We start from the raw sequence: 55,336 nt of genomic DNA on the forward strand, positions 1-55,336 counted from the left end.
TTGAGACCGAGGGGCGGCTGAGCCGGACCGAGACCAAGGTGCTGGGCGCCTATCTGGGCGGGATCATCGCCACCTTCCGGGCGCTGAACCACAAGTACCTGATGACCGGCAAGGCGGAGGCGGCGCCGCGGCTGACCATCGACCGGCATGAGTCGGGCTTTCCGGTCGCGCAGGAGCTGATGGTGATGGCGCTGGATGCAAGCCAGGCCGACAAGCACCTGGCCGGCATGGCGTCCGAGGCGGAGTTGAAGGACCGCATGGTCCGCACCATCGTCGGCGAGCTGAAGATTCCGGCGGGGCTGCAATACGCCCTGTCGCAGCGGCTGTATTTCGAGGCGCTGAAGGCGGGCGGGCTGTTCTGGGCCCGCAACGATGCCGATGCGCAATGGATCGGCAAGGCGGGCGAGCGGCGGCACTATCTGGTGCATTGGGCGGTCTGGGACGGGCAGGTGAACCTGCCGGTGGTCTATCTGATGGACCTGGAGGATTCGGGGTCGAAGCCTCTGCCCAATGACGACTACCGCTGGCCGCCCCTGCAGCAGAAGGTGCTGGCGCAGTCGGTGGGGGGGCTGAAGCTTCTGACCATCGCCACCGGGTTCGACGCCGACTTCGAGGACCTGCATCCGAAGCGGCTGCGGCGGATCACCCTGGGGCCGATGTATTCGGCCAGCTTCACCCTGCAATCGGGGCCGATTTCCAAGGTGCTGGAGGATGCCAAGGCGCCCGAGGGGCAGGACTGGGCCTTGGTCTGGACGGTGGAGGACCTGGTGAGCGACCGGGAAGAGGCGGTCAAGGACGGCTGGTTCTCGTCCCGGGTCAAGCAGATCTACAAGCTGGACCCGGTGGCGGGGGCCGACAGCGGGACGACCAGCCTGGAGCGGATGATCGTGCTGCCGGAGCGACCCTATCAGGTGCTGGTCGAGCAGAACCCGGCGGGGTTGCGCAGGATACGCAAGTTCGTGGTGGGGGCCGGGGGGCGGCTTATTCCCGGTGTCTAGGCATTGGGCTGGCCACCGGGGGCGCTGCCCCCGGACCCCCGGGATATTTGAGGACAGATGAAATGGGCAGGGGCCGATGAGCACGCGCGACACGATGGAGCTGAAGGAAGAGGCGATCCGGGCGCAGTACGAGGCGGCGCTGGGCCTGTTGTCGGGCTTCGACCATGCGCCGCGTCTGGCGAAGGCCCTGGTCGAGGCGCCGGTGGCGGAGCGGTCTCCGGGCATCGGCGGGCGGCCGCGGTTCCGGTCCACCGTGGTGGGGATGGCGACCCGGTCCACCGCGCGGCCGGGGGGCGTGCGGGTTGCCGAGCGGGTGGAGGGGTTGTCGGACGGGTTGGTGTCGCCGGTGCAGGCGGCATCGCTGAACGTGCTGCGCCGCGCGCTGGCGATTGCGCTGGCGATGGGCGAGACCTTTGCCGCCCAGTCGGGGCTGGCCGAGTTGAAGCGGGCGAACCTGGAGGGGCGGGTGCCCGAGGCGAAGCGGGCCGAGTTCGGCGAGTTGCTGCAGGGCGAGGCGCTGGTGGTGCTGTTCACCTTTGCCAATGCCTGCGCGTTCCTGATTGCCCCGCATGTGACGCCGGTCACGGTGGAACTGGGCGAGGTCGAGGAGGTGCTGACCGACAACGCTCCGCTGGCGTTGCAGGGGGCGTTGTGGGAGCTGGACCAGGACATTGCGGCCCTGGCCAGCGATGATGCGCGGCTGGTGGCGGTGATCTCGGGGTTTGCCGAGGCGCTGATGAAGAAGGTCGCGATCCGGGCCGAGAACGGGGCGCGGGTGTCGGTGTTCACGGCCGGGTCGTGGAAGGTCGAGGCGGACGGGCTGGCGATTGCGGGGTTCAAGCCGGCGCGGGCGGCCAAGGGCGGCGCGCTGGTGATGGCGTTCAAGAAGCCCGAGGAAGTGGTGGGCAACCACATCGCCAAGTATCAGGCGATGCGGCTGGCCAAGATGCTGATGGCCTATGACTTCGAGCGCCGGCTGAACCCCTTTGCCGAACTGGGCGGGTTCATCTTCACCTTCATGGGCGATGGCAAGCCGGGGACGGGGAAGACCACGCTGATCCAGATGATGGCGGGGCTGCTGGATGGCTACTGCAAGGCGGCGGGGTATCCGTTCCGCTACCAGAACTTCTCGATCGACCAGATCGACAGCTATCAGGGCAAGTCGGGGCAGAACGCCAAGGCCTTCATCGACGCGGTGCTCGACCCGGGGGTGATCGGGTTCGGCACCATCGACGACATCGACCAGGTGGCGGGCAAGCGGGGGGACCGGCAGTCGAGCGCCGGGCAGCAGGAGGTGACGGCGGTCTTCATGCAGGCCTTTGCCGGGGCGGGCACGGTGGTGCGGGGGAACTGCACGTTCGGGATGTTCTCGAACTATCCCGAGAACGTGGACGACGCCTTGCGCCAGCGGGCCGGGGCGCGGTTCCTGGTGGACGGGCCGCAAAGCCGCGAGGATTACATCGACATCCTGGCGCTGCTGTTGGGCAAGGGGCACGCGATCCCGGTGGGCGACCACAAGCTGTTCGCGGCCCAAGAGATTCGCCGGGCGGTGGCGGCGTCGTTCGAAGGCTATGCGCGGCCGCATGAAGAGGGGCTGCTGCGGGTCTGGGAGGCGGCCGCAAAGGACTTGGGGCCGCTCGACACCATCGCCAAGCTGGGGGCCTATCTGAAGGCGATCCAGGCGGTGGACGAGCGCTTCACCGGGCGGGCGGTGAAGAACATCACCGATGCGGTGAAGGTGCGGGCGATGGATTTCGAATTGCCCGACGAATGGATGGCCGAGCCGGAGCTGTTCCTGTTCAAGCCCTATGACGAGAAGATGGCGATGATCCGGGCCTTGATGACCCCCATCACCGTCGAGATGGTGATCCAGGAAATCAACCGCTACGCCGACTCTGAGTTCCGCTATGCCGACAAGTCGGACGAGGCGGCGATTGAAGGGGCCGTGCGGGACATGCGGCGGATGGAAGAGGCGAAACGGCGGTATCTGGAGGGGAAGGGGTGATCGAGGAGGCCGCAGAGGACAGACCATTTTGGAAAATGGCGCTAGCCTTCTGGCCGCTTGGGTTTGCCGTTGTGGCCACGGTTGGGTTCGCGTGGTTTACTTGGACCTTGGCAAACGAAGTTACCGAGCAGGATGGCATCGAGTCGACGCGATATGAACATTTCCTCTCCGGACGTCCGAACGAACTGGGAGACACTCTGGCGGGGTTTGTAGGATCGCTGACACTGATCTGGGTGGTTGCTTCGGTAATTCAACAGAGCATGGAACTCCGCGCACAGCGAAAAGAATTTATGGCTATGGCCGATGCGCAGGGCGCACAAGTGCGTGCACTAGATGCGCAGATTGCGATACTGCAGGACGAAAAGCGTAGAATGGTTGAGAAAGAAGCAGATGAAGAGTTTAATGAGCTTCAGTCCATGTTCGTAAAACTTGTCATGGACCCAAGATTTCTCGATCTTAGATATGTGATGACTAAGCCCGGCGCTGAGGTGGGATTGGATCGCTGTGAGTTTCGAGTGTTTGAGGCTTCTTCCATAGTATTCGCAATTAAGGATGCTGCGGCGGCTATGCGAAAGCTGTTCTTGTCGATCTGCCTTGAAATGCATAGCGCCGTCATGGCACGCCGAATGAGCGGATATTCTCTGGAAGACAATCCATTTCTGCGGATCCACCTTGAACAGACTTTGCAGATTCTGCGTGAGATGGCGATAATTTCGGATCGACTTTCTCCAGCAGGCAGAGTTCGCGCGAGGGCAATGGATTTAACCAACTCCATCCGCTCGCTTAGCGATGCAATCGAAGCGTTTCGAAGTGGAACATTTGGAATGCCAAGGGTAACGCAATGAACCGCCTCATCGCCAAAGGCCTCATGTTCGGGAACCTGATCGAGGTGTCCTCGCCTCAGCTGGTGGACCGTTACAACCGGGCGCTCAAGCATCTGGCCGGCAAGGAAACCGCGCTCAAGGATTTCCATATCGACCTGTCGGGGTATAGCCCCGAGATCGGCGACGAGTTTGGCGATCCCTTGTACCTCAATCCGAACGGGGCGAACCGGCAGTTCATCCTGCTGACCACGGCGCAGAAGGATGCTCCGCTGCTGAACATCCGGTTTTCCACTTCGCGCGGCATCCTCACGCAGTTCATCGACAAGAACGAGGCGCAGTTGTTTGCGCTGACCGCGCGCGATGTGGTGGCGGGGGAATTGCAGGGCTCGGTCTATGCGGTGGATGCGCCGGCCAAGCTGTTTGATATCCGGCAGGTGACGGTGGAAGCCGACACCATCGGCGGGCATGTGGCGGATGCGGGGAAGCTGGCGGCGCTGATCGAGCGGTTCCGGCGCGAGCCGGACGGCTGGCGGGATGACGCGCTGATCACCGAGATGATCGGGCTGGCGAAGAAGACCGGCGACGTGACGCGGGTGCCGATCAGCCTGCCGGCGATGACCTTCGAGCAGGGCAACTTCTGGACCAGCTTCTTCGGCGGCGTCTACATCTTTCGCGACGTCAAGTTCCCGGCGGCGATTTCGCGGCTGCCCGTTGCCAGCCTGGGGCAGGTGCCGATTCCGCAGGTGATGGACTTCTCCCACCGCAACCACATTGCCGACTGGCTGGACCGCAACCAGCTGGTCGAACCCATCGTGCAGGCCCGCAACACCGATGCCGGCGCGATCCTGCGGCAGAAGATGGACTTCATCCTGGTGGATGCGGCAGATCGTCTCGGGATCGAGATCGGTGACGCCCGGCGGACCGAGCTGCGCAAGGTGGCCTACCGGATTGGCACGGCCTTGCCCGACGAATTCCTGGGGCTGGCGGCGATGCTGGCCTGGGTCGAGGGCGGCGGGCCCTGGCCGCGGATTTCCAGCGAGCATCCGGCGTATTTCTACACATTGCGGGCGCGGGGGGGCAAAGACCGCGACCTGGTGAACATGCTGCTGAGCGAGTTGGCCCCGATGGACGTGCGGCAGATGTTCATCACCCATAAGGAACGGTTCTACGAGGACTACGTTACATGGTCCGAGGCGAAGAAGTCCTATGTGGCGGATTTCCTTGCGCGGGAGTATCAGGTGGACAGGGAAGGCGCCCGCGAGGCGCTGTTCGGCCCGGAGCCGCGGATGGATGAACTGGCCAGACCGCAGATGAAGGAAGGCCCGAAGGCCACGCGCGGCTTGCGCAATGTGGCAGGACCCTGGGGCGGTGACACCGTGGCCGGTCCATGGGGCAGCACGAGGACACGCGGATGATCATCGGATGGTTGCGGTTGATGGCCATGGCTCTGGTGGGGCTGACCATCATCTATTTCTTCGTCTCGCTTTATTCCCGCAGCGTGCGGCGCGAGAAGCTGGAGAAGCGCTGGGTGTCGGAGGGCCTTGAGGGCGACCGGGATGCCTGGATCGCCGAAGGGATGAAAGAATACGACCACGGGCTGAAAAGACGGCTCCTGTGGCTTATCTATATCCTGCCGCTGACGGTGGCCGCTGTCGTGGCCTATGTCATCAACTGGTAAAAGGGGCCCGAGATGTGGACCAAGGTGAAATGGGGCTTCCGGATCGTGCTGGTGCTGATCCTGGGGGCCTTCCTGCATTACACGCTGCCGCAGCATGACGTGGTGCAGATCATCAACACCTACAACAAGGTGACGCCGATCGGGGCGAACTGGATCTTCTATTCCAGCGGCGATACCGGCACCGGCACCGAGACCGAGACGGCGCAGCGCGACATCCGCTTCATCGATGCGGTCTATCCGGACGGCTCGACCGTGATGGTCTACCGCAATGAGGATACCGGCTGGATCTGGCCGCCCTACTTCAAGTGGGACAGCAGCACCCTGCAAGCCGAGGCGACAAACCTCAAGACCGAGAAGGCCACCCCGCAATGGGTGTCGATCACGCATTACGGCTGGCGGCTGGAATGGCTGTCGGTGTTCCCGAACGCGGTGAAGATCGCGCCGGTCGCGGGGCCGGATGTGTCGATCATTCCCTGGGTGAACATCGTGATCCTGACCTTCCTGGCCTTTGTGGTGTTCATGATCCGGCGGATGTGGCTGCAGTTCCGCGAACGGGCGGTGGACCCGACCTTTGACCGCATCGACGCCGGCGCGGATGCGGCGATGGACGAGGTCAAGGGTGTCTGGGGCCGGTTCTCCGGCTGGCTGGGCAGTTGGCGCAGCAAGCGCAAGTAGGGCCTAGGCGCTGCCGCGGATCAGGGCGGCGGCGCGTTCGGCGATCATGATGGTGGGGCCGTTGGTGTTGCCGCCGATCAGGCCGGGCATCACCGAGGCGTCCACCACGCGCAGGCCTTGCAGGCCGCGCACCCGCAGGTCCGGGTCAGTGACTGCCATGGCGTCCTGGCCCATCCGACAGGTGCCGACGGGGTGGTAGATGGTGTCGGCGCGGGCGCGGATGTCGGCCTCGAGTGCCGCATCGCTGCCGTCATGCGGGTAAAGCCGGGCTCCGCGCCAGGGGGCCAGCGGCGGGGCGGCAAGGATTGTCTCCAGCCTGCGGGCGGCGGTCATCAGCAGGGGCAGGTCGCGCGGGTCAGACAGGAAGCCTGGGTCGATGCGGGGCGGGGCAAGGGGGTTGGCCGAGGTCAGGCCCACGGTTCCGCGGCTGTGCGGGCGCAGGGCGCAGATGTGGGCGGACCAGCCGTCGGCGGCGTGCAGGCGGCGCATGTGCTGGTCAACGATGCCGATGACAAAGTGGATCTGCAGGTCGGGCTGGGGCTGGTCGGGCGTTGACCGCAGGAAGGCCGCGCCCTCGGCCATGGGTGAGGCGAAGAGTCCCTCGCCCGAGCGGCGCCAGCGCAGGCCGGCCTTGAACAGCCGCATCAGACCTCGCGGGTTCAGGCCCACCACATCGGGCCGGGGCGAGGTGTGGCTTATGGTATAGTCCAGATGGTCCTGCAGGTTCGCGCCGACGCCGGGCAGGATGTGGACCGGCGCGATGCCATGGGCGCGCAGTTCGTCCTCGGGTCCGATGCCGGACAGCAGCAGAAGCTGCGGCGAGCCGAAGGTGCCTTGCGAGACGATCACCTCGCGCCGCGCGGAAAGGACGGTTTCGCCGCCGGTGTTGCGGACCACCAGGCCGGTGGCACGGCGACCGTCGAACAGCAGACGCATGGCGCGGGTCCAGGTCAGCACGGTCAGGTTGGGCCGGCCCATGACCGGGTGCAGGTAGCCGGCGGCGGCCGAGCAGCGCTGGCCCTTGCGCGGGCCGGTATGGAACTGGGTGACCTGGTAGAGGCCGGCACCTTCCTGCTCGGTGCCATTGAAATCGGGGTTTTCGGGCAGCTGGCATTCGCCGGCGGCGGCGATGAAGGCGCGGGTGATGGCGCGGGGATGGCGCTGGTCGCCCACCTGCAGCGGGCCATCTGCGCCGTGGAAGGGACCGGCGCCGCGCACGTTGCCTTCGGCGCGCAGGAACCACGGCAGGACGCTGGCCCAGTCCCAGCCGGTGGCGCCGGCCTCGGCCCAGGCGTCATAATCGGCGGGCGTGCCGCGGATGTAGAGCATGGCATTGATCGCCGAACTGCCGCCCAAGCCCCGGCCGCGCGGCTGGAACCCGCGCCGCCCGTTCAGGCCGGGCTGCGGCACGGTGTGCAAGGCCCAGTTGTGCAGCGGCGGGCGGCCCGAGACCAGGGCCGCCACCATCGCCGGCGCGCGGACGAGGAAATCGCGCGCCTGCCCCCCGGCCTCGACCAGGCAGACGCGGACGCGCGGGTCTTCGGACAGGCGCGCGGCCAGCACGCAGCCTGCCGACCCGCCGCCGGCGATGACGTAATCGAACTCCATGACCGGGCAGACTAGGGGAGGCCGGCCACGCACGGAAGCCTGACGCTTCGTCACTGCAGCCGCCAGAGCAGCCGGGGGAACTGAAAGGCCGCTCTGGCGTTATCGGGAAGCGACGCGTTCGGCGGGGGGCCGGCGGGGGACAGCGGGGACGGTTGCCAGAATGCGTGAGACCGATTCAGCAGGCACGCTGGCGACCGACGCAGCGGGCAGACGCATCACCCTGCCGCGGATGGTCACCATCGTCGGCGTCGCCGCCGTCTTGGCCCTGGCGGCCGACGTGTTCCTGCCCCTTGCGGTGGCCATGCTGATCACCTTTGCACTGTCGCCGCTGGTGTCAGTCCTGCGTCGCCGGGGGCTGTCGAAGACGCTGTCGGTGATCCTGTCGGTGACGCTGGCGTTTCTGCTGATCGGTGCCTTCTCGCTGGTCGTGGCCTTGCAGGTGGGGCAACTGGCGCAGAACCTGCCCGAGTTCCAGGCCAATATCCTGGCCAAGCTGAACAGCCTCAAGGAATCGGGGCAGGGCGGCGGGCTGATCGCCCGCGTGACCGACATGGTGGTGGCGATCAACGCCGAGATCGGCCGCGCCCTGCCCGCCGAGGCCGGAGCCGCGAGCGGGCCGATGCCGGTCGAGGTGGTCGAACGGTCGAACGCGCTGCAGATGTTGCAGAACATCGTCGGCCCGCTGCTGAGCCCGATCGCGATGACCGGGCTTGTCGTCGTGGTGGTGATCTTCATGCTGCTGGAGCGCGACCAGCTGCGCGACCGGTTCATCCGGCTGGCAGGATCGCAGGACATTCACCGGATGACCGAGGTGCTGGAAGATGCGGGGTCGCGGGTCGCCAACTACCTGCTGATCCAGCTTCTGGTGAACCTGATCTACGCCGTTCCCATCGGCATCGGCCTGTGGCTGATCGGCGTGCCGAACGCGCTGCTCTGGGGCGTGCTGACGCTGGTGCTGCGGTTCGTGCCTTACGTCGGCTCGGTCCTGGCGGCGGCGTTTCCGCTGTTCCTGGCCTTTGCCGTGTCGCCCGACTGGTCCGCCGTGCTGTGGACGCTGGCGCTGTTCGGCACGGTCGAGACGGTCACCTCGAACCTGGTCGAGCCCTGGGTCTATGGCTCGCGCACCGGCCTGAGCCCGCTGGCGATCATTGTCGCGGCGATCTTCTGGACGTTCCTCTGGGGGCCGCTGGGGCTGGTGCTGTCGACGCCCTTGACGGTGTGCCTGGTGGTGCTGGGCCGCCACCTGCCGCAGTTCGAGATGTTCGACATCCTGTTCGGGGATGAGCCGGTGCTGCATCCGCACATGCGGCTGTACCAGCGGCTGCTGGCGGGCGATGCGACCGAGGCAACCTTTGCCGCAGAAGAGGCGCTGGAGGACGAGGACCTGGCCGCCTGGTACCAGGCCACCGCGCTGCCCGCGCTGCTGAAGGCGCAGGATGACCGCGATCGCGGCGTGCTGACGCGCGAGCAGGAGCTGCGACTGGCCGCGACGGCGCAGGAGATGGTGGCGAACCTGACCGCTTTGGCAGCCGAAGAGGCGCAGGCGGAGGCCGGCGAAGACGCCGACGCGCCGCCTTCGGGCAAGGGGTTGCGAGTGGCCTGTGTCGGCGGGCGGTGGGATGCCGATGCGGTTTCGGCCGCGATGCTGGCGCAGGTGACCGGCATCACCGGGGCCGAGGTGCGGTCGCATGGTGCCGACGTCCTGGCACCGGCGCGGCTGGTCGATCTGCACCCCGAAGCCCTGGATTGCCTGGTGCTGTGCTTTCTTGACCCCTCGCCCAGCCGGGCCTCGCTCTTGCATGTGCAACGGATCAAGCGGCTGGCGCCGAAGATGCGCGTGGGCGTGGTGATCTGGCAGTTGCCGCCGGACCTGCGCAAGACACCCGACGCGGCCTTGATGCCACCCCCCGCCACCCGCGAGAAGCTGGCCGAGGTCGAGGAGATCGGCGCCGACTTCGTGTCGACCACGATGGAGGAAGCGGTGGCGGCGATCCTGAAGCGTGCCGAACCGCGCCGGATCGATGCGCCGCGCAAGCGGGCCGCCCTGAAGCCGCGCCGCCGCGCCGCCGACGCCGCGTGACCCAACCAACCCTGACGAAGGAGGACAAGATGGCCCGCAAACCAAACCCCGAGGCGACCGCGACGACGGACCGGCTGGACGACATCCTTGGTGCGCTGGACCCGGCCACGGCCTCGGCGCTGAAGCTGGAACTGGCCCGGTTGCAGGCCGAGGTGGCCGATCTGGGCAAGGCGCTGTCTGGCGTCGGCCAGGCCAGCTCGGCAGCGCTGGGCGAGGGCGCCAAGGCCGCACTGGACGCCGGCCGCGCCCGGTTTGCCGGCACCCAGGCCGAGATCGAGGGCTTTGTCCGCGAAAAGCCGACCCGCGCGCTGGTCACCGCGGCCGGCATCGGCATGGTGCTGGGGCTGCTTCTGGCGCGGAGGTAGCCGCGATGTCGACGCGGCTGACGCTTCTGTCTCTGATCGCCGAAGCAGCAATGGTGGCCGGCCGGCAGCGGCTGGCGCGGAAACTGACGATGCTGGCGCTGGCGCTGGCCTGTGCGGTCTTTGCCCTGGCCGCAGCCCTGGTGGCGGGCGGTCTTTGGCTGGCCACGCAGGTCTCGCCGGTGCAGGCGGCCCTGATCCTGTCTGGCGGCCTGGCGGTGCTGGCCGTTCTTTTCGCGCTGCTGGCGCGCGGTCGCCGCGACGATGCAGGGATCGACCGGGTCGTGCAGGAAGTCAACCGTGTGGTCGGCGCGGTCGAGGCGGACATGCGCGAACGCCCGCTGGGCCTGCCGCTGGCGGGCGCCGGTCTGGCCGGCCTGCTGCTTGGCCTGCGGCTTTTCGGCCGCAGATAGGACTCGCCCTATGCGCGAGTCAAACAATTTGACACAGTTTTGCCTCAATTGGCTTTAAGCTTGGTCCAGCAGTAAAAGACGGCGGGCAATGTACCCGCCGCCACCGAGGCAGAAGCAGTGGCGATCATCACCGGAACGACGGGGAACGATACCCTGTCCGGCACCAATTCCGCTGACCTGATCAGCGGGTTGGCCGGCAACGACAGCCTCTACGGAGGCGGCGGCAGCGATACTCTGGACGGCGGCCTGGGGGCCGACCGGCTGGATGGCGGCAGCAGCAGCGATACGGCCAGCTATGCCTTGTCCACGGCGGCGGTCCAGGTTGACCTGTCAACCGGTTCGGGCACCGGCGGCGACGCTCAGGGCGATACGCTGGTTTCGATCGAGAACCTGGCCGGATCGGGGTTCGACGATATTCTGATCGGCAACGGCGGCAACAACCGGCTGACCGGCGGCGCCGGCAACGACGCGCTTTACGGTGGCGCGGGCACCGACGTTCTGGACGGCGGCGATGGCAACGACACCCTGGTCGGCGGCACCGGCAGCGACAACCTGATCGGCGGCGCGGGGACCGATACGGCGGATTATTCCGCGGCGACCCAGGGGGTGAGCGTCTCGCTGACCACCGGCCGCGGCACCGCGGGCGAGGCGAACGGCGACACGCTGAGCGGCGTCGAGAACCTGACCGGATCGGCCTTCGCCGACACTCTGGTCGGCGACGCCGGCGCCAATGTCCTGAACGGCGGTGCCGGGAACGATTCCCTCAGCGGCGAGTCGGGAGACGACACGCTGATCGGCGGCGCCGGGGCCGACACGCTGAGCGGCGGCGAAGACCTGGACATCGTCGACTATTCCGGGTCGAACGCGGCCGTCAACGTGAACCTTCAGTCGATGTCGGCCACCGGCGGGCATGCCACCGGCGACGTGCTTTCGGGCGTCGACGGGGTGGTCGGTTCGGCCTTCGACGACACTCTGGTGGGCTTTGACCAGTTCGGCACCTCGGGCGACGTCTTTACCAATGTGATCCGGGGCGGCGGCGGGAACGATTCCATCGACGGCCGGGCAGGCAACGACAGCCTTTATGGTGACGATGGCAACGACACCATCCTGGGCGGTGCGGGCAATGACACGCTTTCCGGCGGCGACGGCAACGACAGCCTGGTGGGCGGGGCCGGGGCCGACCTGGTTGATGGCGGCGATGGCAACGACACGCTGGTCGCGGGTGACGGCGACACGGTTCTGGGTGGCGATGGCGACGACCTGATCAGCGTCTCGGGTCTGGCCAGCATCTCGGGCGGGGCCGGGTCGGACACCATCCTCGGTTCGGTCGGGTCTTCGATCGACGGGTCGGAAGACGGCGACGAAATCGACGTGCTGGATCTGACCGGGATGGGTCCGCTGTCGATTTCCTATGAACCGGGGAACCCCGAGAACGGGGTGGTGACCTTCTACAACGGTCTGGGCCAGATCACCGGCACGATGAGTTTCAGCAACATCGAAACGGTGGTGCCCTGCTTTACCCCCGGCACGCGGATCGCCTGCGAGGGTGGTGAGCGGCTTGTCGAGTCGCTGCGGCCGGGCGACCGGGTGATGACGCGCGACAACGGGCTGCAGGTGCTGCGCTGGGCGGGCTGCAAGCGGCTGACGCGCGACGAACTAGTCGCCGACCCGCGGTTGCAGCCGGTGCAGATCGGGGCGGGGGCCCTGGGTGATGGTCTGCCCCTGCGTGACATGCGGGTCAGCCGGCAGCACCGGATGCTGGTCACCGGGGCGCGGGCGGAACTGTTCTTCGGCAGCGACGAGGTGCTGGTGCGGGCCGAGCATCTGGTCGGGCAGCCGGGCATCGTGAACGTGGTCGAAACCGAGGTGACCTATGTCCATCTGCTGTTCGACCGGCACGAGGTGGTGCTGTCCGACGGCGCCTGGAGCGAGAGCTTTCAGCCCGGCGACCGGACGCTGGCGGGGATGGACGACGACGCGCGGGACGAGCTGTTCCGGCTGTTCCCGGACATCGCCGCCGGGGCCGACTACCCGTCCGCCCGCCTGACGCTGAAACGCTTCGAGGCGCAGGTGTTGCTGGCGGCCTAGCTGCGCAGCGTTCCGCCGGTGGCCTTGGTCACCTTGTCGACGATCCTGGCGCTGACGGCTTCGATCTCGGCCTCGGTCAGGGTCGCGGTCGTGGGTTGCAGCCGCACCGTCAGGGCGATGGACTTCTTGCCCGGGCCCATCTGTGCCTCGGCCTTGTCGCCGGCGAACTGGTCGAACACGCGGACGCTTTCGATCAGGGCCTTGTCGGCGCCCTGCGCGGCGTTGACCGCGGTCAGCGCCTCGACCCGCGCATCCACCACGAAGGCGAAATCGCGGTCCACCGCCTGCAGGTCGCTGATCGCCAGCGCCGGGCGGGTGGGGGTCTTGGTCTTGGGCGCGGGCACGTTGGCCACCAGCACGGTGAAGGCGACCGCCGGTCCCTTGACGTCCATTTCGCGCAGGGTCCGGGGGTGGACCTCGCCGAAGGTCGCCATGGTGGTCGGCCCAAGCCCGATCACGCCCGACCGGCCGGGGTGCCACCAGGCGGCGACCTTGCGGCTGATCTGGGCCTTGGCGGGGGCGCCAAGGGCGGCCAGCACCGCCTCGGCATCGGCCTTGGCGTCGTAGACGTCGATGGGGCGGCGGCTGCCGTGCGGGTCACGCGCGGCGGCGGCGCCGACCAGCAGGCCGGTGGCTTGCAGGTGCTGCTCGCCCGGCTCGCCGCCGTGGAAGGCGGGGCCCACCTCGAACAGCGCCAGGTCCATGAAGCCACGGGCCTGGTTGCGCGCCGCGGCGGCCAGAAGGCCGGGGAGAAGGTCGGGGCGCAGGTGGGTCATTTCCGAGGAGATCGGGTTTTCCACCCGAACCGCCTCGGTGCCGCCCCCGAACAGGGCGGCGGATTTCGCGTCGATGAAGCTGTAGGTGACGCATTCGTTGTAGCCCAGCGCGGCCAGGGTGCGGCGGGCGGCCTTTTCGCGCTGTTGCAGCGGCGTCAGGATCGGCTTCGGCACGCCCGGCTGGCGGCGGCGCAGCGGAGCGCCTTGCAGCTTGGTCAGGCTGGCGATGCGGGCGACTTCCTCGATCAGGTCGGCCTCGCCAAGGATGTCGGGGCGCCAGCTGGGGGGCGTGGCGTCGTTGCCGTGCAGGGTGAAGCCGAGGGCCTCGAGCGTGCGGCGCTGCTCGGCCTCGGGGATCTCCATGCCGACAAGGGAAACCACGCGGGCCGGGTCCAAGCGGTAGCTGCGCGGGTATTCCAACGGGGCGCCGTCCTGCGCGATGCGGCTGGCCTGCCCGCCGCAGAGGTCAAGGACCATCCGGGTGGCCAGATCCAGCCCCGGCAGGGTGAAGGCCGGGTCCACCCCGCGTTCGAAGCGGTAGCGGGCGTCCGAGTTGATCTTCAGCGCGCGCCCGGTGGCGGCGATGGTGATCGGGTCCCACCAGGCGCTTTCGAGAAAGACGTTGGTGGTGGCCTCGGTGCAGCCGGAGTGTTCGCCGCCCATGATACCAGCCAGGGATTCCACCCCGGCCGCGTCGGAAATCGCCATCTGGCCGGGCGACAGGGTGTAGGTCTTGCCGTCCAGCGCCAGGAAGTCCTCGCCGCCCTGGGCCGGGTGAATGCGCAGGGTGCCGCCCTGCACCTTGTCGGCGTCGAAGACGTGCAGCGGGCGGTTCAGGGCGTAGGTGAAGAAGTTGGTGATGTCGACCAATGCCGAAATCGGCCGCAGCCCGATGGCGCGCAGCCGCTTTTGCAGCCATTCGGGCGAGGGGCCGTTGCTGACTCCGCGGATCAGCCGGCCGACGAAATGCGGGCAGCCCTTTGCCTTGAGCGCGGGGTCGATCTGCACCGTGATGGGGCTGTCGAAGCTGCCGGCGATGGCGGGAACGTCAAGCGGCTTCAGCTTGCCCAACCCGCGGGCGGCCAGATCGCGGGCGATGCCGCGGATGCCCAGGGCGTCGGGCCGGTTCGGCGTCACCTTGATGTCGAACACTGGGTCGTTCAGGCCTCGGTAGTCGATGAACCGGGCGCCCAGCGGCGCGTCCTCGGGCAGTTCTATGATGCCGTCATGCGCGTCCGACAGCATCAGTTCCCGCTCGGAACAGAGCATGCCGTTGGAGTCGACGCCGCGAATATTGCCGGACTTGAGGTCCACGCCCGTGCCGGGGACATGGGTGCCGGTGGGCGCAAAGACCCCCACCAGCCCGGTGCGCGCGTTCGGCGCGCCGCAGACGACCTGCACTTCGACCATCTCGCTGCCCGGCCCGCCCGGATAGGTGGCCACCCGGCACACCCGCAGCCGGTCGGCGTTGGGGTGCTGCACGGCCTCGGTCACCCGGCAGATGCGGAACGGCGCCAATTGCTCGGCGGGGTCTTCGACGCCCTCGACTTCCAGCCCAAGGTCGGTCAGCGCCTCGGCGATCTCGGCCACCGAGGCGGTGGTCTCAAGGTGATCGGCAAGCCAGGAGAGGGTGAATTTCATCGCGTGCGGTCCTTGGACGGGTCGGCGGAGGGATTAGCGCAAAGGCCGCGAAAGGGGAAGGGCAGGGCGCATCGGCGGATTCCTGCGAATGCGAGGCATTTCCGGGAGGAACGGGGAAGAAATGCGCGAAAGGACGCGCTATATTCTACTTATGGACGATTGGCTTCAAGTTCCCGAACGCAGAAAGGGCATCCCGGTCTGGAGGCTTTGCCTTCTGATGGCGGTGTCCTTCATGATCATCTGGATTGGTGCGCCGCTGGTGTTCGGCAACTGATCGGCCGCCGCCGCGCGGCTTTCGGGTCACGCGCCGCTTGCCCCTGTCGCGCTGTGCCGGTATCCCCTTGCGCAAGAAATTCCCTGCGGGAGGATGCCGATGACCACGAACCAGCGTTTCGACAAGTCGAAGCTGCCCAGCCGCCATGTGACCGAAGGCCCGGCGCGCGCCCCGCACCGCAGCTATTTCTACGCCATGGGCATCACCGAAGAGGAAATCCACCAGCCCTGGGTGGGCGTGGCGACCTGCTGGAACGAGGCCGCGCCCTGCAACATCGCGCTGAACCGGCAGGCGCAGATCGTCAAGCACGGCGTCAAGAAGGCCGGCGGCACCCCGCGTGAGTTCACCACCATCACCGTGACCGACGGCATCGCCATGGGGCACGAGGGGATGCGGTCGTCGCTGGCGTCGCGCGATGCCATCGCCGACACGGTGGAACTGACCATGCGCGGCCATTGCTATGACGCGCTGGTGGGGCTGGCGGGCTGCGACAAGTCTCTGCCGGGGATGATGATGGCGATGGTGCGGCTGAACGTGCCCAGCGTCTTCATTTACGGCGGGTCGATCCTGCCCGGCCGCTACAAGGGCCAGGACATCACCGTGCAGGACATGTTCGAGGCGGTGGGCAAGAACCAGGCCGGCACTCTGAGCGAGGCCGAACTGGAGATCATGGAAAAGATCGCCTGCCCGTCCAGCGGCGCCTGCGGGGCGCAGTACACCGCGAACACCATGGCCTGCGTCAGCGAAGCCATCGGGCTGGCGCTGCTGAATTCCAGCGGCGCGCCGGCGCCCTACGAAAGCCGCGACCAGTATGGCGAGGCGTCCGGCGTGGCGGTGATGACGCTGATCGAGAAGAACATCCGCGCCCGGGACATCGTCACGCGGAAGAGCCTTGAGAACGCCGCCCGCGTGGTGGCCTGCACCGGCGGCAGCACCAACGGTGCTTTGCACCTGCCGGCGATTGCGCATGAGGCGGGGATCGACTTCGACCTGTTCGACGTGGCCGACATCATGCGCGACACGCCGTATTTCGTCGACCTGCGGCCGGGCGGGAAATACGTGGCGAAAGACCTCTATGAGGTCGGCGGCGTGCCGGTGGTGATGAAGGAACTGGCCCGCGCCGGGTTGCTGCACCCGGACTGCATCACCGCCAGCGGCAAATCCCTGGGCGAAAGCCTTGAAGAGATTCGCGGCGAGGCGGACGGCCGGGTGATCTATTCCATCGACAAACCGCTGACCAGGACCGGCGGCGTTGTGGGCCTGAAGGGCAACCTGGCGCCCGACGGGGCCATCGTGAAGGTGGCCGGCATGACCGAGGCCGAGCAGGTCTTTAGCGGTCCGGCCCGCGTCTTCGACTGCGAGGAAGACGCCTTCGAGGCGGTCAAGGCGCGCAGCTACAAGGAAGGCGAGGTGCTGGTGATCCGCAACGAAGGCCCCGCAGGCGGGCCGGGGATGCGCGAGATGCTGGCGACCACCGCCGCCCTGTCCGGCCAGGGCATGGGCAAGAAGGTGGCGCTGATCACCGATGGCCGGTTCAGCGGTGCGACGCGCGGCTTCTGCGTCGGCCATGTCGGCCCCGAGGCCGCACATGGCGGGCCTATCGCGCTGGTCCGCACCGGCGACATCATCACGCTGAATGCCTTGACGGGCGAATTGTCCGTGGCCCTGACCGATGAGGAGCTGGCAAGCCGCAAGGCCGCCTGGAAGGGACCGCGCAAGACCGAATACACCTCGGGCGCGCTGTGGAAATACGCCCGGCTTGTGGGATCGGCGCGCTATGGTGCGGTCACCCATCCGGGCGCCAGGGACGAGGCGCATGTCTACATGGATCAGTAGGGCGGCGCTTGTCCTGCTGCTGGCGGCTTGCGTTCCCGTCGCAGGCGGCGGCCTTGGCCTGGCCGGCAAGAATGCGGCCCCGGTGCTGGGCGGGGCGATCGAAGTGGCCGGACCGCGCGGCTATTGCATCGACCGCAAGGCCAGCCGCGAGACCGAGGACAGCGCCGTCATGGTGCTGGGCCGCTGTGCCGGCAGCCTGACCGCCGAGCCGGCGCTGATCGCCATCGTGGTGGGTGCGCAGGGATCATCCGAAGTGCTGAAGACCGGAGCTTCGGCGCTGACCGAGTTCTTCGCCAGTGCCGATGGCCGCGCCGCGCTGGCACGCGACGGCCGGGCCGGATCGGTGACGATTCACAGCGTCACGGTGGCGGAAGGCGCGCTGGTGCTGCACCTGACCGACCGCTCGGTCGGCCGCTACTGGCGCGCACTGATCGGTGCGCGGGGACGGCTGGTGACGATCTCGGTCAGTGCGCCGGTCGGCGACGACCTGGCGCCCGAGGCCGGACGCGCGCTGCTGGACGCCACCATCGCCGCAATGCGGGCCGCCAACCGGGGCGAGGGCGGCTGAGCCGGGGTTTGCGTTTTCGGGATGACGGACGAAACGTTTAATCCTATTGAATAAAGCGCGAATGACCGGCGGTTGAACGGGCGGGCGGGCGGACGATGGCGGGGCGGGTAGACAGCGTTCTGGAAAGACTGGCGTTCCGGCGGATGCTGCGGCGCTGGTCGCGGGCCGCGGACGAGGCGCCGCAGATGGACCTGTCGCAACTGCGCGCGATGCGCGGCCAGGCCCGGCAGATGCGCCGCGAACTGGACCGCGTGCTGCACCAGGCCGAGTTCCGCCTGGCCTTACCGGTGATCGGCACCACCGCCATCCGCCGCCCGGCCGGCACCGACTGGGCCTGGCGGCCCGAGTTGTGGAAGGGCCCGATCGCAGTATCGGGGCTGGCCAACGTTTCGGGCCGTGAACCGGTTTGCGACGGCGCCACGGTCTTCCACGACTGCCGCCGCAGCGAGTTGACCTTCCGCCAGATCCGCAACACGCGCGGGTCCGACGTGGCCCCGTTCGGCTTTCGCATGGATGTGTTCCGCTTTGACGGATCGTTCCTGAGCCTGGTGCTGGACCTTCCGGCCGAGGCGGTCGAGGGCCTGCGGCTGCGCCACCTGATCCGGCTGGACGTGATCGTCGAGATGGAGAAACCGCTTGAGATCTTTGCCCGTTTGAACATCAAGCACGGGCCCAACGTGGAGCAGCTGGTGCGCGAACTGCCGCTGCACGAGGAAGAGGTGATGGTCGAGTTCGACCTCGCCTATGCCAAGGTCAACGAGAAGCGGATCGAGAAGATGTGGCTGGACCTGATCTTCGAGGGGCCGGAGATGAACCAGATCATCCTGCGCGACGTCACCGTCTGCCGCAGGCCAAGGGCCGAGGTGTGACGCCATGAGCGACGGGGTGAAGCTGACGCAGACGCGGATCCGGGCCGGGGTCTGGGAAGGGATGCTGGGCGGCGCCGGGGCCACGGCGCCGAAGCTTGAGGTGATGCACCTGGAAAAGCCGGTTCCGGGCGTGAGCGTGACCGCCGTGCCGGGCCGTGAGGGCGACTATGCGGTGCGGGTGCCGATCCCGGCCGAGCTGCTGAGCGAGGGGGTGCAGACCTTCCTGATCCGGTCGGGCGCCGAGACTCTGGCGCATTTCACGATCATCACCGGGGTGGCCATGGAAGACGACCTGCGCGCCGAGATCGACCTCTTGCGCGCCGAACTGGACATGCTGAAGCGCGCATTCCGGCGGCATTGCCTGGAAACCGCCGGGCAGGCGGGGTGAACCCGGCTCTACGCCGGCAACAGGCGTGACCCGCTGGCGGCGCTGTCCTCGGCCCGGTCAAGCCAGCGCTGAAGCTGGGCGCCGCGGGCGAAGTCGGGGTCAGTGGGGCCTTCGCCGCGGATGGCGGCGATGAAGCGGTCATAGACCGTGGGCACGGGCGGGCAGGGAATCGTCTCCCAGCGGGCGCCGGTGCGGGCCGGGCCAAGGCAGGCGGAGAGGGCGCTTTCGGCGTTCTCGAAGCGGATGTCGAGACCGCCCTCGGTGCCGTAAAGCCGCAGGCGCAGGTCGTTCAGGTGGCCGGTGGCAAAGCGGCTGGCGTGCACCACGCCAAGCGCGCCGCCTTCCAGGCGCAGCTGCAGGGTGGCGCTGTCGTTGGCGTCCAGGGGGTAGTCGCCGATGCGGCCGCCGGGGGCCTTGTCGAAGGTGGCAAGCCGGGCGCTGACCTCGGTCGGGGCTTCGCCGGCGGCGAAGGTGGCGAAGTCGAGGATGTGGATGCCGACGTCGCCCAGCACGCCCTTCGATCCATGTGCGGTGGACAGCCGCCACAGCCATTGCGGTTCGGTCCGCCAGTCGCCCCAGGCGGGCTGGGTCAGCCAGCTTTGCAGGTAGGAGGCTTCGAAGTGCCGGATGGGGCCGAGGGCGCCTTCGGCGACAAGTTGGGCCGCCTGTTGCAGGGCGGGGACGTTGCGGTAGGTGAGGTTGACCATGGCAACGGTGCCGGCCCTGGCGGCGGCCTGCGCCATCTCGGCGGCGTCGGCGGCGCTGGTGGCGAGCGGCTTTTCGCACAGCACATGCTTGCCTGCGGCCAGCAGCGGTAGGGTGGTAGCGTGGTGGGCGGCATCGGGGGTGACGTTGGCCACGGCGTCGAACCGGCCCCAGTCAAGCGCGTCTGCCAGGCGGCTGAAGGTCCGGCCAAGGCCGTGCCTCGCGGCAAAGGCCGCAAGCGGTTCGGCCCGGGTGTCGACCCCGGCGACCAGTTCCACGCCGGGGATGCGGGCGAAGGCCGCGGCGTGGTTCGCGGCCATGCCGCCGGTGCCAAGGATGAGCAGGCGAAGAGTCATCGCAGACCCGCTTCTCCCTTGGCGTGCAGCCTGGGGCCGCGTTCGGTGATCGGTTCCAAAGCGCTTTCAACCGGGACGTTCGGCGCGGCGCCCGGGTCGGCGATGCGGGGGGCCGGATTGCGCGCCCAGCGGACGGCGTTGACGATGACCTTCTGCACGTTGGCATCGTGGTAGGTGGGATAGGTTTCGTGCCCGGGCCGGAAGTAGAACACGCGGCCTGCGCCGCGCTTGTAGGTGACGCCCGAGCGGAACACCTCGCCGCCCTGGAACCACGAGACGAAGACGGTTTCCATCGGGTCGGGGATGCCGAAGGGCTCGCCATACATCTCTTCCTGCTCAAGCTCGAAGTGGTCGGGCAGGCCGGCGGCGATGGGATGACTGCGCGAGGTCAGCCAGAGCCGCTCACGCTCGCCCGCCTCGCGCCAGGTCAGGTTGCAGGGGGTGCCCATCAAACGCTTGAAGGGTTTGGAGAAATGGGCCGAGTGCAGGAAGATCGCGCCCATCCCGGACCAGACGGCGGCGCAGACCTGATCGACGATGTCGTCGCGCACCTGCGCATGGGCGGCGTGGCCCCACCAGACCAGCACGTCGGTCGCGTCCAGCCGACCGGGGGGCAGGCCGTGGCTGGGCTGTTCCAGTGTGGCGGTGGTGGCGGTGATGCCGGGGGCGGCGTTCAGGGCGTCGGCGATGCATTGGTGCATGCCTGTGGGGTAGATTTCCCGCACGGTGGCGGTGGATCGCTCGTGGAGGTTCTCGCCCCAGACGGTGACGCGGATGTTCGGCATGCTGGCCCCCGGCATATGACGCGGCCAGCCTACGCCGTTTCAAGGCACTTTCAAAGCGCTTTGAGGGCGATCATTCCCAGGTGCGGAAGAACTTGCCCGCGGGCGAGGCGGTGAAGATCTCGCAGCCGGTCGCGGTGACGCCGATCGAGTGTTCGTATTGCGCCGAAAGCGACTTGTCGCGGGTGACGGCGGTCCAGTCGTCGGCAAGGATCTTGGTCTCGGGGCGGCCAAGGTTCACCATCGGCTCGATGGTGAAGAACATGCCTTCTTCCAGCGCCGGTCCTGATCCGGGCCGGCCATAGTGCAGCACGTTCGGCGGGGCATGGAACACGCGGCCCAGGCCGTGACCGCAGAAATCGCGGACCACCGACATGCGGTTGGCCTCGACATAGGACTGGATGGCGTGCCCGATGTCGCCGAAGGTGGCGCCCGGGCGGACGGCGGCGATGCCGCGCATCAGCGCCTCATGCGTGACCTCGATCAGGCGTTCGGCCTTGCGGGCAAGCTGGCCCGCCACATACATCCGCGAGGTATCGCCAAACCAGCCGTCGACGATCACGGTGACGTCGATGTTCAGGATGTCGCCGTCGGCCAGCACCTTCGGCCCCGGGATGCCGTGGCAGACCACGTGGTTCACCGAGATGCAGGAGGCGTGCTTGTAGCCCTTGTAGCCGATGGTGGCCGAGACCACGCCGCGGCGGATGATCTCTTCGCGGATGAAATCGTCGATCTCGGCGGTGGGGGTGCCGAGCCGCACCAGGGGGGCGACCTGGTCCAGGATTTCGGCGGCGACCTGGCCGGCCGCGCGCATGCCGGCGAAACCCGCCTCGTCGTAGATGCGGATGCCGTCGCGGGTGATGCGGGCGCGGGTTTCGTCCATGGGTGGTCCTTTTGTGCCCTACATAGGGGCATGGCGTCCGCTTGGCCAGAGGCGGCAGGGAGTTGGAATGCCGCCCTGCGGCAGCTATACCGCGCGGGAGAGGCCGGATGGAGGCGGGGCGATGGCGAATCCCACGGCAGCAATGCTGGTGATCGGCGACGAAATCCTGTCGGGGCGGACGCGCGATTCGAACCTGCACTACCTGGCAGGGGAACTGACCCGCGTTGGCATCGACCTGCGCGAAGCTCGGGTGGTGGCCGACGATGCTGCGGCCATCGTGGCGGCGGTGCGGGCGCTGTCGGCTTCGTTCGATCAGGTCTTTACCAGCGGCGGCATCGGCCCGACGCATGACGACATCACGGCGGATGCGGTGGCCGAGGCGATGCGGGCCAGGATCGGCCACCGGGCCGACGCGATGGCGCTGCTGGCCGCGCATTACGACCGCCAGGGCGTGCCGTTCAACGAGGCCCGCCAGCGAATGGCCCGCATCCCCGACGGCGCCGTGCTGATCGACAACCCGATCTCGGTCGCGCCGGGGTTCAGCCTGGGCAACGTGCATGTGATGGCGGGGGTGCCGACGATCTTCGAGGCGATGGTGGCGGGTCTCTTGCCGCGGTTGACCGGCGGCGCGCCGCTGTTGTCGCAAAGCCTGCGGGTGATGCGGCCCGAGGGCGAGATCGCGGCGGCCTTCGGGGCGCTGGCGGCGCAGCACCCAGACCTGTCGATGGGGTCCTATCCGTTCTCGCTGAACGGCGCCTATGGCACCAACCTGGTGATCCGCGGCACCGACCCGGGGCAGCTGGATGCGGCGATGGTGCAGCTGATGAAGCTTTTCGGATGACCCCCGAGCGCCTGGCCGAGGTCATGGAGGCGACCTGGCCGCCGGCGGCGGTGCGGGATCTGGGGCCGTTCCGCCTGCGGGATGGCGCCGGCGGCGGCAAGCGGGTGTCGGCGGCCAGTGCCGAAGCGGCCTGGGACACGGCATCGCTTCGCGCCGCCCTGGCCGTGATGGCCGACCCGCTGTTCCTGATCCGCGAGGGCGACGCGGTGCTGGACAAGGCTCTGGCGGCGGAGGGGTTCGCCGTGGTCGATCCGGTGGTCGCCTATGCCGCACCGGCGGCGGCGCTGCAGGGCGAGTTGCCTTTCCTGACCGCCTTCCCGCACTGGCCGCCGCTGGAGGCCGCACGGTCAATCTGGGCCGAAGGTGGCATCGGTCCGGCGCGGGTGGCGGTGATGCAGCGCACAACCGGCCCGAAGACGGCCCTGCTGGCCCGGGCCGAGGATCGCCCGGCGGCGGCGGCCTTCGTGGCCTGCCTTGGCCCGGATGCCATGCTGCACGCGCTGGAAGTGCGGCCGCTCCTGCGCCGCCGGGGTGTTGGCCGGCACCTGCTGACCGCGGCCGCGAACTGGGCCGTTGCGCAGGGTGCCGAGACCCTGTCGCTGGTGGTGACGGAACGCAACCTTGCCGCAAGGGCGCTGTACGAAAGTCTCGGCATGGTCGTCGTCGGGCGGTATCACTACCGTGCCGCCCCAGCATCCGCCCCGGCACCCGTTCCGGCCCCGGCAGAAGGACCCCGTCCCGCGTGACCTCGCCCCGCCGCCCCGCCGTTGCGCTGATCGCAGCCCTGCTGGCCCTGGCCCCGACGGCCGGCCAGGCCTTCGAGCCAGCGATGCCGGCGCCGGTCGATGCGCTGGAGAGCGAGGTCGAGACGCATGGCAGCTATGACCTGCCGACCGGGCCTTTCGCGGCCGGTGCGCTGCCGACGCGCCGGTTCGAAGGGGCGGTGGACCGGCGGGCCTATCGGCTTGAGGCGCCGCGGGCGACGCTTCTGGACCTGAAGGCGCCGCTGCGCGACCAGTTGGTGGCCGCCGGCTTCGACATCCTGTTCGAATGCGAGGCGCGGACCTGTGGCGGCTTCGACTTCCGTTTTGCGACCGAGGTTGTGCCGGAACCGGCGATGCATGTCGATCTGGGCGAGTTCCTGTTCCTGTCAGCCGCTCGCGGCGACGAGGCGGTCAGCCTGCTGGTCAGCCGTTCGGCCGGGGCGGCCTTCGTGCAGGTGATCCAGGTCGGACCGGTGCAGCCCGGCGCCGAGGTCGATGCGGCCGCCGCAGACGCGACCGCGCCTGACCAGACTCCTTCCCTGCCCGAAAGACCGCCTGCCCCCATTGTGGATGCGGCTGCGGGCCCGGCCTCCAGCGCGGCAGCGGTCCGGCTGGATGCCGGCCTGCCGGTCGCGCTGGACGACCTTGTCTTCGCCTCGGGGGCGGCCGAGCTGGAGCCCGGGGACTATCCTTCGCTCGGGGCGCTGGCCGACTGGTTGGCCGCGGCCCCCGCGCGGCGCCTGATTCTGGTCGGGCACACCGATGCCTCGGGCAGCCTAGCGGCCAATGTGGCGCTGTCAAAGCGGCGGGCCGAGGCCGTGCGGCGGGCGCTGATCAATGACCTGGGTGTCGCGCCGGGGCAGGTCAGTGCCGAGGGCGTTGGCCCGCTGGCCCCGCGCGACAGCAACCAGACCGAGGAAGGCCGCCGCAAGAACAGAAGGGTCGAGGCCGTTCCGGCCTCGACCTGAAGTCACGATCCTGTCGAGGGGGGAAGACGGGATCGCGTCGGCCGCCGAAGCGGCTTACCAGTTGTCCGGCCCCTTCTCGATGAAGCGGCGGGCCAGGAAATCGATGAAGGCGCGCACCTTGGGCTGGGTGAACCGGCCCGGCGGATAGACGGCGTAGATGCCCATCACCTCGGTCGGCAGGCCGGGGATGGCCTCTTCGACAATACCCTTGCGCAGCGCCTCGGCGTAAAGGAACGACGGCAGGTAGGCGATGCCCAGCCCGGCAATGGCGGCATTCAGCAGGCTTTGCCCGTCGTTCACCGTCAGCCAGCCGGCCGAGCGCACCTGGCGCTTTTCGCCCGAGGGTGCGGTGATCTTCCAGACGTTGCCGTTGGCCTGGTTCGAGTAGTGCAGAAGCTTGTGATCGTTCAGATCGTCGATCTTCATCGGGCGGCCGAACTTCTGGAAATAGGCCGGCGCGCCAATCATGCGCTTGGTCGTCTCGGTCAGCTTGCGGGCGCGCAACGACGAATCTTCCAGGTCGCCCACCCGGATGGCCATGTCGAAGCCTTCGCTGATCAACTCGACGTAGCGGTTGTTCAACACCATGTTCACGGTGATCTCGGGGTATTCCAGCAGGAAATCCCCCAGGATCGGCGACAACAGGTTCACGCCGAAGTCGGTGGCGACCGAGATGCGCAACAGGCCGGACGGCGCGGATTGCATCGAGGTGACCAGCGCATCGGCCTCTCCGGCGTCATTCAGCACCCGGCGGGCGCGGTCATAGTAGGCCAGGCCGATTTCCGTGGGCGACACGCGACGCGTGGTTCGGTTCAGCAGTCGGGCGCCGAGACGGGCTTCCAAGGCGGAGACGTGTTTCGAAACGGCAGATTTCGAAATCCCCATCTTCTTGGCCGCGTCCGTGAAGCCGCCCTGGTCTACGACCGTGGCGAAGGCTTCCATTTCGGTCAGTCGGTCCATCAGTTTCCCCATGCGAGCAGATGGCAGGTGATGGGCCGGTATTGGCCCGCAAATGGGGCGGCAACGGGGCGCAGGCGCGTCCGATCCGGGGTATTACCGCGGACCGTTCATGGCGCGGAAACCAAGATGCGGCGGCGGCCCTTGGCCGGTGCACCGTCAGCCCCTGGCAAAAGTCGGACCGGCCTGGTCGGGCCCGGTCGGGTTGGCGCGGACTCCGGACCGAAGGCGGGCGCTACAGCCGGGCGGCAAGCCGGGCGGCCTGGTCGATGGCGCGCTTGGCGTCAAGTTCCGCGGCGACATCGGCCCCGCCGATCCGGTGATGCGCGATGCCCGCGGCGTCGAGCCGGGTCGACAGGTCGCGGGTCGGTTCCTGTCCGGTGCACAGCACGACGGTGTCGACTGGCAGGAGTTCGGGCGCGCCCGAGCCGCGGCGCAGGATCAGGCCGTCGGAGGTGATGCGGTCGTAGGCGATGCCGCCCTCCATCCGCACGCCCTTGGCGGCCAGGGTGGCGCGGTGGATCCAGCCGGTGGTGCGGCCCAGCGCGCGGCCCGGCTTTTCCGGCTTGCGCTGCAGGAGCCAGACCTGGCGGGCGGGCGGTTCGGGCTGCGGTTCGGCCAGGCCGCCGCGGCTGAGCCAGGGTGCCGAGACGCCCCATTCGCGGCGCCAGAGGTCCGGGTGTTCGGTCGGGCTGTTGCCGGAATGCACAAGGAATTCAGCCACATCGAAGCCAATTCCACCAGCCCCGAGGAGGGCGACCCTGGGGCCGACCGGGGCGCCTTGCAGGACGTCGAGGTAGCTGAGGACCGGCGCGCCGGGGTCGATGGGGATGCCCGGGTCGCGCGGCGTGGCGCCGGTGGCGAGGATCACCTCGTCGAAGCGGCCGAGGGTGTCTTCGGTGGCCTTGGTGCCAAGGTGCAGGGTGATGCCGGGGTGGTCAAGCTGGGTGGTGAACCAGTCGATCAGGCCGCGGAATTCCTCTTTGCCGGGGATGCTGGCGGCAAGGTGCAACTGGCCGCCGGGGCGGGGGCTGGCCTCGAACAGGGTGACCTGGTGGCCACGCCGGGCGGCGATGATCGCGGCCATCATGCCGGCGGGGCCGGCGCCGACCACGGCGATGCGCTTTGGCGTGGGCGTGGGCGGGTAGGTCAGTTCGGTCTCATGGCAGGCCTGCGGGTTGACCAGGCAGGTGGCGAGCTTGCCGCTGAAGGTGTGGTCCAGGCAGGCCTGGTTGCAGGCGATGCAGGGGGCGATGTCCTGCGCCCGGACGGCGGCGGCCTTGGTGATGAAGTCGGGGTCGGCCAGCCAGGGGCGGGCCATCGAGACCATGTCGGCCATGCCTTCCGCCAGCAGGCGCTCGGCCAGGTCGGGGGTGTTGATGCGGTTGCTGGTGATGACGGGGATGCCGACTTCGGGGCGTAGCTTTGCTGTGAGGTGGGCGAAGGCGGCGCGGGGGACCGAGGTGGCGATGGTGGGGATGCGCGCCTCATGCCAGCCGATGCCGGTGTTGAGGAGAGAGGCGCCGGCGGCTTCGACGGCGCGGGCCAGCTGCAGGACTTCGTCCCAGGTCGAGCCTTCGGGGACCAGGTCGATGAGCGAGAGGCGGAAGATCAGGATTGCATCGGGGCCGAGGGCGGCGCGGGTGTGTTTCACGACCTCGACCGGCAGGCGCATGCGGTTCTCATAGGTGCCGCCCCAGCGGTCGGTGCGGCGGTTGGTGCGGGTGACCAGAAACTGGTTCAGGAAGTAGCCTTCCGAACCCATCACCTCGACCCCGTCATAGCCGGCCTGGATGGCGCGGGCGGCGGCGGTGGCGATGTCGGCGATCTGCTTCTCGATGCCCTCTTCGGCAAGTTCACGGGGCGGGAAGGGCGAGATCGGGGATTTCAGGGCCGAGGGGGCGACGCAGTCGGGGGAATAGGCATAGCGGCCGGCGTGGAGGATCTGCATGACGATGCGGCCGTCTTCGGCGTGGACGGCATCGGTCACGCGGCGGTGGTTGGCGATGTCCTGATCGGTGAACAGGCCCGCGGCGCCGGGGAAGACGCCGCCTTCGCGGTTGGGCGCCATGCCGCCGGTGACGATCAGCCCGGCACCGCCGCGCGCGCGGGCGGCGTAGAAGGCGGCGACGCGGGCCCAGTCGCCGGTTTCCTCAAGCCCCGTGTGCATGGAGCCCATGAGGCTGCGGTTGCGCAGGGTGATGGGGCCGAGGGTCAGGGGCGCAAGGAGGTGGGGGTAGGGCATTTCGGTCTCCGGGTTTGGGGGAGAATGCCGTGCGCGGGCCGGGGCGTCACCTGATACGCGGCGTCATGGTTTGCCCGAAAGCCGGGGGCCAGCCCCCGGACCCCCGGGATATTTGAGGACAGATGAATGGGGGGTCAGAGGCCGAGAAGGGCGGGGAGGTCTGCCATGCGGCGAAAAAGCGGGATGCCGAGGGCGGCGAGTTGGCGGGCGGGGGGCGTGTCGGGGCCGTGCGGGGCGAAGCCGAGGCAGGGGATGCCGGCGTTGAGGGCGGCCCGGGCGCCGGTGGCGCTGTCTTCGATGACGACGCAGGCGGCCGGGTCGGCGTCGCAGGCGGCGGCGGCGGCGAGGTAGAGGTCGGGGGCGGGTTTGGGTTTGCTCATGGCCTGGCCGGACAGGGTGGCGCGGAAGCGCGGGGTCAGGCCGTGCTGGCCGAGGGTGATGGTCATCTTTTCGGGCGTGCCGTTGGAGCCGACGGCATAGGGGATGCGGGCGGCGTCCAGCGCGTCGAGGGTGGCGACGATGCCGGGGACGAGGGGCACGCCCCGGGCCAGCATGGCGTACATCGCGGAGTAGGCGTCGGCGACCCAGGTCGGGGGGAGGGTCGCGCCGGCGGCGATGGCGCGGGCGGCGACGGTTTCCAGCGTGCCGCCGATGTAGTCGGTTTCCAATTGGGTCCGGGTGAGGCGCAGGCCGTGGCGGGCGAGGGTCTCGATCAGCAGGTCGAAGGTGGGGCCTTCGCTGTCGACGATGACGCCGTCGCAGTCGAACAGCACGGCGGCGGGGCGGGTCATGCGGATTTCCAGGCGGCGATTTGGGCGGCGAGGGTTTCGGGGGTGAGGCCGGGGGGCAGGTCGGCGTCGGGGATCACCAGCGCGTCGGCGGTGCCGAAGTGCAGCAGCGTGGCGGCCTGCCAGCGCGAGGTGGCGGTGACCGAGGCCCAGGCCAGGCTGCGCGGTTCCACCGTCAGCCCCTCGGGCGACAGGGTCAGGCCGACCGGGCGCGCGCGCAGGTCCGAGACGGAGAAGGCGGTGAGGAAGCGGCGCTGGTTCAGGCGGAAGGCGAGGATGCCGGCCAGGATCGTGCCGAGGCTGGCGTAGAGGCTGATGACCAGCGCGGCGAGCCAGGGTGTTCCGAAGAGGATGGAGATTCCGCCACCGAAGAGGAGGCCGCCGCCGATCAGCAGCGCCGCCAGAGCAAGCCGCTGGGACAGGCCGAAGCGGCGCTGCGACAGGTGTTGGCCGGCGGCGACCAGCTGCGCCGGCGAGGCGGTCAGCCGGAGGTGGATTTCGGTCATTGTGGCGCCCTCAGCAGGGTGACCAGGGTGTCGCCGTACTTGCGCTGGTCCAGTTGGGTGAAGCCGGGGGGCGGCAGGGGGGCGGTGCCTTCTTCCCAGACGATGGTGGCGCCTGGGGCAAGCCATTGGCCGGCCATGGCCGAGGCGAGGGCGGCTTCGCCGAGGGATTTGCCGTAGGGCGGGTCGAGGAAGACGAGGGTGTAGGGGGCGCCCCGGTTGGGGCCGAGGTGAGTGGCGTCGCGGCGCCAGACGTCGGTGGTGCCCATCGCCTGCATCTTCTCGATATTGGCGCGGAGGAGGGCGCGGGCCTTGGCGCCGTCGTCGACGAAAGCCACGCGGGCGGCGCCGCGCGACAGCGCCTCAAGCCCCAGGGCGCCGGTGCCGGCGAAAAGGTCAAGGACGCGGGCGCCGGGGACGGGGTTTTCATGGGCGCCGTTGGTCAGGAGGTTGAAGATCGCCTCGCGCACCCGGTCGGAGGTGGGGCGGAGGTGGGCCTGCACGTCGCCCTCGCCCAGATCGGCCAGGTGCAGGCCGCGACGGGTGCCGCCGATGATCCTCACTTCAGCAGGGCCTTGAGGTCGGGGGTGGTGGCGAGGGTGTCGGGGTCGGGGGACTTGCCGGTCTCGATCAGGCGTTTGCCGACCATGTAGGCCCGCGGGTCGTTCATCGCGTCGACGGCCAGCAGGGTGGCGTCGCGGTAATACCAGAAGGAGGTGGCGGTGCCTTCGCCGGGGCGGGTGACGATGCGGGTGTAGCCGGTGTTGAGGCCGGCGATCTGAAGCTTGAGGTCGAACTGGTCGGACCAGAACCACGGCCTGGCCTGATAGGGGGTGGCGGCGCCGAGGATGTTGGCGGCGACCGCCTCGGCCTGGTCGATGGCGTTGCCGACGGATTCAAGCCGGATGCGGGCGCCCTGGCAGGGGAAGGAGGCACAGTCGCCGGCGGCCCAGATGGCGGGGTCTGAGGTGCGGCCCATCTCGTCGGTGGCGATGCCGTTGTCGAGGCTGAGGCCGGCGGCTTCGGCCAGGGCGGTGCCGGGGGTGACGCCGACGCCGACGATGACGAAATCGGCCGGAAGATAGCGGCCGTCCTTCAGGCGGGCGGCGGTGACGCGGGTGTCGCCGACCAGGCGGTCAAGGGCGGTCGATTCCAGGATGGTGACGCCGTGCGACTGGTGCAGGGCGCGGACGTAGTCCGAGGTTTCCGGGCAAGCGACGCGCTGCAGGATGCGGGGGGCCATTTCGACAACGGTCGCCGAGAGGCCGAGCTTGGCGGCGACGGCGGCGGCCTCAAGGCCGATGTAACCGCCGCCGATGATGACGGCGCGGCGGCCGGGGGTGAATTCGGCGCGCATGGCATCGACATCGGCCAGGGTTCGGACGGTGAAGACGCCGGCGAGGTCTCCGCCGATGCTGGCGGGCAGGCGGCGAGGGGTGGCGCCGGTCGTCAGCGCCAGCGCGTCGTAGGGGATCGTCTCGCCGCCGTCTGTCAGGGTGCGGGCGGTCAGGCTGCGGGCGGCGGGGTCGATGGCGGTGACGCGGGTCGACAGCCGCAGGTCGATGGCGCTTTCGGCCCAGAAGCCGGGGGCGCGCAGCCATAGGCGGTCTTCCTCCATCTCGCCCAGGAGATAGGCTTTCGACAGCGGCGGGCGCTGGTAGGGGGGGGCCGGTTCCTCGCCGATCAGGGTGAGGGGGCCGTCGTGGCCCAGCGCCCGCAGTTTGGCCGCAAGGGCGGCCCCGGCCTGTCCGGCCCCGACAATGACGATGCGCATGGCTTCCCCTCTGGCAGGTTGCTGGGCGGAGCCTATATCCCGACAGATACGGGTGCAAATGTGCGACAACGGAAAGGATGGCGAGAATGACGATTTCGGTTGGGTCGAAGCTGCCGGAGGCGACGCTGCTGGCGATGGGGGCGAACGGGCCGGAGGCGGTGGCACTGGGGCCGAAGCTGGCCGGGCGCAAGGTGGCGATCTTCGGACTGCCGGGGGCCTATACCGGTACCTGCACCACGGCGCATGTGCCGAGTTTCATCCGCACCAAGGGCAAGTTCGATGCCAAGGGGGTGGATGAGGTGATCTGCGTCTCGGTCAATGATCCCTTCGTGATGAAGGCCTGGGGCGAGGCGACCGGGGCCACAGCGGCCGGAATCGTGATGCTGGGCGATGCGGACGGGTCGTTCACCAAGGCCATCGGGCTGGATTTCGATGCGCCCGCGGTGGGGCTGCTGGCGCGGTCCAAGCGCTATGCGCTTTATGCCGAGGACGGGGTGGTAAAGGTGCTGCACCTGGAGGAAAGCCCGGGGGTCTGCGAGATCTCGGGCGGGGAGAGTCTGCTGGCGGCGATTTGAACGGTGGCGGCGGAGCGGGGGTTTTCCACCCCCGTACCCCCGGAGCGTATTTCGGGAAAAGCAAGCCGCGGGTCAGGCCTTGCGGTGGGCGCGGGTCTCGCACAGGGAACTGACGGGCTCACCGTGGTCGCGCTGCACCTCGGCATCGGCGGCGAGGCGGTCGAGCGCCTGGGCGAGGTCGATGTCGGCCTGGGTCAGGCCGTGCGCATCATGGGTGGTCAGCGTGATGTCGACCAGATTGTAGCGGTTGGTCCAGTCGGGGTGGTGGTTCAGCTTCTCGGCCGCAAGGGCGGCGCGGGACATGAAGCCCCAGGCCTGCGAGAAGCTGCGGAATTTCAGGATCTTGCGGATGGCGTCGCGGCCCGGCACGGCGGCCCAGCCGGTTTCACCCAAGGGGGCCAGCAGGGCTGCGCGGTCTTCGGGGGGAAGCGGGGGGGTGGCCATCATGTCCTCGGCGGCATCAGGGCGTCGTCGCGGGCGGCGGCGGCAATGCGGGCGGGGCGAGGCTGCAGCCGCGCCCAGTAGGCGGCAAGTGTGTCGTTGGCCGGGATGGTCTTGAACATCATGCCCCAGCCGACCTGGCTGCCAAGGTAGACATCCGCCGCGGTGAAGCGGCCATCGGCGATGTAGTCGTGCTTTTCCAGGTGCCCGGTCAGGGCGGCGGTGACGGCCTCAAGGCTGCCATAGCCGGTGCGGCCGGCCTCTTGCGGGGTTTTCGCTTGCCAGCCGAAGGAGGTGTTGACGACGGCCTGTTCCAGCGGGCCGGCGCCGAAGAACATCCAGCGGTAGAAGGTGGCGATGTCTTTCGCCATCAGGCCTTTGGCGGGGAAGGCCTGGGCCAGGTAGGTGCAGATCGCCGGCACCTCGGTCACCACGGCACCATCATGCACCAGCGTCGGCACCTTGCCCATCGGGTTCAGCGCCAGGTAGTCGGGCGATTTCATCGGCGGGCCGTAGTCAAGGACGACCGTTTCATAGGGTTCGCCGATTTCCTCGAGCATCCAGCGCACCATGCGGCCGCGCGACATCGGGTTGGTGTAGAAGGTCAGCATCGGGGGTCTCCCTCTGGGGTGACGGAAAGCTTAGTCCTGCGTTGTGGCTTTGCGGAAGGGGCCATAGGCGGTGAGAACCTCGATTTCCTCGCCCACGGCGGCACGTTCGGCGGCCAGGTAGCGGGCGACGGCGTCGCGAAAGCCGGGGTCGGCGATCCAGTGCAGGGAATGGCATTCGACCGGCAGGTAGCCGCGGGCGAGTTTGTGTTCGCCTTGCGCGCCAGCCTCGACCCGCGACAGGCGCTGGGCGATGGCCCAGTCGATGGCCTGGTAATAGCACAGTTCGAAGTGCAGGCCGGGGTGGTCTTCCAGGCAGCCCCAGTAGCGGCCGAAAAGGGCATCGCGGCCGATGAAGTTCAGCGCGCCGGCGACGGGGCGGTCGGCGCGGAAGGCCAGCACCAGCAGGATGTCATTGCGCATGGTGTCGTGGAAGGCGTCGAAGGCGGCGCGGGTCAGGTAGGGGCGGCCCCATTTGCGGCGGCCGGTGTCCTGGTAGAAGGCCCAGAAGGCGGCCCAGTGCTGCGGCTCGATCTGGTCGCCGGTCAGGGCGCGGATGGTCAGGCCGGCGGCGCGGGCGGTGTCGCGTTCGCGGCGGATCATCTTGCGCTTGCGGCTGGAGAGGTCTGCCAGGAAATCGTCGAAGCTCGCATAGCCGCGGTTTTCCCAGTGGAACTGCTGGGTGACGCGGGGCAGCAGGCCGTCGAGGCCGGTCAGGGCCTGCGCCTCGTCAGGGGTGCAGAAGGTGACGTGCAGCGACGACAGGCCGTTGCCGCGGGTCAGGCCGATGGCCGCGCGGGCAAGGGCTTCGCGGTGCCGGGGCGGCCCGAGGAAGCGGCGGCCGGTGGCGGGGGTGAAGGGCACGGCAACCTGGAGTTTCGGGTAGTAGCGGCCGCCGGCGCGTTCAAAGGCCTCGGCCCAGCCCTGGTCGAAGATGTATTCGCCCTGGCTGTGGGTTTTCGCGTAAAGCGGCAGGGCGGCGAGGGGGGTGGCGCCGTCTCGCAGGATCAGCGGCTTGGGCTGCCAGCCGGTGCCGCGGCCGGTGGAGCCGGAGCGATCGAGCGCGGCCAGGAAGCGGTGGGTGGTGAAAGGATCGACCGGGCGGCCGCCGTCGGCCTGCTCGGGCGCGGCGAGGGCGTCCCAGGTGGCGGCGTCGATCTCGGTCAGGCTGTCGTGCAGGGTGATCTCGGCCATGGCGCCTTTCTGGCGGCAGACCCCGGGGGGCTGTGCGCCCCCCGGACCCCCCGCAGGATATTTCCGCAGAGAGGAAGGTGGGGGGGTCTTGCCGGGCGTCAAGTCGGAAGCGGCGGGAGGTAGCCTTCGAAGGTGACGTTCTGGGCGATCTGGCGGGCCTGGGCTTCCTGATCGGGCGAGCGGATGGTCCAGCACAGGATGGCGGCGCCCCGGGATTTCAGGTCGGCGACGCGCGGGCGGGCCAGGTCGGCGGCCTCGTGGCTGATGAAGCTGGAGAGGGTGGGGTCATAATCGGGGATGGCGCGGAGGCGGGCGCAGATGGCTTCGGGCAGCGGGTGCCAGCTTTCGGGGTCGTAGGCGGCGGTGGTCAGGCCGCGGGGGATCTGCGGGGCGAGCCGGGCCATGTGGGACATGCAGGCGGGGTTGAAGGACATCACGGCGACCGGGCCGGGGTAGTGTTCCAGGGCCTTGGCGGTGGCGGATTCCAGACGGCCGTCGGTGGGGCCCATCACCAGGGACTGGTCCTTGAGTTCGATCAGCAGGGGGACGCGGCCGGCGACAAGGGCCAGGGTTTCGGCGAGGGTGGGGATGGTGTCGCTGCTGTCCTTCAGCCGGATGCGAACGAGGTCGGCGGCGCTGCGAGCGGCGACCGGGCCGGTCTCGTGGGTCAGGCGGTCGAGGGTTTCGTCGTGGAACACCATCGGCACGCCATCGGCGCTGAGCTGCAGGTCGATCTCGATGCCGTAGCCAGCGTCGAGCGCGGCCTGGATTGCGGCGGGGGAATTCTCGACCCTGCCCAGCGCGCGGTCATGCAGGGCGCGGTGGGCGAGGGGGGCCCTGAGGAAGACCTCCGGCAGGGGCACGCGGGCCATCTCTAGCGGATCTCGAAGATCGCCTCGATCTCGACGGCCACGCCCAGCGGCAGCGAGGCGGCCGAGACGGCCGAGCGGGCGTGGCGGCCGGCATCGCCCAGGACCGCGACGAGGAGGTCGGAGGCGCCGTTGACCACCTTGGGCTGGTCGGTGAAGTCGGCGGTCGAGTTGACGAAGCCCACCAGTTTCACCGCCCGGACGACGCGCGCGAGATCGCCGTCGCAGGCACGCTTGACCTGGGCGAGGATCGACAGCGCGCAGCGGCGCGCCGCCTGGGCGCCCTGGTCCACGGTCAGATCGGCGCCCAGCTTGCCCTTGATCAGGCCGGCCTCGTCCTGGCTGATCTGGCCCGAGACATGGACAAGATTTCCGACGGCCACGAAGGGCACGTAGTTGGCGGCGGGGGCGGGGGCTTCCGGCAGGCTCAGGCCAAGCTCTGCCAGCCGGGTTTCGACGCTGGACATGGGGGGTCTCCGGTGGGTCGGGGCAATTGCGGCAGCCTAGCCGGGCCGGATGGGGCCGGCAAGGGCGGTGGCCCAGAATGGCCCGGGCAGCTGGCCATGGAAGATCAGGGACTTGGAGAGCCGAATTCAGGACGTGAGGGCCGTTCCCGATCCGGGCCGGTTTGCCCGCGGCCCTTGCCCCGCGCGCCTGCCGGGCCGCCCGGGCCGCCTTGCCGGAGCGCCGGGCCTGCCCGCTGCGGGTGGCCATCCCGAACGGCGGCTCTGGGACAGCCCGCGCGGGATGCCGTATCGGCTGGTCGGCCCGCCCCTGCGGCCCTGCAGCGGCCTTGGCGCCGCCCTGGCCGTTCCCCGCCGCGCCGGCCGAAAGCCGGTTGTCTTGCCCCGACGCAAACCGTATGGCTTTTGCAGACGGGCCCAGGCGGCGGTGGGCCGAAGGCCCGGCGGTGGCCTGACCTTGGTAGGCAGGATGGGTATGAGGAATTCTTGCATGCGGCCGGGGCTGGTTGCGGTGCTGTTGCTGGCGGGATGCGCCGGGGCACCTGCTTCGCAAGGCATTCACGACCCGCTGGAATCCTTCAACCGGGCCGTGCATGCCTCGAACAAGACCTCGGACCGGCTGCTGGTTCGCCCGGCCTCGCAGGCCTATGGCGCAGTGGTGCCGGAACCGCTGCGGCAAGGCGTGTCGAACCTCGCCGACGTTCTGGCGCTGCCGGGAGACATTGCCAATGGCCTGTTGCAGGGCAATGTCGAGGAAGCCGGAACCAACCTGGTGCGGCTGGCCGTCAACCTGACCTTCGGTCTGGGCGGCGTGATCGACTTTGCCGACGCGGCGGGCATTCCCGAACACAAGACCGATTTCGGCGAGACCCTTGCGGTCTGGGGCGTGGGCGAGGGGCCGTATCTGGAACTGCCGGTGCTGGGGCCGTCGACCGCGCGGGATGCCGTCGGCTCGGTGGTGGATCTGGCGTTGAACCCGTTGAACGGCGTGCTGGAGGGCGACGACCGGATCGCGGCGGCTGCGGCCGGGGTGCTGTCACGGCTAAATGATCGCTACCGCTATTCCGCCACGGTCGACTCGATCCTATATGACAGCGCCGACAGCTATGCGCAGGCGCGGCTTCTCTACCTGCAAAACCGTCGTTTTGCCCTGGGCCAGTCCGGCGGTGGCGCGGCAGAGGGCGCGACCGACGACAGCTTCATCGACCCCTACGAGGACCCCTATGGCCAGTAATCCCCTGCTGTCTCGTCGCGCCTTTGTCGGTGCGGGCCTTGCCGCCGCCGCTGCCTTCGGCGCGCTGCCGGCCGCGGCGCTGAGCGTGGATGAGGCGCGGGCGCTGATCGACAAGGTGGTGGCGGACATCAACGGCGTGATCAACTCGGGCAAGTCCGAGGCGCAGATGATGCCGTCGTTCGAAAAGCTGTTCGCCCGCTATGCCGACGTGCCGACCATTGCCCGCAGCGCGCTGGGCGTGGCCGCGCGTTCGGCGTCGAACGCGCAGATGAAGGCCTTTACCAAGGCCTTCCAGCACTACATCAGCCACAAATACGGCCGCCGCTTCCGCGAGTTCATCGGCGGCAAGATCGAGGTGAAGGACGCCCGCCCGCTGAAAAGCTACTATGAGGTGATCTCGACCGCCTACCTGAAGGGCGAGGCGCCGTTCGAGGTGCGCTGGCACGTCGGCGACAAGTCGGGCAAGAACCTGTTCTTCAACATCATCATCGAAGGCGTCAACATGCTGGCCAGCGAGCGCACCGAGATCGGCGCCATGCTGGACAAGCGCAAGGGCAACATCGACGCCCTGATCGCCGACCTGAACGCGACCTGACCACCTGCGGGCCGCAAAGGCCGGCGTCAGTTGTCCGTGCCCAGAACGTCGTTCAGGATGCGGTCGGCGAGGTCGTCTTCGGTCATGCCGGGCTGGTTGGGGTTCGAGCCGTCGAAGTAGGGCACGTCTTCGGGCTGGACGAAATCGTCGGGGTTGTAGGGGGCCGGGGCGGTGCCGCCGGGCGGTGGGGCGACGGTGCTGGGCGGAATCTCGGATTGCAGGGGTTTTGCTTCGCTGCCCTCGCTGATGCGGACCATCACTTCGTGCCAGATCTCGGCCGGCAGGCCGCCGCCGGTGACGCCGGTCAGGGGCGTGTTGTCGTCGTAGCCCAGCCAGACCCCCACCACGTAGTCGGCGGTGAAGCCGACGAACCAGGCGTCGCGCGCGGCCTGGGTCGTGCCGGTCTTGCCGGCGGCTTCGCGCCCGTCCAGCTTGGCGCGGGTGCCGGTGCCCTGCTCGATGACCTGGGTCATCATGTAGATCAGCGCGTGGGCGGCGGTCTCGCTGATCACCCGCTCGCCGATGCCGCCGCCCTGGCCGAACAGCGCCTCGTCCTCGTCCTTGAGCTTCAGCGCCACCAGGCCGTAAGGCGTGACCGACGAGCCGCCGTTGAGGATGCCGGCATAGGCGCCGGTCATGTCGATCAGCGTCGATTCGCCCGCCCCCAGCGCCAGCGCCGGCCCGTCGGCCAGGTTCTGCGCCACGCCGAAATCGGTGGCGACCTTCTTGACCAGATCGCGGCCCACCATCTCGGAGATCTTCACCGCCGGGATGTTGCGGCTTTCGGCCAGGGCCTGGGTCAGGGTGATCATGCCCTTGAACTGGTTGTCATAGTTCTTGGGGGCATAGTTGCCGGAACCGGGAACGTAGATGCTGTAGGGGCTGTCGTCGACATAGTCGAGCGGGCTGTAGCCCAGGTCCATCGCCACGGCATAGACGAAGGGCTTGAACGCCGATCCGGTCTGCCGCAATGCCTGCGTGGCGCGGTTGAAATCGCCCGCCTGCGGCAGGTCGCGGCCGCCCACCATGCCGCGCACGGCGCCATCCGCGCTCATCACCACGATGGCGGCCTGGGCTTTCGAGCCCGCTTTCACCTTGTTCTCGAACACCCATTTCAGCGCCTCTTCGGCCTGCGCCTGAATGGTCTGGTCCAGCGTCGTCTCCATGATGACGTCTTCGGTGGTGTCGCGGGCCAGGTAGTCGGGCGTGGTCTCCATCACCCAGTCGGCGAAGAAGCCGCCGTTCTTCTGCGCCGCCGCCTTGGACAGCTGCGCGGGGTTGGCGCGGGCCTCTTCGGCCTCGGCCTGGGTCAGGTAGCCCTGTTCCTCCATCAGGCCGATCACCACGGCGGCGCGGTTGCGGGCGCGGTCCATGCTGGAGGTGGGCGAATAGGTCGAGGGGGCCTTGAGAAGGCCGGCCAGCATGGCGGCCTCGGCCGCGTTCACGTCGGCGGCGGACTTGCCGAAGTAGCGCTGCGCCGCCGCTTCAAAGCCGCGGGCGCCGGCGCCCAGGTAGGCGCGGTTGAAGTAGATCGTCAGGATGTCTTCCTTGGAATACTTCACCTCCATCGCCATGGCGTAGGGCACTTCCTTGATCTTGCGCCACATGCCACCCGACCGGCAGTCCTTTTCGTATTCGCCTTCCGATTTCCACTTGGTGGAATCGTAGCTGACCCCCAGGCAGAGGAGTTTCGCCACCTGCTGGGTGATGGTCGAGCCGCCGTTGCCTTCGAACGGCCCCCGGCCTGCGGCCAGATTGATGCGGACGGCGCTGGCGATGCCGCGGGGCGAAATGCCGAAGTGCCAATAGAACCGCTTGTCCTCGGTCGCGACCACGGCGTCGTGCAGGTAGGGCGAGACGGTGGTGGCGGTGACCTGGCCGCCGAAGGTTTCGCCGCGCCAGGCGAAGACGCGGCCGTCGCGGTCCAGCATGGTGACCGAGCCGCGGGCGCGGCCGTCCAGCTGGGCGGACAGGTCGGGAAGCTGCGAATAGAAGTAGAAGACGATGCCGGCGTAGACCAGCACGGCCACTGCGGTCAGCCGCCAGAGAACGGCCCAGATCATGCGCCAGACGAACAGGATCGAGCCGAGGATCAGGCCATGCTTGCGGCGCGGGCGACGCGGCTTGGGCGCGCGCTTCTGCGGTGCGGGTTTCTTCGCCGCCGCATTCGCTGCCGCGCGCGCATACCTCTTGTCCGCCACGAGGGGCGATTTGCCCCTGCCACCCGATGCCATCGTTAAACTGCCCGCGTTCTTTGCGTCTTCGTTCTTGGGGCGTGAAGATAGCCGTCTTTTGCCGCAATGCGAAGAGCGGCTTGGGATGATTCGCCTGGGCTATATGCCCAATAATAGAGCATATGCCGCGAAATGCGCGCAAATTTTGGGCATTCGTGCCCGCGGCGCCTGCCAGCGCCCTGCCTTCCCCTGTTCTGCACCTGCGAAACGCCGCCTTCTCTGACGCGAGGGCCCGCCTCCCCGGGCCCGATGCAGGAAAGGGGAAGACCGTGAAGCTCATCATGGCTGCAATCAAGCCGTTCAAGCTGGACGAGGTGCGCGAGGCGCTGACCACGATCGGCGTGCGCGGGATGATGGTGTCCGAGATCAAGGGGTTCGGCTCGCAGTCGGGCCACACCGAGATTTACCGCGGCGCGGAATACGCCGTGAACTTCGTGCCGAAGCTGCGGCTTGAGATCGTGGTCAGCGATGCGCTGGCCGATCAGGTCGTCGACACGATCAGCAAGACCGCAAGGACGGGGAAGATCGGGGACGGAAAGATCTTCGTCCTTGATGTGGAAAAGGCCGTGCGGGTGCGCACCGGCGAAACCGATGACGATGCGCTGTGAGCGTCGGGGGAAGGGGATGAACGCGATGAAACCATTGATGAAACTGCTGGGCCCGGGGGTGGCGCTTGCAGCGCTGACCGCCTTGCCTGCGCTGGCGCAGGACGGGCCGATCAAGAACCCCGATGTCGCGGCCATGGCCGGGATGGTGGACAAGGGCGACACCACCTGGATGCTGATTTCGTCGGCGCTGGTGCTGCTGATGTCGATCCCGGCGCTGGCGCTGTTCTACGGCGGCCTGGTGCGGACGAAGAACATGCTGAGCCTGCTGATGCAGGTGTTCATGATCGTGTCGCTGGCGGCGCTGCTCTGGGTCGCCTACGGCTATTCGCTGGCCTTCACCAGCGGCGGGCCGTTCATCGGCGGGCTGTCGAAGGCCTTCCTGGCGAACGTCAGCACCGGCACCTTTGCCGCGACCTTCTCGAACAACGTCTACATTCCGGAATATGCCTTCGTCATCTTCCAGATGACATTCGCCTGCATCACCCCGGCCCTGATCGTTGGCGCCTTTGCCGAGCGGATCAAGTTCTGGCCGCTGATGCTGTTCGTGGCGGCCTGGCTGACGCTGGTCTATTTCCCGATGGCGCACATGGTCTGGTACTGGGCGGGCCCGGACTTCCTGGCTGACCTGCCGGGCGACTATGGCATGCTGTGGGGTTGGGGCGCGCTGGATTTTGCCGGTGGCACGGTCGTGCACATCAACGCCGGGATCGCGGGCCTTGTCGGCTGCATCGTGGTCGGCAAGCGGCTGGGCTTCAACAAGGAAGCCATGCCGCCGCACAGCCTGACCATGACCATGATCGGCGCCTCGCTGCTGTGGATCGGCTGGTTCGGCTTCAACGCCGGGTCCAACCTGGAATCGAATGGTCTGGCCGCGCTGGCCTTCCTGAACACCTTCGTCGCCACGGCCGCCGCCACGCTGTCGTGGAGCTTTGTCGAGCAGGCCTCGCACGGCCGTCCGTCGCTCCTGGGTGCGGTCACCGGTGCGGTGGCGGGTCTGGTCGCGATCACCCCGGCGGCCGGCTTTGCCTCGCCGATGGGGGCGATGATGCTGGGCCTGATCGTTTCGCCGATCTGCTATCTGTTCGTCAGCAAGGTGAAGAAGGCGTTCGGCTATGACGACAGCCTGGACGTGTTCGGCGTGCACTGCATCGGCGGCATCGTCGGCGCCATCGGCACCGGCATCGTGGCAGACCCGTCGCTTGGCGGTCAGGGCTGGTATGACTACACCGTCTTCCCGGCGGTGGCGGGCACCTACGACATGGCCGCCCAGATCATCACCCAGGCCAAGGCCGTCGGCGTGACGCTGGTCTGGTCGGGTGGCGTGTCGCTGGTGCTGTTCCTGGTGATCAAGGCGATCTTCGGCCTGCGGCCGACGCCGGACGACGAACGCCAGGGCCTGGACCAGGTCTCGCACGGCGAAAGCGCCTACAACTACTGATCCCCGGGCGGCCGGGCGGTCCTCCCCCGCCCCGGCCTCTCGGACCTTGCGCGGGCGCTCTCTCTCCTCCCGGCGCCTGCGCAGACGGACGGCCCGCATCCCCACGGATGCGGGCCTTTCGCTGTTCAGGGGGGCGGCGGGATCACGGCGATGGTGATCGCGCGCGGATAGCCCTGCAAAGGGCCCGAGGCGACGGCGACCCCGGCGATGGCCCAGCCGTCGCCCTGCCGGGCCAGCAGCGGCGCACCGGAATTGCCCGAGACCGCGCGGCAGTCCAGCACCACCCGCGCGGTGGCGGTAAGGCGGTCGCCGTCCAGATAGGGGCAGGGCCGGGCCTGCGGTCGGGCTGAGGGCGCGGTGCGGTCGTAGCCGAAGAGCAGGGTCTGGTCGGGGAAGGCCGCGCTGGAAACCGGCAGCGGCGCGGCTTCGGTCACCGGCCGGTCAAGCCGCAGGAAGGCGATGTCGGGCGGCACGGTGCCGGGCGGGGCCGCGGGTCGCAGGATCTGCGCGCCGCGGCGGGTTTCCACGGCGGTGTCGCCGGACAGGCCGGCTGCAAACCAGACGCCTTCGGCGCGGATCTCTTCCGGCAGGCAATGGCCGGCGGTCAGCACGAGGTCGGGGGCGATCAGGGTGGCGGTGCAGATCGCCCGGCCGGGGGCAGGGGTTTCCTGATAGGACAGCCGGCCAACGGCGGCGGGCATGTCCTGCGCCGTGGCAGGCAGGGCCAGCGCGGCGACAAGCGCCGCGCCGGCCAGAAGGGGCCGCTGGCCGCTAGGCAAGGACCTGGGCAATGGCGGCGGCGAGGATCGGGACAGTCTTCGCGTTCAGGCCGGCGATGTTGATGCGGCTGTCGCCGACCATGTAGATGCCGTGCACCTCGCGCAGGGTGGCCACCTGTGCCTCGGTCAGGCCCAGCCGGCTGAACATGCCGCGGTGACGGGCGACGAAGTCGAAGCGGTCGCTGTTGGTGGCGCGGCGCAGCTCGTCTGCCAGTTGCTGGCGCAAGGACAGCATGTTGAGGCGGACGTCCTCCAGTTCGGCCTTCCAGTCGGCGGTCAGGGCGGCGTCTTCCAGGATCATCGTCACCAGCCGGGCGCCGTGGTCGGGCGGGAAGCTGTAGTTCTGCCGGTTGAGGTAGTTCAGGTTGCCCTGCACCACGGCCTTGCGGTCAGGCGAGGTGAGCGCGATCAGGATGCCGGTGCGTTCGCGATAGACGCCGAAGTTCTTCGAGCAGGAGGCGGCGATCAGCACCTCGGGGAATCTGGCCGCGACCATGCGGGTGGCGGCGGCGTCTTCCTCAAGTCCGTCGCCAAAGCCCTGGTAGGCCAGGTCGACGAAGGGGATGGCGCCCCTGGCGGCCAGCAGGTCAAGCACTTGCGCCCATTGCGCAAGGTCGAGGTTCGCCCCGGTGGGGTTGTGGCAGCAGCCGTGCAAGAGGACAGCATCGCCGGCAGCCACGCCGTCAAGGTCGGCCATCAGCCCGGCGAAATCGACCCCGCCCGAGGCGGAGTCGAAGTAGCGGTACTCGGCGCTGGGCATGCCGAGGTATTTGACGATGGACGGATGGTTCGGCCAGGTCGGGTTGGACATCCAGACCTTGGCCGCTGGCGATGCCATGCGGATCAGTTCCAGCGCCTGCCGGATGGCCCCGGTGCCGCCGGGCGTGGCGACCGAGGCCGCGCGGTCGGCGTAGCCGCTCCCGAGGATCATCTGCACCATCGCCGCGTTATAGGCGGGCTCGCCGGCCAGCGCGGTGTAGGTCTTGGTCGTCTCGGTTTCCCACAGCTTCTTCTCGGCCGCCTTCACCGCGCGCATCACCGGGGTGAGGCCGGTGGCATCCTTGTAGACGCCGACGCCGAGGTCGATCTTGGCCTGGCGCGGGTCGTCGCGGAACAGCGCGATCAGTTGCAGGATCTTGTCCTGCGGCTGGGGGTTCAGGGCTTCGAGCATCGCTTATCCTTTCCGCGCCGGCCCGGTCTCGACCGGCAGATCGTCATACATGCCCCATTCGGACCACGAGCCGTCATAGAGCGACCAGTTGCGGTGGCCCAGCCGGTCCAGCGCCAGGGCCAGAACGGCGGCGGTGACGCCCGAGCCGCAGGTGGTGATGGCGGGTTTGCCAAGGTCGACGCCGGCCGTCTCAAAAGCGGCGCGCAGGGCGGCGCCTTGCTTCATGGTGCCATCGGGGTTCAGCACGTCCGAGTAGGGCAGGTTCCTTGACCCCGGAATGTGGCCGCCGCGCAGGCCGGGGCGGGGCTCCGGCGCCGAGCCTTCAAAGCGGGCGGGGCCGCGGGCGTCGATCACCTCGGCCAGGCCCAGCTTGGCGGCGTGGGCGACTTGGGTGACGTCCTTGACCAGGTGGTTCTGGCGGGAAACGGTCATGTGGCGGTCGCGGACGATGGGGGGCAGGTCTTCGACCTCATGCCCCTCGGCCTTCCATTTCGGAAAGCCGCCGTCGAGCACGGCGATGTCGGTCTTGCCCATCAGGCGGAAGGTCCACCAGACGCGGGCGGCGCTGAACAGGCCGGCGCCATCATAGACCACGACCTGATGGCCGTCGCCGATGCCCATGGCGCGCATCCGCGACATGAACTTTTCCGAAGGCGGCGCCATGTGCGGCAGTTCGCTGCGCTGATCGGTGATCTCGTCGATGTCGAAGAAGCGGGCGCCGGGGATGTGGGCGGCGTCGTACTCCGCCTTGGCGTCGCGGGCCATGTCGGGCAGATACCAACTGGCGTCCAGCACCCGCAGGTCGGGGTCTTTCAGGTGGCGGGCCAGCCAGTCGGTCGAGACCAGCGTGCGGGGGTCGTCCAGCGGGGCGGGGGTCATCGGCATGAGGCGGACTTTCGCGCGGGGATGGGATTGCCTGACCTATAGCCGCACCGTTTGCGGGCGCAAGCCTTCGCGGCCCGCTTGCGGGCGCGGCGAAACGGACCGGGCCCCAGGTTCAAGCCCCGGGGCCTGGAATGTCAGAGGTCGAAGGCCGTCACGCCTTGGTCATCAGGTTGCGGGTGACGCCGGCGATCGCCCTCAGCATCGCACCGCCCACTCCGCCCATGCCCAGCATCGGCAAGAGATGCCCCCCGATGCCGCCACCCAGAACGCCAGCCAGCGAATTGCCCAGCGTGCCAAGGCTGAGGTTCTTGGGCACTGATCCCGCGGCATTGCCGACCCGAGCGCCGGCGATGAGCTGGATGATCAGTTCCGTGTCTGCACCCCTTCCCTGTCGGCCGGTCCGCTGTCCGGCCTATTGTGCCCGCCGGTCATGCCGCGACCGGTCTGGTCCGGGCAGGGGAAGGGTGCGAGAAGGTTCTCCTTCCGGCAATACACACGGGTGCGGGGACTTGGGGCCTTGGGGACGACTTAGCCATTCTGCTTCAGCAGCCTGGCCTTCTGCCGATCCCAGTCGCGCTTGGCAGAGGTCTCGCGCTTGTCGGCCAGCTTCTTGCCCTTGGCGATGCCGAGCTTCAGCTTCACCATCCCGCGGTCGTTGAAATACATCTTGAGGGGCACGATGGTCATGCCCTCGCGCGCGGTGGCGTTCCACAGTCGCGACAGTTCACGCTTGGACACCAGAAGCTTGCGGCGGCGGCGTTCTTCGTGACCCCAGGTCTTGGCCGGCAGGTAGGGCGCGATGTAGCCGTTGATCAGCCACAGCTCGCCACCTTCCACCGAGGCGTAGCTTTCGCCAATGTTGCAGCCGCCCTGCCGCAGGCTTTTCACCTCGGAGCCCATCAGCATGATGCCCGCTTCCAGGTCTTCCTCAATGTGGTAATCGAAGCGGGCGCGCCGGTTCTCGGCGATCAACTTGGAATTGGGATCGGACTTTTCGGCCATGATCTGCCCCAGATAGGGGTGCGGGGGGCCGGAGTCCAGAAGGGACGGAATGCTGATCCAGATCGCCCTTGGCAGCGTGCTGCTGGTGCTGAACATTGCCATTGCGGCAACCGCGGCCTTCGTGCTGGAAGAGATCTTCGTGCGCTGGCACCGCTGGCTCATCCGCCCGCCGCAACGGCCGAAGCTTCTGCTTCTGATCGCGGGAACGGCGGTGTTTGCGCTGGCGATCATCACCGCCGGGGTCTGGGTCTGGGCGCTGGCCTATGACCTGATCGGCGCATTTCCCACGCTTGAGACCTCGGTCTACTTCTCGCTGGTGTGCTTCACCACGCTGGGTTTTGGCGATGTCATCCTGCCTTTGGAATGGCGCGTTCTGGCGGGGATGGAGGCGGCGAACGGCTTCATGCACATCGGGTTGCTGACAGCGCTGATGATCGAGACGTTGCGTCAGGTCCGAATGGCTCAGATCGAGCACGATCGCCGCTCCAGGACAGGTCCCCGCAGCGATTGACCATCAGGCGAAGCGCCGGGTGCGTTCGGTCAGGAACAGCTTGGCCGCGGCGGCGTGCAGTTCGGGGAAGTCGGTTTCTCCGCCACGGACACCGGGGCACAGCAGCAGCAGGCCGGACTGCGCCCAGACCACCTCTTCTTCGGCAAAGATCGGGGTGACGACCTCGGCGCGGCGGGGCGCTGCGGTGGCGGTGGCGCCGACGCAGGCGGTCAGCGTGGTGGCCGGAACGCGGGCATAGGGGGCGGCCATCAGGCCGACGGTGTCCAGAAGCACGCCCTGGCCCGGCATCAGCATCACGTCGGACGAGGCATCGAGGTGGCCGCCGGCGATCTGCACCACGGGTTCGCCCGGCAACACCTCGCGGCGGTTCAGGGCGACCACGCGGCGCAGGCCGCCGTCAAGGGTATAGACGCTGTCTCCGACCTTGAGCGTCTGGACCGGCTGCCAGCCGGCGGCGCTTTCCACCAGGGTGCCGTCGATCAGGCCCTGGTTCAGGCCGGCGGGCGCGGTGGTGACCGGGGTAGCGGCGAAGCGGGTGATGTCCTGCATGAACATGGCGTGGTCCTTTCCTGATGTGGTGCCGGTCGGGCCGGGCGTTAAGGGTTTGGGCGGCCGGTCTGGCCATGTGCCCAAAACGCGCTTGGATTTGGCCATTTTCGCGCCGCGAAAAGGGCGCGATTCCGGCATTGGCGATGCGGCGGAAACTGACCCCGGTCCAGCTTTCGGATCGTGCAGAAGGGCTTTGGGGAGTTACCCTTTGTTAGCCATTAAATCCATAAAATACAATGGATTGCTATGGGTTCGTGCAGGCCGGGCGCCGCTGATTCGCCGCAGTCCTGCGGTGCGGCCGGGGAACCGGAATTCGGCTTCGAATTCCGTGAACGATTTCCGACTTCGGAAATCGTTCCCCAGGCTACCGTCGCGCTCCAAGGCCGACCAGCCCGGCCACCACGACCAGGCCGGCGCCAAGCAGGGTCTGCGCGTCCGGGCGTTCGCCGAACAGCGCCACGGCCAGAACCAGTGCAAAGACCAGCCGGGTATAGCGGAACGGGGTGACGGCCGAGACCTCTCCGGTCCGCATGGCGGCGGTCAGCGCGTGGTAGGCGGCAATGCCGAAGACACAGGCGCCGAAGGTCAGGGCGGCCTCGCGCGCGTCGGGCAGGCGGGCGCCGCCGGTCCAGCCCAGCACCAACAGGCCAGCCAGCCCCAGCATGGCAAAGCCTGCCACGCCAAGCTGCCGGTTCGACAGCCGCAAGGGCGCGGCGCGGGTGGCCAGGTCGCGGCCGGCAAAGCCCAGCATGCCGACCACGGCCAGCAGCGACAGCGCGGAAAACCCGGTCAGCCCGGGCCGCAGGATGATCAGCACGCCGAACAGGCCCGCCAGAACGGCGGCCCATCGCAGCGGGCCGACACGTTCATGGAACAGGATCGCGGCCCCGGCGATGACGACAAGGGGCGTCGCCTGCAGGATGGCCGAGGTGGTGGACAGCGGCGTCAGCGCCAGGGCAAGGGCATAGAACAGCCGGCCCGAAACCTCGAACCCCGAACGGATGAGGAGGGGGCGGGTCAGGAAGGCGCGGGGGAAGGCGGGTTCGCTCGCGCGCAGGGCCAGCAGGGCAAAGACCAGCACCCCGGACAGCCCCATGACGGCCATCACCTGCCCCACCGGCAGGGTCTGGGCCGAGGCCTTGATGAACACGTCCTCGACCGCGAAGCCCGCCATCGAGGCGGTCATGAAGGCCGCACCTTTCAGGTTGTCGGCCCGGTGCATGGATCAGCCCGCGCCCGGGGGGCGGGACGGAGGGGCGCCGGCCTTGCCCTCGGCATGGGCTGAGGGCAGGCCGATGGGCACAGCGCTGCGCATGGCGTCTTAGTTGATCAGCCCGGCGTGGCGCATCGCGGCCTTGATGCGGTCCCTGGTGCCGTCGGTCAGGCCGACCAGCGGCAGACGGACGTCTTCGCTGCAGCGGCCCAGCAGCGACAGGCCGTATTTGGCCCCCGCAAGGCCGGGTTCAATGAAAATCGCCTCGTGCAGCGGCATCAGGCGATCCTGATACTGCAGCGCGGTGGCATAGTCGCCGCGCAGGGTGGCCGCCTGGAATTCGGCGCAAAGCTCCGGCGCGACATTGGCGGTGACGCTGATGCAGCCGACTCCGCCATGGGCGTTGAAGCCAAGGGCGGTGGCGTCTTCGCCCGACAGCTGCACGAAATCGGCGCCGCAGGTGGCGCGCTGCTGGCTCACCCGCTCGATCTTGCCGGTGGCATCCTTGACACCAACGATGCGGGGCAAGGCGGAAAGCTTGCCCATCGTCTCGGGCGTCATGTCCACGACGCTGCGGCCGGGGATGTTGTAGATCACGATCGGCAGGGCGCAGCAGTCATGCAGCGCGGTGAAATGCGCGATCAGGCCGCCTTGCGTGGGCTTGTTGTAATAGGGCGTCACCACCAGGGCCGCATCGGCGCCGACCTTCTGGGCGTGGCGGATCAGGCGGATGCCTTCGGAGGTGTTGTTCGACCCCGCCCCCGCGATCACCGGCACACGACCGGCGGCGAAGCGGACGACGGCCTCGACCACTGCCTCGTGTTCCTCGTGGCTGAGGGTGGGGCTTTCGCCGGTGGTGCCCACCGGAACAAGGCCGGTCGAGCCCTGCTCGATCTGCCAGTCGACCAGTTTCTTCAGCGTCTCCATGTCCACTTCGCCGCCCTTGAAGGGCGTCACCAGGGCCGGGATCGACCCGCGTAACCTGTCGTGGCGCATGGCGCGTCTCCTGAAATCGGGTCCGCAACAGACCCGGTTGCGGTCCGGCCTTCCTTATCGCCGGTTGCGGGCCTTGCCAAGCGCCGCCGATGACAGGTTCGTGGGTTGTGGCCGCGCATCGGCTGGGGCAGATTCGGGGTCATGCGTGCGCCCCTTCGCCTTCTTTCCCTGCTCGTGGTCCTGATTGCCCCCCTCGCCCGGGCCGAAACGGCGGGGCCGATGCAAAGCGCACTGGCGCTGGCCGCAAGCGGCGACTGGGAGGGGGCGCTGCGCGTCGCCCCGCCGGGCCTGGGTCGCGACGTGGTGGTCTGGCAGGCGCTGCGCGCGGGCGAAGGCCGGCTGGGAGACTACGAGACCTTCCTGGCCCGCCACCCGGACTGGCCTGGCCTGCTGCTGCTGCGCGAAAAGGGCGAGGCGGCGGCGGCCCGGTCCGACACGCCCGAGCGGGTGGTGGCCTATTTCGGCGAGGCCAGCCCGGAAACCGGCGCAGGCGCGGTGGCGCTGGTGCGGTCGCTCAAGGCCACCGGTGCTGTGTCCCGGGCCGAGACCGAGGCGATGCGGGCCTGGGCCGAACTGGACCTGACGGCGGAACAGGAAGACGCGCTTCTGGGCCTTGTGCCAGAGGCTCTGGCGGGGCTGCACGAGTTGCGGCTGGACAACCTTCTCTGGGCCGGACAGGGCGCCCAGGTCGAGCGGATGCTGCCACTGGTGTCCGAGGACTGGCGCAAGCTGGCGCGCGCCCGGGTGGCGCTGCGGGCCGAGGCCAAGGGTGTGGACACCCTGGTTGCCGCAGTGCCCGAGGCGCTGAAATCGCATCCCGGGCTGACCTACGAGCGCTTTGTGTTCCGCATGCGCAAGGACCGCTACGACGAGGCGGCCGAACTGATCCTGGCCACCCCGCCCGAGGCGCTGGGCCGGCCGGAGATGTGGGCCGAACGCCGGGCGCTGCTGGCGCGCTGGCTGATGCGGCAGGGCCGCGCGGCCGAGGCCTACAAGGTGGCGGCTCGGCACGGGCTGTCCGAGGGCACGGCCTATGCCGATCTGGAATTCCTGGCGGGCTTCGTCGCCCTGCGCAAGCTGGGCGATGGCGAAGCGGCGCTGCGCCATTTCGGCCATCTGGGCGCGGAAGTGACCACGCCGATCAGTCTGGCCCGCGCTGCCTACTGGCAGGGCCGCGCGCTTGAGGCGCTGGGTCAGGACGCTGACGCCGAGGTGGCCTATCGCGCGGCGGCGCGGCACCAGACGGCCTATTACGGGTTGCTGGCCGCGGAACGGCTGGGTCTGCCTCTGGACGCGTCGATTGTGGCGGCCGCACCGGCTGCGGGCGACTGGCAGTCGTCGGCTTTCGCATCGGCCTCGGCGCTGGAGGCGGGGCGGCTCTTGCTGGCGGCGGGCGACCGCACCTTGGGCAAGCGGTTCTTGCTGCATCTGGCCGAAAGCCTGGATGACACCGAGCTGGCGCAACTGGCCGAGATGGCGCTTGAGATGGGCGAGCCGCATGTGGCGCTGGTGATCGCCAAGTCGGCAGCCGAGCGCGGGCTGATCCTGCCGCGCGCCTATTACCCGGTGCCGGACTTCGTGCCCGACGGGCTGAAGGTCAGCCGGGCGCTGGCGCTGGCGATCTCGCGCCGGGAAAGCGAGTTCGACCCGGCCGCGCGGTCGAAGGCCGATGCGCGGGGGCTGATGCAGGTGCTGCCGGGCACGGCCAAACTGGTGGCCGGGGAACTGGGCATCGACTATGCGCCGGGCAAGCTGCTGACCGACCCGGCCTATAACGTGACCATCGGTTCGGCCTACCTGGCGCACATGGTCGAGGCCTTCGGGCCCTCGGTCGCGCTGATCGCCAGCGGCTACAACGCCGGGCCGAACCGCCCGCGTCGCTGGATCGGCGAATTCGGCGACCCGCGGAACCCTGAGGTGGACGTGGTGGACTGGGTGGAAACCATCCCCTTCGCGGAAACCCGCACCTATGTGATGCGGGTGGCCGAAGGCGTGGTGATCTACCGCGCCAAGCTGAAGGGCGTCGCCGGTCCGGTGCGGATCAGCGCCGAGTTGCGCGGCTAGCGGCCGATCAGGCCGGCCATCTGCGCCCCGGTCAGCAGGTCGGGGGCCAGGTGATGGGCCCAGCGCCCGGCCGAGGGCACGACGTCGGGCACCTGCACCACCACGCAGCCCGCCGCCCAGGCGGCTTCGGCCCCGGTCTCGCTGTCTTCGAACACCAGGCATCGGCCGGGCGTCAGACCCAGCAAAGAGGCCGCCAGCAGATAGGGCTCGGGCGCGGGTTTCGGCTGGCGCACGTCGTCGAAGGTGACAACGGCGCGGAAATGCCGGGCCAGCCCTGACACGGCCAGCTTGCGATGCGCCCCCGGCCGACCGGTCGAGGTGACGACAGCGCGCGGCAGGCCCTCGGTCGCCGCCAGAAGCTGGGTCACCCCGGGCTTGAGCGCCAGCCCGGCTTCGACCCCGGCGTCAAAGCCGGCACGCCAGCCGGCGCGGATCGCCGCCAGGTCGGCAGCGGGAAAGCTGTCGCGGATCATGCCGGCGACGGTGGTTTCGTCGCGGCCCACCAAGGCGTGCATGAAGGCGTGGTCGACCGAGACCCCCGCACTGGCAAAGGCAGCGATGCCGGTCACCAGGGCCAAGCTTTCGGTGTCGACCAGGGTGCCGTCAAGGTCGAAGAGCAAGGCGTCGAACATCGGGCTCCGTGGGGTCGCAGGGCGGGGATCGCAGGGCGGGGGGGTCGCAGGGCGGGGGGGGCCGCAGGGCGGGAAGCGCGGCCACGGCGGCTTAGCGCATCACAGGTGCAGACGGAAGCGGTGGAATCCCTGGTCGGTGAGGCCCAGGAGTTCGGGCCGCAGATCGGCGACCTCGGCCAGGTGGTCCAGCGCGCCGGCGCCGCTGTCGAAGATCACGCTGGCCCCGGGCAAGGGTGCCAGAGACCAGACCGCCCCGGGCTGCGGCCCGATCTCTGCGTGATCGGCCACATAGGCCGCGATGGCCTGGGTGCACAGCTGCCGCGGCAGGGGAATCTCGACGCCGGCCCAGCGGTGCCCGCCCAGACGGTGGCTGTTGGTCGCCAGCACCAGCGGGGTGTCGCGGTCCAGCGGACGGCCGTCCAGGGCAAGGTCGCGAATCCTCTCGCCCAGCCCGGGCGGGCGGGACAGGTCGATGCGGAACGACACCGCGGGCGCCAGTTCGAAGTTGAAGGGCGGGAAGGCGGCGTCGATCAGCGGCTGGTCTGCCAGGCCCGGCCGCAGGGTCAGGAACAGCCCGGCCGACCGTTCCAGCCGGCTGCGCAGTTCGGCCGCGGTGGTGCGGACCGCCCGCAGGGTGTTCGGAAAGGGGTAAAGGTCGTGCACATGGCGCACCGAAAGCGCACCGGGGCGGATGTCGGTGTAGTTCAGCGGGCCGCCGCGCCCGCCGCCGCGGAATGGCGTGACGGTGGCGATGACGGGCAGCGCGGCCTCGGGCAGGCCCTGCAGGGCGCGGCGCACCGCTGCCTCTTTTGCCGCCGCCAAAAGCCGCATCGCCTGGGAATCGGCGACCGTGGCGAAATAGGTGGACAGTGGCATCGTGGTCTGGCCCAGCCGGCGGCGCGTCCAGGCCAGCGCGGCACGATGGTCGGAGGCGATGGCCGCCCGCAGCGGCGCGGCAAACCGCCGGATCGCCGGCGCCGAGAGGCCCGCCACCACCTCGGAGGCGCTGACCGTCCGGCCGCTGCCGCCGGTCACCGTCCAGCCCGTGGCCGTGGCGGTCAGTTCCAGCTCGATCACCCCCAGGTGCGAGCCGGAATGTCCCGGCTGCACGGTGGGTGTGCCGCAGATACGCCCGGCCAGGCTGTCGATCCGCGGGTCCGCCCCCGGCATCGCCATCAACGCCGGGTTGGGCGGAAACACCAGATGGGTGTGGCCCGCCACCAGCGCGTCGATGCCGCCGATCTGGGCGATTTCGATGGCGACCTCGTCCGAAGCCGAGGCAAAGCCCGGCCGGGCAATGCCGGCATGGGCCAGACAGACCACCACGTCGGCCCCCTCGGCCCGCATCTGCGGCACCCAGGCCCGCGCTGCCGCGACCATCGGCCGGACCCAGACCTGCCCGGCCAGAAGGTCGCCCGACCAGTCCAGGATCTCGGGCGGCGTCAGGCCCAGCACGCCAATCCTGACCTCGGCCTCGGTGCCGTCGCGGTCGCGCATGTGCCGGGTCAGGATCACGTAGGGCGGCACCAGGGTGCGGTCGGCGGTCGGTTCGGGCCCCGGCCTGAGCAGCACCGTGGCCGAGACCACCGCGAACCGCGCCTCGGCCAGGGCCTTGGCCAGGCGGTCAAGCCCGTAGTCGAATTCGTGGTTGCCCAGGGCGACGGCATCGTAGTTCAAGACGTTGAAGGCGGTGATCGCGGGGTGCGGTCGCCCTCGGCGCCGGTCCGCCGCTGCCGCCATCTCGGTCAGCGCCGAGCCCTGCAGGAAATCGCCGTTGTCCAGAAGGATCGAATTCGGCGCCTCGGCCCGCGCCGCCGCGATCAACGCGGCGGTCTGCGCCAACCCGGTGCCGAACAGCGGCCGGTTGGCGAAATAGTCGTAGGACAGGATCTGCCCATGCAGGTCGCTGGTCGCCAGCACGCGCAGATCCAGCCTGCGGGCATTGGCCGCCCGGACCGCGCCGCTGTCGAAGCGGTCGGAGGCGGCGCCTGCGCCGGGCCTGGGCCCTTGGGCTGAGGCGGCAAGCCGCAAATGCCCTGAGGGCGGAGGAGGTTTCATCTGCCGGCGGCTTTCGACGCGACCGGGCCAGGCAGCAATTCTGCGCGCAAGGACGGAGAATTCCTTTCCGAAGGCAATGTCAGGATACTCCAGCACTATCGGAACCTCACTCGCCGAATAGTTGTTCCGGCCCGGAAGAGTAGCAAGGCCGACAAACCTTTCGCGTCATGCGCGAGGTGCGGTGTTGCAGCCCCGCCGCTTGCTGACACAAGGATTGGTGCCAAGGCGGGCAAAGGACGGGCAAAGGACGGGCGTGGGGCGGGCATTGCGCGGGGTTTCCTTGCCGCAACCGGCATGCGATCCAGGTGCCGGGCGGACGAAGGGACACAGGACATCATGCGCGACACCGACGGGATGGCCTTCATCGGGTCAGAGCTGGACCGGGCGCAGGAACTGCGGACCGATCCGGAGGCGCTGGCGGCGCTGGCCGCGGCGGGCCGCGTTCTGCCGTTCTGGCGCGGCCGGCCGCTGATCGGGGCCGAGGCGGCGGGCTGGCTGGACGCCGGCCACCCGATCCTGGCCGCGGCGGCCGAGACGGTGTTCCTGGGCCGCCTGGACGGGCGCGGCATGTTTGCCGCCGATGTCTCGGCCCGGCCGCTGGAGGCGGGCGCGGCGGCCACCGGGTCGTCCTTCGACGTGGGCGACCTGGCGGACCCCGAGGCCCCGGCTGGCCTGGCCTATGCCGATCTGCGCCAGCAGATGACGGCGCTGGACCCGGTCGAGGCGGAACTCGCCGCCACTGGCCGGGCGCTTCTGGAATGGCACCGCAGCCATCGCTTCTGTGCCGCCTGCGGCACCCCCAGCCTGGCGGTGCGCGGCGGCTGGCAGCGGCAATGCCCGGCCTGCGGGGCCGAGCACTTTCCGCGCACCGATCCTGTGGTGATCATGCTGGTCACCCTGGGCAACCGCACGCTTCTGGGCCGCAGCCCGGGCTGGCCGCCGGGCATGTTCTCTTGCCTTGCCGGCTTTGTCGAACCGGGCGAGACGCTGGAGGCCGCGGTGCGCCGCGAGGTGGCCGAAGAGACCGGTCTCCGCTGCGGCCCGGTGCGCTATCTGGCCAGCCAGCCCTGGCCGTTCCCGTCGTCGCTGATGCTGGGGGCCAGGACCGAGGCCGAGACCGAGGCGCTGACGCCCGACCCCTCCGAGATCGAAGAGGCGCTTTGGATCGGCCGCGAAGAGCTGCTGACCGTGTTCGCCGGAACGCACCCGCGCATCCGCGCACCGCGCCGGGGGGCGATCGCCCGCCACTTGCTTGCAATGTGGCTTGCGGACCGGCTGGATTCGGGCGACCGGCTGGTGTAGCCATCATCCGCATCAAGGCGCCGGCGGCGAACGGAAAGATCATGCACTTCACCACCCGACAGGACATCGAAGCGCCGCTTGATTTCGTCGATGCCTATCTGATGGAGTTCGATCACTTCGAGCGCATGGCGATGCGCCGCGGCGCCGAGGTCGAGCGCACCGACCGGCTGCGCAGCCCCGGCCCCGGCATGGCCTGGCGGCTGCGGTTCGCCTACCGCGGAAAACCGCGTCGGATGACCGTTCGGCTGGAAGAGTTGCAGCCCGGAAGCCTGCTGGTCTATGGCCTGGAAAGCCCGTCGTTGGATGGCCAGATGCGGGTCGAGCTGATCGCGCTGTCGCCGCGCCGGTCGCGGATCACGGTGATGACCGAAGTGCGTCCGCGCACGTTGGCGGCGCGGCTCTTGCTGCAATCCATGCGGCTGGCCCGCGGGCGGCTGCAGCGCCGGCTGGACGTGACCGCCGGCCGCCTGGCCGGGTTGATCGAAGAGCGCTGGCGCGCCGAGCAGCGCAGCCGGGGCTGAGGCCGGTCAGGCCGGTCAGTCGCGGGCGCGATCGGCCGGATAGACGCCCAGGATGTCGACCTCCTTCGAGAAGAAGCGCAGTTCCTCAAGCGCGCGGGCGACGCCCGGGTCGTCGGGGTGGCCCTCGATGTCGGCATAGAATTCGGTGGCGGTGAAGCTGCCGCCGACCATGTAGCTTTCCAGCTTGGTCATGTTGACGCCGTTGGTGGCAAAGCCGCCCATCGCCTTGTACAGCGCCGCCGGGATGTTGCGGACCCGGAAGGTGAAGGTCGTCATCATGTGCGGCGCGCGGCGGCCATGGTCGGGGGTGCGGCTCATGACCAGAAAGCGGGTGGTGTTGTTTTGCTGGTCCTCGATCTGCCGGGCCAGCACATCGAGACCATAGATTTCGCCCGCCAGTTCGCTGGCCAGCGCCGCTTCGGCCTTGTCCCCCAGCCGGGCGACCTCGCGCGCGGCGGCGGCGTTGTCGTGCCAGTTCAGCGTGGCCAGGCCGTGCGTGCGGATGAAGCCGCGCGCCTGACCCTGCAGGATGGACATGCAGCGCACCCGCCGCACGTCGGACAGTTTCGCGCCCTTCACGGCCAGCAGGTTGACGTGGACGCGAACGAAGGCCTCTTCAATGATGTGCAGCCCGCTTTGTGGCAGCAGGGTGTGCACGTCGGCCACCCGGCCATAGGTCGAGTTTTCGACCGCCAGCATGCCAAGATCTGCCTCGCCCGACCGGACCATGTCGATCACGTCCTC

54 protein-coding genes (2 of these 54 only partly in view) are annotated in these 55,336 nt (G+C 68.8%); 26 read left to right on the forward strand and 28 right to left on the reverse strand.

Annotation, left to right across the window (positions count from 1 at the left end; translation table 11 throughout):
• The 6 genes from LHP98_RS15375 to LHP98_RS15400 form a co-directional block, all read left to right on the forward strand.
• Positions 1–998, forward strand: the 3' portion of a protein-coding gene (locus LHP98_RS15375; protein ID WP_227253427.1) for a hypothetical protein. 127 nt of this gene lie to the left of the window's left edge; the window shows 998 of its 1,125 coding nt (coding positions 128–1,125); its start codon lies beyond the left edge, outside the window; the stop codon is at positions 996–998.
• Positions 999–1,074: 76 nt separating this feature from the next.
• A complete protein-coding gene (locus tag LHP98_RS15380) occupies positions 1,075–3,003 on the forward strand; it encodes an AAA family ATPase (protein WP_227253428.1) in 1,929 nt (642 codons plus the stop codon).
• On the forward strand, positions 3,000–3,848 hold the full coding sequence (locus tag LHP98_RS15385; protein ID WP_227253429.1) for a hypothetical protein: 849 nt from the start codon (positions 3,000–3,002) through the stop codon (positions 3,846–3,848). The genes LHP98_RS15380 and LHP98_RS15385 overlap by 4 nt, the downstream gene beginning before the upstream one ends.
• On the forward strand, positions 3,845–5,242 hold the full coding sequence (locus tag LHP98_RS15390; RefSeq protein WP_227253430.1) for a DUF6638 family protein: 1,398 nt from the start codon (positions 3,845–3,847) through the stop codon (positions 5,240–5,242). The genes LHP98_RS15385 and LHP98_RS15390 overlap by 4 nt, the downstream gene beginning before the upstream one ends.
• The gene (locus LHP98_RS15395; RefSeq protein ID WP_227253431.1) at positions 5,239–5,505 is read left to right on the forward strand and encodes a hypothetical protein; all 267 of its coding nucleotides are present in this window, start codon (positions 5,239–5,241) and stop codon (positions 5,503–5,505) included. The genes LHP98_RS15390 and LHP98_RS15395 overlap by 4 nt, the downstream gene beginning before the upstream one ends.
• Before the next feature lie 12 nt (positions 5,506–5,517).
• The gene (locus tag LHP98_RS15400) at positions 5,518–6,180 is read left to right on the forward strand and encodes a DUF1523 family protein (protein ID WP_227253432.1); all 663 of its coding nucleotides are present in this window, start codon (positions 5,518–5,520) and stop codon (positions 6,178–6,180) included.
• A gap of 3 nt (positions 6,181–6,183) precedes the next feature.
• On the opposite strand, the gene LHP98_RS15405 is transcribed toward LHP98_RS15400, so the two are convergent.
• Positions 6,184–7,788: a GMC family oxidoreductase gene (locus tag LHP98_RS15405; RefSeq protein WP_227253433.1), complete on the reverse strand. Its 1,605-nt coding sequence runs from the start codon at positions 7,786–7,788 to the stop codon at positions 6,184–6,186.
• A 160-nt stretch (positions 7,789–7,948) separates the two neighbouring features.
• Here LHP98_RS15405 and LHP98_RS15410 point away from each other — a divergent pair, with 160 nt between their 5' ends.
• The 4 genes from LHP98_RS15410 (at position 7,949) to LHP98_RS19625 (ending at position 12,731) form a co-directional block, all read left to right on the forward strand.
• Positions 7,949–9,868, forward strand: a complete 1,920-nt coding sequence (locus tag LHP98_RS15410; protein WP_227253434.1) for an AI-2E family transporter — start codon at positions 7,949–7,951, stop codon at positions 9,866–9,868.
• Between the two features lie 29 nt (positions 9,869–9,897).
• On the forward strand, positions 9,898–10,233 hold the full coding sequence (locus LHP98_RS15415; RefSeq protein ID WP_227253435.1) for a glycine zipper domain-containing protein: 336 nt from the start codon (positions 9,898–9,900) through the stop codon (positions 10,231–10,233).
• Positions 10,234–10,238: 5 nt separating this feature from the next.
• Positions 10,239–10,643 carry a hypothetical protein gene (locus LHP98_RS15420; protein ID WP_227253436.1) on the forward strand — a complete coding sequence of 135 codons (405 nt, stop codon included), beginning with the start codon at positions 10,239–10,241 and terminating at the stop codon, positions 10,641–10,643.
• Positions 10,644–10,760: 117 nt separating this feature from the next.
• A complete protein-coding gene (locus LHP98_RS19625) occupies positions 10,761–12,731 on the forward strand; it encodes a Hint domain-containing protein (protein ID WP_227253437.1) in 1,971 nt (656 codons plus the stop codon).
• Here LHP98_RS19625 and pheT read toward each other — a convergent pair.
• A complete protein-coding gene (gene pheT / locus LHP98_RS15430) occupies positions 12,728–15,148 on the reverse strand; it encodes a phenylalanine--tRNA ligase subunit beta (protein WP_227253438.1) in 2,421 nt (806 codons plus the stop codon). The two genes, LHP98_RS19625 and pheT, sit on opposite strands and share 4 nt — an antisense overlap.
• 367 nt (positions 15,149–15,515) lie before the next feature.
• Here pheT and ilvD point away from each other — a divergent pair, with 367 nt between their 5' ends.
• The 4 genes from ilvD to LHP98_RS15450 all read left to right on the forward strand — a co-directional run bounded on the left by ilvD (position 15,516) and on the right by LHP98_RS15450 (position 19,083).
• The gene (ilvD, locus tag LHP98_RS15435; protein WP_227253439.1) at positions 15,516–17,258 is read left to right on the forward strand and encodes a dihydroxy-acid dehydratase; all 1,743 of its coding nucleotides are present in this window, start codon (positions 15,516–15,518) and stop codon (positions 17,256–17,258) included.
• On the forward strand, positions 17,239–17,826 hold the full coding sequence (locus LHP98_RS15440; protein ID WP_227253440.1) for a hypothetical protein: 588 nt from the start codon (positions 17,239–17,241) through the stop codon (positions 17,824–17,826). The genes ilvD and LHP98_RS15440 overlap by 20 nt, the downstream gene beginning before the upstream one ends.
• Positions 17,827–17,921: 95 nt before the next feature.
• Complete coding sequence (locus LHP98_RS15445; protein ID WP_227253441.1) at positions 17,922–18,695, forward strand: DUF6478 family protein; 774 nt, start codon at positions 17,922–17,924, stop codon at positions 18,693–18,695.
• Between the two features lie 4 nt (positions 18,696–18,699).
• Positions 18,700–19,083, forward strand: coding sequence for a hypothetical protein (locus LHP98_RS15450; protein WP_227253442.1), 384 nt, complete (start codon positions 18,700–18,702; stop codon positions 19,081–19,083).
• An 8-nt stretch (positions 19,084–19,091) separates the two neighbouring features.
• On the opposite strand, the gene LHP98_RS15455 is transcribed toward LHP98_RS15450, so the two are convergent.
• The 3 genes from LHP98_RS15455 to map form a co-directional block, all read right to left on the reverse strand.
• A complete protein-coding gene (locus LHP98_RS15455; RefSeq protein ID WP_227253443.1) occupies positions 19,092–20,144 on the reverse strand; it encodes a Gfo/Idh/MocA family protein in 1,053 nt (350 codons plus the stop codon).
• Complete coding sequence (locus LHP98_RS15460; RefSeq protein WP_227253444.1) at positions 20,141–20,929, reverse strand: ThuA domain-containing protein; 789 nt, start codon at positions 20,927–20,929, stop codon at positions 20,141–20,143. The genes LHP98_RS15455 and LHP98_RS15460 overlap by 4 nt, the downstream gene beginning before the upstream one ends.
• Before the next feature lie 70 nt (positions 20,930–20,999).
• Positions 21,000–21,809, reverse strand: a complete 810-nt coding sequence (gene map / locus LHP98_RS15465) for a type I methionyl aminopeptidase (protein ID WP_227253445.1) — start codon at positions 21,807–21,809, stop codon at positions 21,000–21,002.
• Positions 21,810–21,930: 121 nt separating this feature from the next.
• Between map and LHP98_RS15470 the strand changes: the two genes are divergently transcribed.
• The 3 genes from LHP98_RS15470 to LHP98_RS15480 are packed head-to-tail and all read left to right on the forward strand — an operon-like array spanning position 21,931 to position 24,382.
• Entirely contained in the window at positions 21,931–22,650 is a 720-nt protein-coding gene (locus LHP98_RS15470; protein WP_227253446.1) for a competence/damage-inducible protein A, read from the forward strand.
• Positions 22,647–23,396, forward strand: coding sequence for a GNAT family N-acetyltransferase (locus tag LHP98_RS15475; protein WP_227253447.1), 750 nt, complete (start codon positions 22,647–22,649; stop codon positions 23,394–23,396). Before LHP98_RS15470 ends, LHP98_RS15475 begins: the two co-directional genes overlap by 4 nt.
• Positions 23,393–24,382 carry an OmpA family protein gene (locus LHP98_RS15480; protein WP_227253448.1) on the forward strand — a complete coding sequence of 330 codons (990 nt, stop codon included), beginning with the start codon at positions 23,393–23,395 and terminating at the stop codon, positions 24,380–24,382. The genes LHP98_RS15475 and LHP98_RS15480 overlap by 4 nt, the downstream gene beginning before the upstream one ends.
• Positions 24,383–24,436: 54 nt before the next feature.
• On the opposite strand, the gene LHP98_RS15485 is transcribed toward LHP98_RS15480, so the two are convergent.
• From LHP98_RS15485 to LHP98_RS15510, 6 genes are all read right to left on the reverse strand, one after another.
• Complete coding sequence (locus tag LHP98_RS15485; RefSeq protein WP_227253449.1) at positions 24,437–25,342, reverse strand: LysR family transcriptional regulator; 906 nt, start codon at positions 25,340–25,342, stop codon at positions 24,437–24,439.
• Between the two features lie 232 nt (positions 25,343–25,574).
• Positions 25,575–27,584, reverse strand: coding sequence for an NADPH-dependent 2,4-dienoyl-CoA reductase (locus tag LHP98_RS15490; RefSeq protein WP_227253450.1), 2,010 nt, complete (start codon positions 27,582–27,584; stop codon positions 25,575–25,577).
• 134 nt (positions 27,585–27,718) lie between these two features.
• Positions 27,719–28,375, reverse strand: a complete 657-nt coding sequence (locus LHP98_RS15495) for an HAD family hydrolase (protein ID WP_227253451.1) — start codon at positions 28,373–28,375, stop codon at positions 27,719–27,721.
• Positions 28,372–28,878 (reverse strand): hypothetical protein, encoded by a 507-nt coding sequence (locus LHP98_RS15500; protein WP_227253452.1) that lies wholly within the window; start codon positions 28,876–28,878, stop codon positions 28,372–28,374. The genes LHP98_RS15495 and LHP98_RS15500 overlap by 4 nt, the downstream gene beginning before the upstream one ends.
• Entirely contained in the window at positions 28,875–29,438 is a 564-nt protein-coding gene (gene rsmD, locus LHP98_RS15505) for a 16S rRNA (guanine(966)-N(2))-methyltransferase RsmD (protein WP_227253453.1), read from the reverse strand. The genes LHP98_RS15500 and rsmD overlap by 4 nt, the downstream gene beginning before the upstream one ends.
• Positions 29,435–30,649, reverse strand: a complete 1,215-nt coding sequence (locus LHP98_RS15510) for an NAD(P)/FAD-dependent oxidoreductase (RefSeq protein WP_227253454.1) — start codon at positions 30,647–30,649, stop codon at positions 29,435–29,437. The genes rsmD and LHP98_RS15510 overlap by 4 nt, the downstream gene beginning before the upstream one ends.
• An 86-nt stretch (positions 30,650–30,735) precedes the next feature.
• Between LHP98_RS15510 and LHP98_RS15515 the strand changes: the two genes are divergently transcribed.
• On the forward strand, positions 30,736–31,224 hold the full coding sequence (locus tag LHP98_RS15515) for a peroxiredoxin (RefSeq protein ID WP_227253455.1): 489 nt from the start codon (positions 30,736–30,738) through the stop codon (positions 31,222–31,224).
• 72 nt (positions 31,225–31,296) lie between these two features.
• On the opposite strand, the gene LHP98_RS15520 is transcribed toward LHP98_RS15515, so the two are convergent.
• The 5 genes from LHP98_RS15520 to LHP98_RS15540 form a co-directional block, all read right to left on the reverse strand.
• Complete coding sequence (locus LHP98_RS15520; RefSeq protein ID WP_319638956.1) at positions 31,297–31,671, reverse strand: 4a-hydroxytetrahydrobiopterin dehydratase; 375 nt, start codon at positions 31,669–31,671, stop codon at positions 31,297–31,299.
• Positions 31,668–32,276, reverse strand: coding sequence for a glutathione S-transferase family protein (locus LHP98_RS15525; RefSeq protein ID WP_227253456.1), 609 nt, complete (start codon positions 32,274–32,276; stop codon positions 31,668–31,670). The genes LHP98_RS15520 and LHP98_RS15525 overlap by 4 nt, the downstream gene beginning before the upstream one ends.
• A 30-nt stretch (positions 32,277–32,306) precedes the next feature.
• Positions 32,307–33,467 (reverse strand): GNAT family N-acetyltransferase, encoded by a 1,161-nt coding sequence (locus LHP98_RS15530; RefSeq protein WP_227253457.1) that lies wholly within the window; start codon positions 33,465–33,467, stop codon positions 32,307–32,309.
• Between the two features lie 98 nt (positions 33,468–33,565).
• Entirely contained in the window at positions 33,566–34,339 is a 774-nt protein-coding gene (locus LHP98_RS15535; RefSeq protein WP_227253458.1) for a glycerophosphodiester phosphodiesterase family protein, read from the reverse strand.
• 2 nt (positions 34,340–34,341) lie between these two features.
• Positions 34,342–34,803, reverse strand: coding sequence for a RidA family protein (locus tag LHP98_RS15540; protein ID WP_227253459.1), 462 nt, complete (start codon positions 34,801–34,803; stop codon positions 34,342–34,344).
• Between the two features lie 487 nt (positions 34,804–35,290).
• Between LHP98_RS15540 and LHP98_RS15545 the strand changes: the two genes are divergently transcribed.
• A complete protein-coding gene (locus tag LHP98_RS15545; protein WP_227253460.1) occupies positions 35,291–36,034 on the forward strand; it encodes a VacJ family lipoprotein in 744 nt (247 codons plus the stop codon).
• On the forward strand, positions 36,024–36,629 hold the full coding sequence (locus tag LHP98_RS15550) for a phospholipid-binding protein MlaC (RefSeq protein ID WP_227253461.1): 606 nt from the start codon (positions 36,024–36,026) through the stop codon (positions 36,627–36,629). Before LHP98_RS15545 ends, LHP98_RS15550 begins: the two co-directional genes overlap by 11 nt.
• Before the next feature lie 26 nt (positions 36,630–36,655).
• Here LHP98_RS15550 and LHP98_RS15555 read toward each other — a convergent pair whose 3' ends face one another.
• On the reverse strand, positions 36,656–38,863 hold the full coding sequence (locus tag LHP98_RS15555; protein WP_227253462.1) for a transglycosylase domain-containing protein: 2,208 nt from the start codon (positions 38,861–38,863) through the stop codon (positions 36,656–36,658).
• A gap of 269 nt (positions 38,864–39,132) precedes the next feature.
• Here LHP98_RS15555 and LHP98_RS15560 point away from each other — a divergent pair, with 269 nt between their 5' ends.
• Complete coding sequence (locus LHP98_RS15560) at positions 39,133–39,471, forward strand: P-II family nitrogen regulator (RefSeq protein ID WP_227253463.1); 339 nt, start codon at positions 39,133–39,135, stop codon at positions 39,469–39,471.
• A gap of 25 nt (positions 39,472–39,496) precedes the next feature.
• A complete protein-coding gene (locus LHP98_RS15565; RefSeq protein ID WP_227253464.1) occupies positions 39,497–40,909 on the forward strand; it encodes an ammonium transporter in 1,413 nt (470 codons plus the stop codon).
• Positions 40,910–41,034: 125 nt separating this feature from the next.
• Here the strand turns inward: LHP98_RS15565 and LHP98_RS15570 are convergent, their stop codons facing one another.
• The 5 genes from LHP98_RS15570 to smpB form a co-directional block, all read right to left on the reverse strand.
• Positions 41,035–41,610 carry a trypsin-like serine peptidase gene (locus LHP98_RS15570; protein WP_227253465.1) on the reverse strand — a complete coding sequence of 192 codons (576 nt, stop codon included), beginning with the start codon at positions 41,608–41,610 and terminating at the stop codon, positions 41,035–41,037.
• 70 nt (positions 41,611–41,680) lie between these two features.
• Complete coding sequence (locus LHP98_RS15575; protein WP_227253466.1) at positions 41,681–42,859, reverse strand: aromatic amino acid transaminase; 1,179 nt, start codon at positions 42,857–42,859, stop codon at positions 41,681–41,683.
• A 3-nt stretch (positions 42,860–42,862) separates the two neighbouring features.
• Positions 42,863–43,744 carry a 3-mercaptopyruvate sulfurtransferase gene (gene sseA, locus LHP98_RS15580; RefSeq protein WP_227253467.1) on the reverse strand — a complete coding sequence of 294 codons (882 nt, stop codon included), beginning with the start codon at positions 43,742–43,744 and terminating at the stop codon, positions 42,863–42,865.
• A 151-nt stretch (positions 43,745–43,895) separates the two neighbouring features.
• Complete coding sequence (locus tag LHP98_RS15585) at positions 43,896–44,060, reverse strand: hypothetical protein (RefSeq protein ID WP_227253468.1); 165 nt, start codon at positions 44,058–44,060, stop codon at positions 43,896–43,898.
• A gap of 212 nt (positions 44,061–44,272) precedes the next feature.
• Entirely contained in the window at positions 44,273–44,746 is a 474-nt protein-coding gene (gene smpB / locus LHP98_RS15590) for an SsrA-binding protein SmpB (protein ID WP_227253469.1), read from the reverse strand.
• Between the two features lie 49 nt (positions 44,747–44,795).
• Between smpB and LHP98_RS15595 the strand changes: the two genes are divergently transcribed.
• Positions 44,796–45,257, forward strand: a complete 462-nt coding sequence (locus tag LHP98_RS15595) for an ion channel (RefSeq protein ID WP_227253470.1) — start codon at positions 44,796–44,798, stop codon at positions 45,255–45,257.
• A 3-nt stretch (positions 45,258–45,260) separates the two neighbouring features.
• Here LHP98_RS15595 and LHP98_RS15600 read toward each other — a convergent pair whose 3' ends face one another.
• The 3 genes from LHP98_RS15600 to dapA form a co-directional block, all read right to left on the reverse strand.
• Positions 45,261–45,812, reverse strand: coding sequence for a Hint domain-containing protein (locus LHP98_RS15600; RefSeq protein ID WP_227253471.1), 552 nt, complete (start codon positions 45,810–45,812; stop codon positions 45,261–45,263).
• Between the two features lie 358 nt (positions 45,813–46,170).
• Complete coding sequence (locus LHP98_RS15605; RefSeq protein ID WP_227253472.1) at positions 46,171–47,028, reverse strand: DMT family transporter; 858 nt, start codon at positions 47,026–47,028, stop codon at positions 46,171–46,173.
• A gap of 99 nt (positions 47,029–47,127) precedes the next feature.
• On the reverse strand, positions 47,128–48,015 hold the full coding sequence (gene dapA, locus LHP98_RS15610; protein ID WP_227253473.1) for a 4-hydroxy-tetrahydrodipicolinate synthase: 888 nt from the start codon (positions 48,013–48,015) through the stop codon (positions 47,128–47,130).
• Positions 48,016–48,156: 141 nt separating this feature from the next.
• On the opposite strand from dapA, the gene LHP98_RS19515 reads away from it, so the two are divergent.
• Complete coding sequence (locus LHP98_RS19515; RefSeq protein WP_264473805.1) at positions 48,157–50,079, forward strand: lytic transglycosylase domain-containing protein; 1,923 nt, start codon at positions 48,157–48,159, stop codon at positions 50,077–50,079.
• Here the strand turns inward: LHP98_RS19515 and LHP98_RS15625 are convergent.
• Together LHP98_RS15625 and LHP98_RS15630 are read right to left on the reverse strand one after the other, a co-directional pair.
• On the reverse strand, positions 50,076–50,711 hold the full coding sequence (locus LHP98_RS15625) for an HAD family hydrolase (protein WP_227253474.1): 636 nt from the start codon (positions 50,709–50,711) through the stop codon (positions 50,076–50,078). The two genes, LHP98_RS19515 and LHP98_RS15625, sit on opposite strands and share 4 nt — an antisense overlap.
• A 99-nt stretch (positions 50,712–50,810) precedes the next feature.
• Complete coding sequence (locus LHP98_RS15630) at positions 50,811–52,631, reverse strand: metallophosphoesterase (protein WP_319638957.1); 1,821 nt, start codon at positions 52,629–52,631, stop codon at positions 50,811–50,813.
• Between the two features lie 474 nt (positions 52,632–53,105).
• Here LHP98_RS15630 and nudC point away from each other — a divergent pair, with 474 nt between their 5' ends.
• Both nudC and LHP98_RS15640 read left to right on the forward strand, forming a co-directional pair.
• A complete protein-coding gene (gene nudC / locus LHP98_RS15635) occupies positions 53,106–54,071 on the forward strand; it encodes an NAD(+) diphosphatase (protein WP_227253476.1) in 966 nt (321 codons plus the stop codon).
• Positions 54,072–54,112: 41 nt separating this feature from the next.
• Complete coding sequence (locus LHP98_RS15640; protein WP_227253477.1) at positions 54,113–54,592, forward strand: SRPBCC family protein; 480 nt, start codon at positions 54,113–54,115, stop codon at positions 54,590–54,592.
• 15 nt (positions 54,593–54,607) lie between these two features.
• Here LHP98_RS15640 and LHP98_RS15645 read toward each other — a convergent pair whose 3' ends face one another.
• Positions 54,608–55,336 carry the 3' portion of a prephenate dehydratase gene (locus LHP98_RS15645; protein ID WP_227253478.1) on the reverse strand. It continues 114 nt past the right edge of the window, so only the last 729 of its 843 coding nucleotides appear in the window; its start codon lies beyond the right edge, outside the window — the gene reads right to left on this strand; the stop codon is at positions 54,608–54,610.

Source organism: Rhodobacter sp. Har01 (genome assembly GCF_020564565.1).
Taxonomy (GTDB): Bacteria; Pseudomonadota; Alphaproteobacteria; order Rhodobacterales; family Rhodobacteraceae; genus Pseudogemmobacter.

Bases quoted from the DNA above. Each gene is read 5' to 3' on its own strand.
- LHP98_RS15440 (WP_227253440.1), top strand. From the start codon at position 17,239: ATGTCTACATGGATCAGTAGGGCGGCGCTTGTCCTGCTGCTGGCGGCT.
- LHP98_RS15450 (WP_227253442.1), top strand. From the start codon at position 18,700: ATGAGCGACGGGGTGAAGCTGACGCAGACGCGGATCCGGGCCGGGGTC.
- LHP98_RS15405 (WP_227253433.1), bottom strand. From the start codon at position 7,788: ATGGAGTTCGATTACGTCATCGCCGGCGGCGGGTCGGCAGGCTGCGTG.
- LHP98_RS15455 (WP_227253443.1), bottom strand. From the start codon at position 20,144: ATGACTCTTCGCCTGCTCATCCTTGGCACCGGCGGCATGGCCGCGAAC.
- LHP98_RS15490 (WP_227253450.1), bottom strand. From the start codon at position 27,584: ATGCCCTACCCCCACCTCCTTGCGCCCCTGACCCTCGGCCCCATCACC.
- LHP98_RS15535 (WP_227253458.1), bottom strand. From the start codon at position 34,339: ATGGCCCGCGTGCCCCTGCCGGAGGTCTTCCTCAGGGCCCCCCTCGCC.
- LHP98_RS15530 (WP_227253457.1), bottom strand. From the start codon at position 33,467: ATGGCCGAGATCACCCTGCACGACAGCCTGACCGAGATCGACGCCGCC.
- pheT (WP_227253438.1), bottom strand. From the start codon at position 15,148: ATGAAATTCACCCTCTCCTGGCTTGCCGATCACCTTGAGACCACCGCC.
- ilvD (WP_227253439.1), top strand. From the start codon at position 15,516: ATGCCGATGACCACGAACCAGCGTTTCGACAAGTCGAAGCTGCCCAGC.
- LHP98_RS15575 (WP_227253466.1), bottom strand. From the start codon at position 42,859: ATGCTCGAAGCCCTGAACCCCCAGCCGCAGGACAAGATCCTGCAACTG.
- LHP98_RS15470 (WP_227253446.1), top strand. From the start codon at position 21,931: ATGGCGAATCCCACGGCAGCAATGCTGGTGATCGGCGACGAAATCCTG.
- nudC (WP_227253476.1), top strand. From the start codon at position 53,106: ATGCGCGACACCGACGGGATGGCCTTCATCGGGTCAGAGCTGGACCGG.
- LHP98_RS15600 (WP_227253471.1), bottom strand. From the start codon at position 45,812: ATGTTCATGCAGGACATCACCCGCTTCGCCGCTACCCCGGTCACCACC.
- LHP98_RS15460 (WP_227253444.1), bottom strand. From the start codon at position 20,929: ATGCCGAACATCCGCGTCACCGTCTGGGGCGAGAACCTCCACGAGCGA.
- LHP98_RS15400 (WP_227253432.1), top strand. From the start codon at position 5,518: ATGTGGACCAAGGTGAAATGGGGCTTCCGGATCGTGCTGGTGCTGATC.
- LHP98_RS15510 (WP_227253454.1), bottom strand. From the start codon at position 30,649: ATGCGCATCGTCATTGTCGGGGCCGGACAGGCCGGGGCCGCCCTTGCG.
- map (WP_227253445.1), bottom strand. From the start codon at position 21,809: ATGGACGAAACCCGCGCCCGCATCACCCGCGACGGCATCCGCATCTAC.
- LHP98_RS15525 (WP_227253456.1), bottom strand. From the start codon at position 32,276: ATGCTGACCTTCTACACCAACCCGATGTCGCGCGGCCGCATGGTGCGC.
- LHP98_RS15515 (WP_227253455.1), top strand. From the start codon at position 30,736: ATGACGATTTCGGTTGGGTCGAAGCTGCCGGAGGCGACGCTGCTGGCG.
- LHP98_RS15640 (WP_227253477.1), top strand. From the start codon at position 54,113: ATGCACTTCACCACCCGACAGGACATCGAAGCGCCGCTTGATTTCGTC.
- LHP98_RS15485 (WP_227253449.1), bottom strand. From the start codon at position 25,342: ATGGACCGACTGACCGAAATGGAAGCCTTCGCCACGGTCGTAGACCAG.
- LHP98_RS15625 (WP_227253474.1), bottom strand. From the start codon at position 50,711: ATGTTCGACGCCTTGCTCTTCGACCTTGACGGCACCCTGGTCGACACC.
- LHP98_RS15520 (WP_319638956.1), bottom strand. From the start codon at position 31,671: ATGATGGCCACCCCCCCGCTTCCCCCCGAAGACCGCGCAGCCCTGCTG.
- LHP98_RS15545 (WP_227253460.1), top strand. From the start codon at position 35,291: ATGCGGCCGGGGCTGGTTGCGGTGCTGTTGCTGGCGGGATGCGCCGGG.
- smpB (WP_227253469.1), bottom strand. From the start codon at position 44,746: ATGGCCGAAAAGTCCGATCCCAATTCCAAGTTGATCGCCGAGAACCGG.
- LHP98_RS15475 (WP_227253447.1), top strand. From the start codon at position 22,647: ATGACCCCCGAGCGCCTGGCCGAGGTCATGGAGGCGACCTGGCCGCCG.
- LHP98_RS15550 (WP_227253461.1), top strand. From the start codon at position 36,024: ATGGCCAGTAATCCCCTGCTGTCTCGTCGCGCCTTTGTCGGTGCGGGC.
- LHP98_RS15395 (WP_227253431.1), top strand. From the start codon at position 5,239: ATGATCATCGGATGGTTGCGGTTGATGGCCATGGCTCTGGTGGGGCTG.
- sseA (WP_227253467.1), bottom strand. From the start codon at position 43,744: ATGCCGATGACCCCCGCCCCGCTGGACGACCCCCGCACGCTGGTCTCG.
- LHP98_RS19515 (WP_264473805.1), top strand. From the start codon at position 48,157: ATGCGTGCGCCCCTTCGCCTTCTTTCCCTGCTCGTGGTCCTGATTGCC.
- LHP98_RS15565 (WP_227253464.1), top strand. From the start codon at position 39,497: ATGAAACCATTGATGAAACTGCTGGGCCCGGGGGTGGCGCTTGCAGCG.
- LHP98_RS15605 (WP_227253472.1), bottom strand. From the start codon at position 47,028: ATGCACCGGGCCGACAACCTGAAAGGTGCGGCCTTCATGACCGCCTCG.
- LHP98_RS15595 (WP_227253470.1), top strand. From the start codon at position 44,796: ATGCTGATCCAGATCGCCCTTGGCAGCGTGCTGCTGGTGCTGAACATT.
- dapA (WP_227253473.1), bottom strand. From the start codon at position 48,015: ATGCGCCACGACAGGTTACGCGGGTCGATCCCGGCCCTGGTGACGCCC.
- LHP98_RS15390 (WP_227253430.1), top strand. From the start codon at position 3,845: ATGAACCGCCTCATCGCCAAAGGCCTCATGTTCGGGAACCTGATCGAG.
- LHP98_RS15570 (WP_227253465.1), bottom strand. From the start codon at position 41,610: ATGCCCGCCGCCGTTGGCCGGCTGTCCTATCAGGAAACCCCTGCCCCC.
- LHP98_RS15495 (WP_227253451.1), bottom strand. From the start codon at position 28,375: ATGACCCGCCCCGCCGCCGTGCTGTTCGACTGCGACGGCGTCATCGTC.
- LHP98_RS15415 (WP_227253435.1), top strand. From the start codon at position 9,898: ATGGCCCGCAAACCAAACCCCGAGGCGACCGCGACGACGGACCGGCTG.
- LHP98_RS15540 (WP_227253459.1), bottom strand. From the start codon at position 34,803: ATGTCCAGCGTCGAAACCCGGCTGGCAGAGCTTGGCCTGAGCCTGCCG.
- LHP98_RS15555 (WP_227253462.1), bottom strand. From the start codon at position 38,863: ATGGCATCGGGTGGCAGGGGCAAATCGCCCCTCGTGGCGGACAAGAGG.
- LHP98_RS15380 (WP_227253428.1), top strand. From the start codon at position 1,075: ATGAGCACGCGCGACACGATGGAGCTGAAGGAAGAGGCGATCCGGGCG.
- LHP98_RS15445 (WP_227253441.1), top strand. From the start codon at position 17,922: ATGGCGGGGCGGGTAGACAGCGTTCTGGAAAGACTGGCGTTCCGGCGG.
- LHP98_RS15410 (WP_227253434.1), top strand. From the start codon at position 7,949: ATGCGTGAGACCGATTCAGCAGGCACGCTGGCGACCGACGCAGCGGGC.
- LHP98_RS15420 (WP_227253436.1), top strand. From the start codon at position 10,239: ATGTCGACGCGGCTGACGCTTCTGTCTCTGATCGCCGAAGCAGCAATG.
- LHP98_RS15500 (WP_227253452.1), bottom strand. From the start codon at position 28,878: ATGACCGAAATCCACCTCCGGCTGACCGCCTCGCCGGCGCAGCTGGTC.